Origin of the sequence: Pseudomonas sp. MAG002Y, from assembly GCF_019400845.1 — a bacterium.
Lineage (GTDB): Bacteria > Pseudomonadota > Gammaproteobacteria > Pseudomonadales > Pseudomonadaceae > Chryseomonas > Chryseomonas luteola.
Window position 1 is genome coordinate 55492 of the sequence record NZ_WOEJ01000012.1, and the last position, 57210, is coordinate 112701.

Sequence of the window (57210 nt, forward strand, 5' to 3'; positions counted from 1 at the left end):
CCAAAGGCTGAGGATTAATCAAGACTAGACAGGCAGTATTAAAGTCTATGGTCTATGCTAACTGGCGAATTGCCAGATGATTGATAACTCGAAAGATTATGCCTTTGCGACGTCGTATAGAGCGCCTGGTTCAGGTGTTCAACAATACCTATGAAATCCAGGCCCACCCTATAAGCGACGATGAAACGTTGCTATGTATAAAGACGCGATCAGGTGAGACGCTGCTAACCCGAAACCTTAAGCCCAGCCATATTGCAAATAGCGCTCTCCTGGACCTGATCATTGCCGACTGCGAAAGGGAGATTAGGCAACACGAGACGGCTCAGGATTTGGCAGCCGTAAAGGCAGAGATCCGGAATACCCTGAAGGATTCTAATAAACAGGACTAAGGCCAGGTTCAGAGAATAGGGTGTAGTTCAAAATCAGTACTGTCATTAACTCGAGTAATGGTTAGTCCTGACACGATACCCACAGGCGTCCCGTTAATGAAGAGCTTGCCATCCAGAATCTCACCCGTGTTTAGGTCTCGATCCTTACCTTCGTAAAACAGCCCCTTATGAATTTCAGCAAACCTCACACCGTTATATCTGACCTCATAAGAGGCGTCAGGATTGAAAGCAATAGGTTCGTCCATTGTTCCCTCAGTGAGCTGAGATATCAGCATTGAAGAAGGCCAATCTACCTGCAAAACCATTTTCATCAAAGAAACGGCATTGGTAGCTTAACTATCACCACTGGTTATGCAAACCTGCCCAGAATGACAGCCACCTAGCTGTATTCATTAGGGTGTACCCCTGCGACTACACATAAAACGGGCCTTTCAGATGTAGCGATAAATAGGCAAAGCGACTTATACGACTACACCTCTAAATCGCTACATCTAATGACTACCCCAGCAATGGCATAGACTTCAGTTAAAAAGTTAAACACTGCAGGGTTTTGCAGGGTTTTCTTAAGGTTAAAAACGCCGCGTAGCCCCCGCCGTAGGCCGCATAGAGACCTATGCCGGGGTGCAGAAAAAGCGACCTGTTTAGCGCGCAGGCGTGGTGGGGGGACGACTGCGCGCGCCAAGTGCTGAGCTATAAGCGTTATTAGGTTTTTTACGTACGGCTGGACGGCAATGACCCTGTTAACCATCAGCTATCTGTACTTTATTTTTTCTATCAATGATTCATACGAGGCGCTGCTTAATGCCCCACAGTCACGCCAGACTTCTAAATGCTCCTGAACAGTAGAAGTCATTCCGGCAGGGTCCTTTGCCCAACGCTCAAAAAGAGCAGTTGTAATGTCTCGTAGTAGATAACCGTCACTAATAGGGGCTCGTGCAGGATCCAGTGCATCACCTACTGCCAACGCGATATAGCCTGCTTTTGGAGCACGTCTTAAAAGCACAGCTAACAAATCTTGTTGCCGGTCCGCCATAGGTAAGGGCATGTCTTTCACCAGATACTGCAGCTAGAAATGTTTACCCTGGGCTCAGTTTGAGACGTAAATAGCTGCCGCCGAAAACTTGATATCAATATGACTTACTACTTCTTACAAGCAACAAAAAACCCGCCGAAGCGGGTTCTTGTTGATCATACTCAACGTCCTGTCGAGCTGCCATCCAGGCGATGATCAATCATCCTTGATCTCGCTGAGCACATCCTGTGCTGCAGTTGATGGGTGTAGATTACAGGCTTTGCCGAAGATTCAACAGAGCAGCTTGCCGCTATGCTGTGTAAGCCTTTAGCTATCCGAGTGATCATCGCTTATAGGGGATCGACTTGGGACGGTTAATCTTTCTATAGCTTTAACTCCAGCCAATATCTTTGCTACGGCTGATGAGTTAGCCGACGCGCTCAATCGTTACAGAAATTTTAAGTATGGAAATTCATCGATGGGATTGTCGAGTTGATGGTGGATATAGGGCGCAGATATTTCGGTGACGGCACAGGGGCATCAGCGATGCCCCAATCCGCGCTAGACTTTCGGCTGGCAGATGTAGTTGCCGCTTCGCAGGAAGGTTTCATGCTTGTTGGGCGAGTAGACGCTCAAGGTGCCTTGCTCGTTGGCTGCGATGTGTTTCCAAGTGCCTTCTTCGAGTACCAGCTCCGCAAAGGATTCTCCCGTCTGGCTTACGTAGAGCGTTTCGCGGCCCCAGCGTGTCGAAAATAGGCTCACATCCTGCAGATGGGCGCAGGTATTGATACGGATATCCTTGGATTGAAGCTTCCACTCGTAGCCATATTTTTCGGACGTCATGACGTGGTCCGAGTAGAAGCACAACATCTTCTGGCCCATACGAGTGATAAGCGGCGCATCGTAGTTATCGTCTTCGCTGGCCCAAGTGCAGGTTCGCCAGCCTTTTCCGGCAACAAAGTAGCTGACAAAGGAGGACGCGTTGTTCTTCTTTTTCGACGTCGTGTAGAGCCAATCGTACTTACAGAACGCGAGCAGGGTGTTTCCGTTCGGTAATGACTGGAGGCTCTCCACCACGACGCCTTCTGGAAGGTTCGGCGTGTCTTCCCAGCGCTGCCACTGATTGTCGAGGTTCGCAGTGCAGAAGACAGCTATCTTGTCGTAGTTGCCGGTCTTGGTCGAATCGAAGATAAGGCCTTTTTCAGTGTAGGAGTATTCCTTTCTCTCCTTGAAGCGCCAGAGCCAGAGGCCGTTGAAATAGGATATTTCTTCGGTGCGGGTGAATTCGTAGCCAGGCACATCCGGGAAGTGGCTTTGTTTCCAGTTTTGCGCATCGCGGGAGTAATATAAGCCGTCGTTATAGCCCGCCATGGCGATCCACATGCCGTTCACAAAATCCAATTTGCTGATGCGCGGTGAGTCTTCGGAAGCGCTGAGGCGCACGGTGTGCCAGTGCTCACGGTCAAGGCTGCGATAGAACTGGTTGTCGTCGTCAACTATCAGCCAGGTGTTGCCATCGGTCTTGATGTACTGAATCTTCTCGGGATCGCAGGGCGGGTGCTCTACCTGGTGCCACTGAATACTGAACAGATGATCACGGCCGTCCTTTTCTATGACGACCGACTGTTTGGCCAGCTTTTCCTGCTGTAGCTGATCGAGCCGTTCGGCGTGCTGTTTTGCTTTGCGTTCAACCACCGATTCGTCGAATCGACCCTCCGCGAACAGATTGAGCTGGTTGGCAACATCGGTGCAGGCTTCGGAGAAGGAAGTGAGTGTGTCGTCCAACTGGCGTTCGAAGTGACTGAACTGGTCGTACCAATCCTCGTTCGTGGCGGAATTATCCAGCTCGAAATCAGCATAGTCGGACTCGTTCTTGAACGTAATTGAGGGCAGGCCCCATTGTGTCAGCACGCGATTACCCTGATTCAGCGTGCTTGAATGCCCAGAGATGAATTCATTGATCTTCTTGCGCATCTCGTTAAGCGAGGAGAGGCAGGAGCTGCGGCCAATCGTATACGCCGTGCCGCCCACTTTACTGCTAACCTTGCTCAGAAACGAGTCATCCCAAGCTTCCATAAAGTACGAATAATCCGAGGCTTTCATGGTTGCCTTTGTCAGGTCGAGCGAAAGACCCACTGCTTCAAAGCTGATCTTGTGCAATTGGGTACTCGTATCGGCGAACGCTTTCTCGAAGCGCAATTCGCGATAGCGCACGATGTTCTTCCAACCGTGAGTTTGCTGCTGCAGCTTCTCAGCAGCAGCGAGTACGTTTTCCTCGTCCTGCTCAGTGAGCACCGCCAGCACGCGGGGGAATTGCTCCTTGAACTGCACGGGCTTCAGCGCGTTCAGGATGCGCAGCACATGCGGCCCTTCGATGGCTTTCTGGCACAGCATCATCAGGTAGAAAGCGTCGAACAACCAAGTGTAGGTCTCGTTATCGCTCTTAAGCAGATCCTGCAAGACTGGAAGGTAGTCCTGCGCCTTGCGAGGATTGTCCGCCAGCGTTGCGATTTCACCTAGCACCTGCTGGCATCCAGCCTTGTGTGCCAGCAGCTCGAGAAACTCTCGACCCTGCCTGTTCAATGCCCCTGAGTTCTCGATGCACAGGGCGAGCAGCAATAGATAATTGTGTCGGGCTTCGCGGTCATCCGTGGTGTCAAAAAACGTGTGGACGTGGATGTCCGGCAAAGACGACACCAGCACCACCGTTTCGGCGTGGGCGTCTTCTACTGTCTCGTCGGGCAGCGTGTTCAAGCCGTGCTGTTCCTTGTAAACCTCCAGAGTCAGCAAGCTGCCCCCGATGATTTCCTCAATCAGGTCTCGCATTTTGTAGTGGGTGTAAAGACCGGAAAACGCCTTGCCAAAGAATCTGGAAATGATTCGTTCGCGTTTTTCATCAGTATCACAGACTTCACTGTCCGAGATCATATCGATGATGCGGTCATACTCGTCGGAGAGGTAATACAGCGAGTTGAATGCCAAGCCTGAGATGTTTTTCTGGATGAAGTAGGAGTCGGCGACATGCTCCTCAAACGACAGCTCGATGACGGCGCGATAGCGTTCGATGCTGGTGGCTTCGATTTGGTCGATCAAGTCAATTATGAAGCTCAGCAGCTCGACTTCTTCGTCGCAATCCACGTCCAGCTTTTCCAGCGTGACGATTAGGTGGTTAATGTCCTGCGTATTCAACATAACACCAGGGTGGCTGCGCATGAAGTCATATGCCAGTCTCAGCACCAGCAAGGCCTTAGGCATCGACTTAAATTGGCGCTTGTTAGCTTCGATGTTCAACGACCATTGGTGAAAATTGGCGTTATTCTCAACCCGAATCAGGCGGCGGTTGATCTTGTCGACCGCCTGGAAGAGGAATTCGCGGGTTTCGATGATGTATTCGTTCATCGTGCCCAGGTTGTTGCGGATCACCGCAATACTCTGGGCGTTGATCAGGTTCTGCTGTTGCAGTTGCTTGAGGTAGTGCCAGGCGAATTTCTGCATGTGCAGCGCGTCGACCTGGTTCTGCAACTGGTTCTGACGACTTTTGCCGGTTAACGCGCTGGCAAATCGCTTGAAGAATCCGCTCTCAGCTTGTTGCTTCAGGCGCTCTTCGCTGCAGGTGATCAACCGCGAGGCATCCACCGCCAGTTGCTGGGTCAGCGCTGCGTTGTTCCGGTGTTGGATGACGAGAGCCTCAACCGCTTCCTGCTCCGAGGCATCTAGCGGCTGTTGGAAAATTTTCTGGGGTGCTGCTTCGACCGTTTCGCTCATTGAAAAGATGCCTTAAAGATTATCGATCAGGTTCTTCAACTGTGTACTTTGGGCTGCCATTGTCTTGACCTGACCGGAGAAATGTCGCTCGGACAGATACAGCCCCTTGTGGAACTCGGCATAGAAAGATTGCGAAATTTGCAGGTATTCCAGCGAGTCGTGCATGATCATGGCGTTGCTCGCCACGCATTCGGTGGCTTCCAGCGTCAGACGGAAGCTTTTCTCAATGTGATTGTCGATGGCGATGCTCATAGCCATCGTGGTGATCAGGCCACCGATGATGCCGCCGACCAGCGCGCCGATGGGGCCACCAAGAGCACCCACCGCAGCGCCCACCGAGCTGCCGACGACGGCGGTGCCGGATTGCAGCAGATTGTGACCGACCCGGGTTTCGAGCTCTTCGCTGGTGATCTTGCCCGCCGCGAACAACACTACGTTCTGGACCAAATCCACCGCGCATACTGCCGCCGCCGCTACGCCGCTGTTGGCGAAGGTGCGCTTGAAGGCAGAGCCTGCAAACAACGTCGGCAGGTTACGTGCCGTCATGCTGACCGTCGCCGTGGCGACACCCGCTTTCAGCGCACTGTCGCCGGCGGCGATGGCGGTGTTTTGCAAAATCAGTAAGGTGGCCTGTTCTGCCGTGATCTCTCCGTCCCGTACACGCTTGATCGACTGGAAAGTGTTTATGCTGCCCGCGATGACAGTTGTGATCACCGCAGCAGAGCCCGCTGCGCGCAGGCTCTGCTGGACAGTAGCCTTGTTCAGATAACCGTTCTGCATGTTTTCATGCAGTTCTTTGCCGGTCTTGCTGCCACTGCCCAGGTGCTCGGCGTCTCGCTTGCTCAGCGGCGTTGATTGGGCGCCCTCGACGTCGAGATTGGCCGTAGTCTTCTCATGCACCTTTTCAGCGGCATTGGCCACCTGTGGACGGTTTTGCTGGTTGCGCAGCATGTCACGTTTCGCGGCATCCTTGATCTGCTCGATTTGATCTGCCGGGCCGATAAAGGCATCGCTGTCCTGATACTGGTGAATACCGTCCTTAGTGGAGCGGAAGGCCTTTTGGGTGGCATCGCCATTTTTGAAGTATTTCAATTGCGCACCGAGTAACTGCTCCTCACCCTTCATCACGACGATGTCGTGGGTCGTATGGTTTTTAGCGAGCGGGGTGTTGTTGAAGTTGTCGGTGAAAGCCCGAACGTCTTTGTTTTTGAGGATGGCGTCCAAGTTGAAAGATTCGGCGTGCCAGGTCTCGGCCGCGAACCCGCCCTTAATCGCACTGTTTTGCGCCGTTCCGGCAATCTTGTCTATGATGGCGTTCGCTTGACTGATCTCGCTCAGCATGTGGCCAATCTTTTCCGATGCCTGCGCAGGCCAGATTGGGCAGAGACTGACTGAGCTGTTCAATGCCTTTTTACGTTGGTTATCCATGGAGATTCCTTGGCATCTTAAGATACGGATGGCTGATCGTTGCGTTCATTGATGCTGGGCTGTCAGGCGCAAGTTGTCTGGAGATCAGGCGTCTGAATAAAGGGTTCGCAAGTTGTTCAGTTTCTGGTGTATTTCATCGACCCAAATTTGCGGAGCTTGAACACGAATGTTGTCATTGAGCCCAAAAATCCACCAAAGTGTGTCTCGGTCCAGAGGCACCTGAGCGTGCAACCGTTTCCAGCTGTGGCCAGGGAGGTCACTGAGGCTTTGTACGGTACTTAGGGGTGTCTCACTAAGTAAGGCGGCAATCTGAGGGTGAACGTCAGCGACCAGCTCGACCTGCACATCGGCTTGTCGATGGTTGAAAATCCCTGTGTCGATGTAGTCGTCGACGTCGAACGTGGCGTGCAACTCCGCCACTTCGTCTAGCACCCGCACGATTCGAATACGATGCAAGGCGAACTGGCGAAGATCGTTGTAGCCGTCTACAGACGCTACTAGATAACTAATAGCATGTCGCGACACCAGCCCGGCGGGGTGCAGTAGAAACCGCTTGAGTTCGCCTTTGCTGCGACTCTGGTACACCACTTCCAGTTTTCGGCGTTCCAGCAAGCCGGTTGAAACAGCACTCCAGACCTGCGATGCAATGCTGGCAGGCATTAAGGTTTTGCCGTTGGGAACCGTTCGGACCCGCTTTGCCCAATCCGCCAGACCGTTGTTACCCAGATCGCCCAGAAAGTTTCGGGCGCGCCTGAATTGAGGGCCGAGCTGGTCCAGTACAGCTTGTGGGAGTAGTGTGGTCAGATGTCGTTCGGAAAGGTAGAGCGCCAGTGCTGTCGAGGTATCCATATCTTCCAGTTTCAGAGGCGCGTCGCGGGTGAAACTCCAGCGAAAGGGAAGTTCACTGTCATCACACTGCAGCGAGAAGGGAATAGACAACCGGTTCAGGTCGCGTTGAACAGAGCGCAGCGTTACGGAAAAACCTTTGTCCCGGAGCTTTTCCAGCAGTGTCGATGTAGCAATGCGCTGCGGCTCGGTGGGTATCAGACGCAGCAACGCGAACAGCCGAAGCAGCGTATCTTTCGCTTGAGACATTTCGAACTACCTTATAAACCTACTCAATATTTAGTCATCATTCTGGTGCCAACTTAGCAACAATGTTATGAGTCTATATGGCCCAATGCCATCATTTATATGAGCCATAAACTAAAGTCTTGAGTATGCGAGGCGGGGGCACGGCGGCTTTAGGTGCCACGTTTGAGGTCATTGTGTTCGCGATAGAACGCTTGGTCTCTCTGCAGAACAACAAACAATCCCATCACTGCAATCAGGCTCTTTATAAGAGACACCTTTATTTGCTGTCATTGTCTTCAGTAGGACGACAAGCTATGTCGTGCCCTATCTCATTATTCAAGGCTAAGAATTCTTCCAGACGCGCCTTGAGCACTTCTTTATAGGTCGCCTTGCGGTATCCGAGCGGCAGGTTATGGCAGGCTGGGCAGCACGTAGGAGGCGGCAAAACGATCGGTCGTGAATCACACCTAGGTAAGACGGTCGTTTTCCAAGAGCATTCAGGACAGATAACTGTGAGAGGAAGTGACATGAGAATGATAGAGGCCTTATGCAATCTTCGGTGATGTAAGATTGCTTTGCGGGGGCGACAGCACATGTCGCACTTTCGCAGGCGCTGAACGGGGATTTAATAAGCTGGTTGCCTCAGTTTTGCAGACAAGCCGAATGACTGCTCCTAACAATAGCTGTCATTTAAAATAATACGCATTATGCGAAGCATCTTGGTCATTTGAATATTTCAGCTCTATCGGCCAGTCCAGTAGTTGGCAGCGCCTGCAGCTTGGCTTTTATTTAAGAAACAAAAAACCCGCCGAAGCGGGTTTTTGCTGACCGTACTCAAAGCCTCCTTTAAGCTGCCTTCCTAGCGACGGCCAGTCATCCTTGACCTGACTGAGCGCGTCCTGCGCTCCATCCAATGCGCATAGATTAGCAATCTGCCACTGCTGGAGAAAGAGCCGCTTTTCCTGCCGTCGTGTAAGCCTTTTGCTATAGCGCCAGCTCAAATGTGAGCATTAGCACATATAGGTCTTTACCTGCCCAAAAGGGTTGTTGAAGCGGGCTGAGTGCTTTAAAACGCCTCTCCATTTCAGGCAAGGGATTGCAGGGCGGGCTTTTGCCTTACCCAGTCCTTCTCAGGGAGAAACAGTAATGAAGCGTCTACTAATACCCGGCCTTCTTTTGGCCAGCATGAATGCATCCGCAGGCCTTTATATTGATCCTCAACAATTGAAGGATGATCAAAATCGCGACAAGTTATTAACTATGGCAATCAAGAAGTGCCCTAATAGTAGTTTCAAAACTATAGGTGAACGTGATGAATGCCGTGCGAAGTATCGTAATCTCGCTGACCAGCAATTCCCGTTGCGAGGAAGCAAAGCATACAGCGAGAAGAAATATTCCGGGCTATCTAAACCCCAAGCTGAGCAACAGTTGATAGAGCTTAAAAAGATATATGACCAAGCCGACATGTTTGCTGTGAAGAAGAAGCCGGGTGAGTTAACCCAAAGCGATATGGAAGCAGAAGGCTGGTGGATTCAACAGAACATTCTAAAGGCTACTCGGACTCAAGGAGACCCGTGGTTTATTGAATGCAAGGTCCAGAAGTGGAAAGCCACTGTGGACCTTTGCCCGCTTGGTAAGGGCGGCAACCCCTGATATAGGTCCTGCCTGGATTAAATGGTGAGGCGTCCCGCAGGGCGCCTCTAATAACACTTTGCTTAGTCCTGATAAGCAGCATTCGCCCTTGCTCGTGCTTTGGCAACGCGTAACATGGCCTTGAGCTGATCATCACTGCGCTTTATACGCTTCCATTGAGTGAAACAGCGCTCCGGAAACGCTCATTAGTACCACATATAAGCATCCAGACTCTGTACACTCTCTCTTTTCAGGACCGCGCCAATGCTTATTGTCCGTCTGCAAAGTGGTGTGACCTATACGCTTGAAAAATCGGTTGGCAATGCCGGCAAGCACGGCATCTGGGAATTTCACCGAAGCGCGAACTCCTACATGCGTCCGCCGGATTACACCCCGTTTCGACATGCCGCTATCCTTCCGGCTGAGCCTGCCGATGGCCAGTCGGTCAGCCTGTCGATCTGCAAACCCGGTATGCCCGAGGAGCAGTGGATAGAGGTAGGCGAGGGGACTGCAACCTACGATTCGGATCGCTGATCGAGCTGCCAGAAAAGGCAGAATTGACACTCACAGCAGCTCTTGCCTGAAAATTTTTAACTTTTTTACCCCTATCCTGCTACTCCCTACCCGCGCGGGTAGGGAGTACGCCGATGGGTTGCCTCCTCTTGGGCTTACGCTTGTAGACCTCTCAGATAACGTTCCGAGGTCTGCATGTCTCGTCCAAATCTTAAGCTTGCGCTCGCGCTGGTGGCGGGCCTCGGCTTAGCCGAATCGGCCCTGGCTGCCAAGCCTATCACTCCCCAAACCATCGAACAGGCCGCAAAGACCATTACCGGGCAGGCCAGCCTTCCGGTTGATGGCATGAAGGTGCTGGAGGCCAACGGCAAGCTCTACTTCATCAGTGGCAACGGTCGGTATATCTTCAGGGGTGAGGTGTACGACACCTGGCTACAAAGCCATATCGACACTATTGCTCAGGCGCAGGAATCCTCCTCGCGCATCCTGCTCTCGAAGATGGGCATCAAGGTTGATGACCTGCTTTCCATACGCATGGGCCATGGCGCAAAGGAAGTGGTGTTCTTTACCGACCCTCAGTGCTCCTACTGCCATGCGCTGGCCAATGAAGCCAACCAGTACACAAGCGAGTTCACCTTTGTGTTTGTGCCGGTTCCCGCACTGGGCGATGAGTCCAATCGCCTGATCAAGCGTCTGGCCTGCGCAAGGGATGAGCGCCAGCAGCTCGATGCCCTCCTGAACGGCACGATCGAGCAGCTCGAAACGCTCAACAAGTGCCCCGAAGAGAAATACGCCAAGTCCCTGGTGACCGCCAACCTGCTCGGTGTGGACGGTATTCCGTACCTCATCAGCGATGACGGCCGGGTTTCGCGTGGGCGCCCGAAAAACTTCGAAGCATGGCTTAGTGGCAAGGGGGATCAGTAATGGAGTTCATCAGCTGTAGAGAAGAGCATGCCGAGGGCATCATCCCGCGCGAGGTCAGGGCGTCCCAGCTCTCACCTGTCATCGCCTACGACGAGGAAACGGAATACTTCTTCAATAACGACGGCACCATTGGGGTTGGTTTCCTGTGCCGTCCGCTTCCGGGTGTTGATGAGCGCCAGCAGGCATCCATTAACAACATGCTCAATCAGCCCTTTCCCAACGACACGATCATCTCATTCATGATGTTCCTGTCACCGGAGGTGCAGGCCCCGCTCAACAGCATGAAGCGCCTCCGGGACAAGTTCACCCATCCTCTGCATTCGGAAATCATCAACAGCCGCGTAGAGTTTTTCCGCCAGCATACCCGTGAGCCGCTTATCGCACGCGGCAACAAGGGCGTCTTTAACAACGGCGTTATCCATGACCAGAAGCTGGTCATCACGATCAAGATCCCCATCAGGGAACGTCTGCCCAGTACAAAGGAGCTGGAAGAGCTGTTTGCAGCGGCTGAAAAGCTTGAGTCATCGCTAAATACCATCGGCTTCGGGCCTCGCAAGATGAACGCCGATCAACTCAAGCGCATCCTGAATACCCTGCTTAACTGGGGTGAGCGTTCCGGCTGGCGCCTGGGTGAGGATAGCTGGGATGAGACCTCGCCTATCAACGAGCAGGTCTTTGATTACGAGACCGATGTCGAGGTCAAGAAAACCCATCTACGCCTGGGTGACACCTATGCCAAGGTCCTGTCGGCCAAGCGACTGCCCAACTATTTCTTTTTTGGCGATGCCATCGGCTACGTAGGAGATCTGAGCGGGCAGGGGCAGTCGATCAAGGAAAACTATGCCATCTGCTGCAACGTGTATTACCCCAACGCGCAAAAGCAGAAGAAGAACCTGGATCGCAAGCGCACCCTGACGGTGAATCAGGCCTTTGGGCCGCTGCTCAAGATCGTGCCGGTACTGGGAGAGAAAAAGGAGAGTTTCGACACGCTGGAAAAATCCATGTCGGCGGGTAATCGCGGACTCAGGATGAACTACTGCGCCGTGATCTTTGCCCCCACGCTCAAGCGCGTCGAGTCTGCGGCCGCCGCCATGCAGGACATATGGGCGGAAAGCAAGTTCACGATGATGCAGGACAAGTTTATCCAGCTGCCCATGCTGATCAATTCCCTGCCTTTCGGTGCTGATCACAAGGCGGTTATTGAGCTGAACCGCTACAAGACCCTGACCTCCGAGCACGCCACTGTTCTCCTGCCGCTGTTTGGGGAGTGGAAGGGTACCGGAACCCCTCATGTGGGCCTGGTCTCGCGCAATGGCCAGTTCATGTCGCTGTCCCTGCATGACTCGGAAACCAACAAGAATGGAGTCATTGCGGCGGAATCCGGTTCAGGCAAGTCGTTTTTTGCCAACGAACTCCTGACCGCCTACATGAGCGAGGGCGCGCAGGTCTGGGTGATCGATGCGGGTAAATCCTACGAAAAGCTCTGCGAGACGCTTGAGGGTTCCTACGTCCAGTTTGGTGAATCCTCGACGATATGCCTGAACCCCTTCGATATCGTGGTGGACTATTTCGATGATGAGGATGCCCTGGTCGCTCAGGTCATGGCCATGGCTTCGCCCAAGGGCAATCTTGAAGAATTTCAGATCGCTGAGACGCGCCGGCTGATGGCAGGCATCTGGAGACAGAAGGGCAATGCGATGCTGGTGGACGACATTGCCGAGGCCTGCCTTGCTCATCATGATCAGCGGGTAAAGGATGTGGGCAGCCAGCTGTATGTGTTTACCAAAGACGGCAGCTACGGCAAGTACTTCCACGGCAAGAACAACATGCGCTTTACCAACCAGTTCACGGTGCTTGAACTGGATGAATTGCAGGGTCGTACACACCTGCGCCAGATCGTTCTGCTCCAGCTGATCTACCAGATCCAGCAGTCGGTGTATCACGGTGATCGTAACGTCAAGAAAATCGTATTCATCGACGAGGCCTGGGACCTGCTCAAGGAGGGTGATATTTCCAAATTTATGGAGCATGCCTACCGCAAGTTCCGTAAGTATCAGGGCTCGATGCTGATCGCTACGCAGTCCGTCAATGACCTGTACGATAACCCTGTCGGGCGGGCTATCGCCGAGAACAGTGCGTTCATGTTCCTGCTAGGACAGACCAACGAAACAATCGAGTCGATCAAGCGCTCAGGTCGACTGACGCTTTCCGATGGTGGCTTTAGTCTGCTCAAGACCGTGCACACCGTCACGGGGGTGTATTCCGAGATCTTTATCCGCAGCAAGGCAGGTATCGGGGTCGGTCGGCTATTCGTAGGCCCCTTCCAGAAGCTCCTGTACTCCACCGATCCCAATGACGTCGGCCAGATCGATCGTTATCGGGCCATGGGACTGGGTGTATCTGATGCCATTTATGCCGTGTTGCGGGACCGGGGCGAGCTGGACACGCGGGCAGACGATGAGGTGATTGAGCAGGCCCAATCCCATGAGCGCAAGCTTCGCAAGAGTCGCTCAGCCAGTTCCAAGAGTGACCCCTCACCGCGACTGGTTCCCCTGTCGCTTCCAGAGGAGCCAGCGGTATCCGCTGAATCTCCAGCCCAACCCGAGAATCCTGAGTCCACGCCAGCCACTGCCACCGCTGAAGAGGAGGTCACTCCATGAGCCAGTTAATAGCACACCCGATTGCGGATAGTCCTGTGCAGCCTTCTCACAGAGAGCAACCAGTAGCAGATAAATCACCTTCTAAAGCGCCGGAAAGTACAGGCTCGTCGGCCAAACCCTCAAGCCATGTTCCCCTTGAGCAAAGCTCGATGACGACCTTGCAGATGCTCATGCTGGTGGCCGTGATCGGCCTGTTCATTATCTGCGGCATTCTTTTCAAGCGGATCGTGGCGCTGGAGACGACACAACAGTCCTTTGCAGTTGTGGATTTCACGGCGCTGGCGGAGCGCTACAGGACAGAAGGGGCTACTCCCCAGCAGGTAGCCCAGATGCTGGCCAATACCAACCGACGCATTCTGGAACTTAGACAGCAAGGCGTAGCGGTACTTGATTCCCGCGCCGTGCTGACCGCGCCTGAGCATCTCTATCTGCCCACTGAACAACTGGCTGCCAGCAGTACGGCAACGAGTGGTTCTGCAGCCGGTGTACCGGCTCTCAATCCCCAGTCAGCCCCTGCGAGGACTCAGCCATGAGTTACCGAAACGATGCTGCCATGCGTGAGCAGCTAGCCCAGATCATTCTGGCCAACTGCAAGATTACCTTCAGGCTCAGGAGTGAGACAGACAGCCCTGTACAGGATGTACGGGATCGTGTGGTTCTTGGGCAGGCCTCCACTGACTTATCGGGAGGGGGCCTCCATGAGAAGGTTTGATCGTATCGTCAACAAGAAGGAGTCCTGGGGCCGCTTCACCGTCAAGATGGCCCTGACCACGGCGCTGATCGTGGGCAGCGGGGCCATGTTCTTTTCCCGCTTTACCTTTGCCTATGACCCGCAACAGGTCATCAGCATCAAGGGCTACAGCTTTTACCTGATCGATCGCGGCGACAAGAGCATGGAGAAGGGCAAGCTCTACGCCTTTCACCCCAAGGTCATTCCGGGCATCTACACCCCCGAGCATCGACTGGTGAAGTACCTGCGTGGCGTGCCGTCGGATCAGGTCGAGATCAACCTCAAGGAGCAGGTCAAGGTCAACGGCGAGATCGTGGCCGTGGGCCTTGTTCATGCCGACAAGCTCGGGCGCTCGCGCTCGTCCTTTATCGGCAAGGGCACGCTGGGTCCCAACGCCTACTGGTTCATGGGGGATGCCCCGCTTTCCTTTGACTCCCGCTACTGGGGCACCGTGACCAAGGAGCAGATCATTGGACGCTCATATCCCCTTTTCTAGGGCCATGCTGGCTCTTTCACTGGTACTGGGGGCGGCTCAGGCCGCCTCTGGTGCCGACCTTCCGGATCTTGCAAACATGCCGTCGGAAATCGAGCAGGGGCGCGACCTTCGCACCTTCCTGACGCCCCGGCAGGACACCGAGAAGAGCGCTGTGGTAGGCAGTACCCATCTGGGCAGTACGGCGCTGACCTCCGAGGATCAGGCCATTGTAGAGCAGGGCAAAGCTATCAAGCAGGGTGCCGGCGCAGCCATTGACCTCAATACGCTCAAGAACTCTTCGATGGACAAGGCCATGGGAGAGGCCACCGAGCTGGTGCGCTCAATGGAGGAAACCGATCCCACGCTACGGGCGGCCAAAATGGAAGCGCGCAAGAACGAGACCTATGCCCATCACTCCATGCTCTTGTTTGTCTCGCTCTCCCTGGGCAAGGCGGCGCTCAAGGAAGTCTTCGAGATGGCCTCCGAGCGTCAGGACGTGGTGCTGGTATTTCGTGGCGTACCAGAAGGCATGAAGCTCGACGAGGGGATGAAGCACTACCAGCATCTCATTGCTGAATACGACCCGCTGCCCAACCTCGTAATCGATCCCACCCTGTACCGTGACTATAAGGTCAGTGAGGTGCCCACCCTGATCACCATGGAAAAGGGTACTGACACCCAATTCACCGACAAGCATGAGCTGGCGCGGGTAGAAGGCTTGAGTTCACCCGAGTGGCTGGAAAAGCAGGTCGCCGAGGGCCAGACCGGAGATCAGGGCCGCCGCGGCCCGGTGATGGAGATTGCCGAGCAGGACCTGATCGAGATGATGCAGGAGCGCGTGGCCTCGGTGGACTGGGAAGCCAAAAAGCAGGCTGCAGTCGGACGGTTCTGGCAAAAGCAGCAGTTCAACTACATTCCACCGGCTTCGCACTCACGCACCCGCACCATCGATCCCAGCGTGACCGTGCTGCAGGATCTGACTGGCGCTGACGGCAAGGTCCTCGTGAAAGCCGGTACGGTATTGAACCCACTGGATCAGGTGCCCTTTACGCAGGCACTGGTGATCTTTGATCCATCGGTACCGGGACAGATGAAGATCCTTGACCGCGTTCTTCCTGAGCTGGCCAAACAACCCAACATCCGGCAGCTGACCTATCTCGCTACGCAAATGGATAAGGAACAGGGCTGGGCGGGCTATACCAACCTCTCCAACCGTTTCGAAGCACCCGTGTACCTGGTGACCAAAGAAATCATCGAGCGCTTCGAGATCGAGCATACCCCCAGCATCGTGACCAGTGACGGCAAGGTGTTTGTGGTCAAGGAGCTGACAGCCAAGGATGGGAGTGCATTATGAACATGCAAATCTCTCGCTTTTTATGCCGCTTAACGCATAACCCATCCATTTTTACTCGTTCTGGACACGCTCTTTGGCATTTCCTATGCGCAGTCGCGTTTGTTTTATCCATGAGTATGACCTCCTCGGCCAATGCTGCGGTGGGCTGCTACAGCGGTGACGTGATTGGCCCCAAGCTGATTACCGACATCTGCTGGGATTGCCTGTTTCCCCTGCGGGTTGCCGGTGTGTCCATCTCAGGGGAAACCAGCGGTGTGCCGGAGGGTGCCAGCAAGAAGTCGGCCTGCATGTGCTGGGACACCAACAACGTCCCGCGTCCGGGTATCAGCTCGGGTATGTGGGAGCCGGCACGTCTGGTGGAATTCCAGCGGGTACCGGGCTGCTCCTCCGTACTTAACGGCGTGCGCTTTCCCTTTGACCGCACCTTTCAGGGCACGCATGGCTATGGCAGTGGCGGCAAGCAGGACGGCATGTTCATGCACTACCACTACTACGCCTTTCCGCTGCTGGTGATTCTGGATCTCTTTACCTCGGGCTGGTGCCAGAACGACGGCTACATGGACCTGGACGTGATGTACATGTCCGAGCTGGACCCGACCTGGAACAACGCAGAGCTCGCCTTTTTCGCCAATCCCGAAGCGGCCGCCGTAGCCAACCCTGTCGCAGCCACTGCCTGTAGCGCTGATGCCGTGGCGTCTGCTACCGGCAATCCCATTGAAAGCATGTTCTGGTGTGCAGGCAGCTGGGGCACCCTGTACCCGCTGGTCGGCAGCGTGCCGGGCAATCGGGGCGTGATCAAGGGCAGCTCACTCCTGAGCGCGCGCGTACTGGCTGCGCTGCATCGTCGTGGGCTGGCCCACGGCACCATGGGTGATGGCGCCATGTGTGGCGGTGAGATCACACCAACGCTTCCCAAGAGCCAGTACAAGCTATCCATCCTGCATCCACTGCCCGAAACCAAGAAGGGCCACAAGATTGGCGAGTCCACGCTGATCTGGGGACAGGCCAGAACCATTCCAGCTGAGGGACAGGACCCGATCTACACGATCTGGCGCTGGAAAGACTGCTGCATGACTCAATAGGGGAGTGGTAAACGATGAACAGAACAGGGCTCCTCTATCGAACGACGGCGCTGGCCATGACCGGCCTGATGCTGTGGCTGCCAATCGACCAGAAGCATGCGCAGGCGGCGGACATGGCAGCGGTCGGAAAGGCCGCTCAGGAATTTGGCAAAGAGATCACGCCTAATCCCTCTGACCTGGCCACCTACAGCGAGGATGGCACGCTCACGCTACCGGGCGCCAACACCTCCCTTAACGTCAATGAGCTGTTTCCGGGCGGTACGGGCGATGAAGTCAACAAGTACTTCCCCCATGCCGCGGACCCTACGGATCTTCAGCAGCTGTATGACGATGGCGATGCGATGAACTCGGCAGGCACCGAAGCCCTGAGTACGCTCAGGTCCGAGCAGGACAGCGGTGAGGTGTCGTTGCAGGGACAGGCTTTTGAAGTGGTTCAGGGTGCACGGGCGGTGGGCAAGATGGATCTCACCAACGATCCCATGATGAAGCAGACCAACCAGCTGTATACGGCCACCGACAGTGCTGACGGACTGTTTCCTGATTGTGATGACGGCACCGACCCGACCGCCAGCACCAACAAGTTTCAGCAGTGCACCCGGCCAAACATGCCCAACGGCCAGTGCGAGGCGGACCATGACTATACCGTGGGCGTGATCGAGCACCATGCAGGCCCCGCCAACCTCAACTCCTGTGGTGCAGGCTGCATGCAGCTGTGGATCGGCGAGGTGGGTGACAACTACTGGTCCGGCAACTGTTCGATCAAGGAGCAATACACCGAAGTCACGGTGATCAACCCCGAAGCGGTGATCAGTGCCCAGCTGGAGTACGCCAAGTGGGACGACTATATGCAGGTCTGGGTAGGGCCTGCCGGTCAGGAAAAACTCATCTGGCAGGGTCCCAACAATAACTTCCCACCGGAGACGGCTGGCGCCTGTGAGCTGAACAAGAGCTGGACCGCCAACCCCCTTGTTGATGTCACCAGCCTGTTCAAGAACGTCAAGGCAGGCGCCACGGTGCGCTTCAAGATCCGCGTCTCGGTTACCGGCGAAGGGGAAGGCTATGGGCGTATCCGGCTTAACTATGACTCGACCAAGGCGGTAAAGGACAATGGCTGGGACCCAGCTGATTGCCTGGCGCGTACCAAGGAGGCAACCAAGTACTACAGCGACGTCTCCTACAGTTGCACAGAGATGCCGGCGCTGGATTCAGCAGGCTGCATGACCCAGAACGGCGTCAGGGTGTGCGAGAGTGATTTCCCGAGTACCGGGCTTTCGGGTATCTCGCCCATGTGCCGCAGCATGACTGCCACGATTGATGCCAGTAAGTCCATCGACGGCTACGAGGACACCTGTACCCCTCTGGCTGACAATCCCCAGTGCGGGCTGGTGAAGTCGGTGTGCAGTGAGGCCACCGAGACCGGCGAGTGCATTCGCTTCACCGAGACCTATGACTGTGGGGCGGCTACATCCAGTATCGCCTGCAAGCTCAAGGTGGATCTGGCCGAGGCGTTTCCGGGGTGCATTGATCATCCTGAGTCCTGCCAGCGCTCGGTGAGCTGCATGGGCGCGGAGTGCATCGGCATCACGCGAGAGGTGAGTCAGGACTTCGATAAGGCGGCGTCGCTGCTTCAGGCTGCGCAGTTCATGGGCGAGGATCTGGCCTGTGCCGAGGCCGATGCCACGACCAATGTTGAGTGCGAGATCTTCAAGGCCGAGCCGGGTGAATGCAAGAAAGCCATCGGCGGATCGGTGGACTGCTGCGAGCAGCCAACCAACGTCTCGGTAGGCGACTACCTGGCGCTGGTCCTGGCGGTGCCCAAGATCGATTCGGCTTTGATGAGCATAAAAAGCCATAGCGCGCTAGGCAGCATCCAAAGCAGCTATGCAGCCCTACGTAACCCCGTGGTCAATACCTTCCAGCCCATTACCAAACCGTTTACATCTTTCTATGACGGCATCATTGGCCTTAAGGATAAAGCTATTGAAACTGTTCAAAAGCAGTTGGCTTCGCAACTTGATAAGCTTTTTGTCAACGCCATGGGTACTGCTGCTGAGCAGGGTGGCACAGGGGCCGCTGGCGCAGCCGCAGGGGAAGCCACAGATATAGTATTAGGAGACACAGCAGGCGGCCAAATTGTCCAAGGTGCCTCGAGCGCACTTGGTTTCTTGATGACTGTGTATACCTACTATGTGGTAGCTATGATAATCATCGAAATGATCTGGGAGTGCGAAAAAGAGGAGTTCGAACTCAATGCGCAGCGGGAGCTGGGCAACTGCCATAAGGTCGGCAAGTACTGCAAGACAAAGGTAGCGGGACTCTGTATCGAGGAGCGCGAGTCGTATTGCTGCTTCAACTCACCGCTGTCCCGCATCATTCAGGAACAGGCCAGACCTCAACTGGGCAAGAACTGGGGAGACGCCGAGGAGCCGGAGTGTGGAGGACTTACGATCGACGAGATTGGCCAGCTCAACTGGGACACGATTGACCTTACCGAGTGGGTTAATCTCCTGAACCTGCATAACCTCTACCCGACTACCGAAAACGTCACGCTGGAAACGCTCACAGGGCAGGGCAGTCTCCTGAACACCGATCAGCTGCGTGAAAACAGCGTGGATCGTACTGTCCGAGCTACAAATGAGGTAGACCTCAAGGGCGCGGCCAAGCGAGCAACAGATGCGATGGCCGCACCAGGAGGGCTGCAGAATTAAACGGAGCAAGTAGCGGTAAAAAGGGGACCCGAGCAGGTCCCCTTTCTATTTACACCCTGTTAAATCCGGCTAGAACTCTTGAACTTTTGGATGGCTTCGCACAAGGCTTGTGCTCTGGAGTATGCATCGCGGTACATGGTCGTTTCTTTGGAGATAGACCTACCTAGGTTCAGGTAGATGTACAAAGTCGGTCTATAAATAGTTACCAACTTGACCGCCACCATGAACAGCGTCCTGCTTTGAAGTTCCTCCCACGGAAACAGCTGCCTGTCTTCTTCGGTCAGCGTCTCGATGACTTCGGCTGAGATGATCTGATCAGGCGCGAGCGACTTGCGGCCAAACACGCACTTTCGATGGTTGGCGGCGACAAAGACCGGGAAGCCATGCTCGGTATAGCACTGGCCAACGGTAAAGTTGATCAACCGTCTGGCCTTTGTGCCGAGGTGTGCAATCAGATTCTTTTGCAGCTCTGGATCATGAGGGTCGACGGATACGGTTTGTCTCTCAATTATGAGTGGAGCGGGTGCCTTGATCGGCTTTCTGCTTAGCGCCTCGATTGCTGTCTCAATCTCATCCGTCTGTTCCGACTTCACTGTCATGAACTAAGCCTCGGTTAAGCTTCAGGTACGACAAAATAGTGAACCTTGCCCTTATAAAAAATCATGGGCGGTGAGACCTTACGTACTGGTGCAGCATATACATACGCCCAGTCGGGCAAGTGCTTGCTCACATTGAGAAGGAAGGTTTGCTTGTCGAAGGAATCTGCGTCATATGTACTATCAAACAAAACCTCGTCAGTAGCACTGAAAAGATACGTTTGGTTCCTATCTAGATCGATTATCTTGGGAGACTTTGCAATATCAGGGCTAACAACTTTTGCCTTGTAAACGCACTTCCTGGTTGGAGAATTAGAGTCTCTAGCACAGCCCGGGCCTACTCCGGCTACCTTATAGCGCTTACCAAGTAAATCTTCATAAAATACTGGTGAAGCTACAAATCCGTTCATCTCTTCAAAGGCTTTCTTATAAGCCTCAGCTACCATTTTCGCGAACTTATCCGAGGCCTGATCTTTACTCCCGAGACTCATCGGCGCGAACGCTATCACCCCATCCTTTTGCTCTGGCGCTTGAGGGCTAAACAACCAGGCTGCAAGGCCCACGCCCAACGCTGCCCCGCCATTCATGTTGAAGCCATGAGAAGAGGCAAGCACGCTTGTATTGAGGCCGGCGTCGGTTACAGAACTCAACGCTGCGTCGTACTGGGCCTTGGGTACCTTCTGATCCTCGAGGCGCAGTCCACCTGCTGTTGCTACCTGCCTGGCATAACTGCCGGTGGGCTCTGAAGATGTACTGGCGCATCCGGTCATGATGGCCGCGGTCAGCAGTACAGATGCAATCTTTAATGTGTTCATGGCTGTTCTCCCCCGTTCCCTTGAAACTACCAGTAGATGTCCTGTGAGCAAGTCTGGCGCAAAAAAAGAGCGACCTAAGCCGCTCAATATAGACACTGTTCATTGATCTCGCCTAAACCGGCACCGGCTCTGTCAGATCGTCCTCAGAATCAGACTTGCCCCTGGGCTTTCGTTTATCGCTCGGCTCGGGCTGATCCTCAACTTGAGGTAGCGCATCGGCGTCCTCGATGCTGTCCTGAGGGTTCATCGCTTCGTTAAGCGAGGCAGCGACATCATTTTCGTCAACTCGGGTTGGTGCTGTCTGGTCGACCTCTTCCTGCTTGCCCCTGCGATGCGCTGCAATGCGAGCCTGTTTCTCAATGCTGATGATGCGGCTGGAGAGGCGCGAGATACTGTTGCGCCAGTCATGCAGTGCTTTGGAGCGCTGACGGGACTCCAGATAACCATTCATCCACAGGTCGTCGATCATCTTGACCATGTGGTCAAACTTGAGCAGCACCTTGGCATACTGCATAGCCAGAGGACTGGTGATGTCGACGTTATAGGTGGCTGGATTCGAGTAAGCGGAGTTCTCATCCAGATCGTGTTCCTTGTTTACCTCTGTAATCTGGGCAATCTGTTTATCGATCTGGTCTTCAGTGTTCCTGATGAGCTTGCCAATACTTTCGCGCGCCTTGTCGACCGACTTCTCTTCTCCAATGATCTGCAGGATCACTTCAATAGAGAACATCGAATAGGCTGTACGGCTAAAGGTGCGTTCGCAGACCTTTTGCGCCTGATCTGACGCCAGCGGGAAGGTCTTGCGCATTACGGGCCGTGAATAGCTGCTTGGAGTAACCGAAGACCGGGTTAGATTTATGGCTTTGCCGGGCTTTTTCGGATCGTCTGGCGGAGGTAATGTCATGTCGTTCATGGGGGAGCCCCGTTAGTGGTGAATGCAGGGTTGACCGTACTACATTCTTCACACCACCCACGGGCGTACTCCCTACCCGCGCGGGTAGGCAGTAGCCGGATTGGAGCATTTTTTTTGCAGGCATTTTTCTTGACAGATGTCTATTGAGCGTCTACCTGCTGGCAGATCAGTGCAATAGACGCTTGTCGTGCAAGGCCAGCCATAGCGCCTGGATGATGACCATCGAAGCATCGTCGGGGTGCCCTCCCGCTGGACAGGCAGCCTTGAGCAGCTTCTCGTTTCCCTTCCAGAGGCCAAACTCGTTGCGGATGGCCATGCCCAACCCATAGTGGCAATGGATCAGCTCTTCTTCTGGCAGTTCGCGAACGGTGGCCTTGGATTCTTCACTGAGCATGGTCAGCAGCTGTTTGACCGCAGCCTCAACAGTGGTAGGCCAGCGGCCTGGAACCGAAATAGCGGGATCTTGCATAGGGAAGTCCTCGTGAAGCGGTGAACCTGTAGTTTCACTATTACCGTACCCCACGAACCTCTGGATGCAAGTCCGCTTGATCGCACCTTGCCACGCTTGCATCGGCGACATGCTGGAGTATTTTCAATAGAGCCATCCCAATCCGGAGCGCAAAGTATGAGAACCGTAGAAGAGTCTGAAATGTATCCGGCCCAGCTGCGTGAACAAGAAGCAAAACACCATGCTGAATTCCTCGAGCAGTGCGAAAGGGCTTCTGCATTAAGCTGGAAGGAGATTGCAATGGTCATTGGGTCGCTCACCGGCACAGCCGTGCTGACGCTCACTGTCCTGCACACCCTCGACTGTACCTGCTAGCACTTTTTAACTTTGTTTGTTTTGGTGCCCGCGCGGGTAGGCACTACGACTGTTCAACGCTGAAAAATACGCTACTCTTGCTTTCACGTGGCAGCTACCACGTTAAGCCTCAGCATCTTTAAAGCTGTACCACGTGAGCCTTGCGCTCAACGTTATCGCTTCACCAGCCCGCGCTTTTTCTCGTGCGTCTGGCTTTGCCTTTCCCTCTTGAAACCGATCCGCCAAGTACCCTGGGTCTGAGTTGTCGCTCCGTGCCTTTGGTTGATCGGTTTCACTCCCTTGTGGAGTGAAAAGAGGCTGCATACCTCCTAACGATGCAAAATTAGCAACATCCTTTAGCTGTTCTTTTAATAACCCCTCGGGGCGTCACTGCCCCGTCCGGGGAAAAGTGCGCTCTGAGATTATGGAGCGACACTCGCATGAAAAAGGTTAAATACAAGGCACTTGCCGAAGATCTTCGCAAGGTTGGTACGACGGCAGTAGCTGCTGGTCTGATCAGTGTATTCGTTAGCCCCTCGACTGGCCTGTCCATGTGCGCTACCTTGATAGGTACGGGCCTATGGTTTATAGGCATAGCCATGACGGTCGAGGACTAATTTATGAGCCAGACTGCTGCCGGATTATTAATTTACACGTTTGTGTTTATCACCATGGGCGGGACCGGTCTGTACGCCCTGTGGTGCCAGAAACGTTCCGAGTCAGAAGCCCGCAAGGCGCTTCACGAACGGCATTCTTGATGCTTCAACCAAAAAGCCCCTTCTAGGGGCTTTTTTTTTTGCCTTCTACTGATTGAGGCTCGACTCATGAAGAGCATTTCCGAGATGCAGGAAGAGCTGGAAAGGGAACTCAGAAGGGAAGAAACCGAGAGTAATGCCCGCTACGAAAAGGCTTCCCGGATCACCTGGCAAGACATCGCTGCTGTGGTTGGCTCGGTTGGAACTACATCCATATTGACTATTGTAGCGCTGTACTTCCTGGGTTAATACGCAGTACCCAAAACCGCCCTCTGGGCGGTTTTTTTATGCCTGTTTTTTGTCGTACCCACACTCAGCGGCTGTCTGTTCTCGACTGTATCGAACTGGAGTACCTCCACGTTTAAAAAGCCGCTCTACCTTGAAAATGCCCAAAATATTTTCGTTTTTTTTGCATTTGTGCCCGCGCGGGTAGGCAGTACGACTATGGCCTGCAAAAAAGTGCGCTATGTTTAACCCATCACTCGCTCTGCGAACTGATAGTGGCTGCTACCACTTTAAGCCTTAGCAATATTCCCAATCTGGGGGACCACTCCCAGACACTGGTGAGTATCCCCTTCACTGAAGGAACTCACCATGTTTGCACTACTTGAACTCTCATTGTTCGCGGCCGTTATTATTGTTCTTTGTGGTGTTGGGTTTGCCATTGCTTACTTGCTTATCAAGTACTGCGTATGGCTGACCCAGACACTTGAACAAGGTATCGTCCTCGGAGTGGGACGGCTGGGTAAGCTCAGTCGTAAACTGGCATGTGTTATTGGTAAAAGAAGTTGGGCTTTGATCCAGCATCTGCTTACTCGTAAGGTAAAGGCTCCTGCGGCGCCAGCTCCGGCTGATGTTGTAGAGGCTGTCGCAACCCCCTGCTTCTCTGAAGAGAGCATGGTTTGGGACCACTACGAGAAGCCTACCTACTTGCGCCGGGGTCTTTTGATCTCTGTGTAATGTCTCCTCCGGTATCGCTCTGATCTGTTCACCCCCCTGGGGTGACGGATCAGACGATACCCCTCCAAGCCACCAGCGGCTTTTCAGCATCATCTGCATCTCGTGAACCTGATCCCCCAAGCGTACTGGCCTCCAGTGCCTTTGCGTGATCCGGTTTTTTACTCCCCGTGAGTAAAGAAGAGGCTGCATACCTCCCAACGATGCAAGATTAGAAATCTCTTTTAGCACCACCCTTTAGCGTTTCCCTTCAACCCCTCGGGGCGTCACCTGACTCCCCAAGGAGCTGGTGCGCCCGTTTTCTGGAGTCTCACCATGCAAGCAACAAACAACGGTTTGGTTAAGTTTCCGCTGGCGTCCACGTTCAATATCGAAGTGCGTGATAATGCGTCGATCATGGGCTTTGCGGATACCACCAACCCTTTTATCCCCGAGATCAACTCGTCCTATGTGTTCCGCAAGGAGTTCGTAATCGAGTTTCGGGCATTTCTGCACCAACCTGATGGCGATGCCTACTACGTCACCGGGCCTACGGGCTCCGGCAAGACTAGTGGCATTACAGAGGTACTCGGTCGGCTTAACTGGCCGGTACAGCAGGTAACAGCTCATGGTCGTATGGAGCTGTCTGATCTGGTCGGGCATCACGCTCTTGTGAGCGCGACACCTGGCGCAGCACCCACCATGCAGTTCATGCACGGGCCTCTGGCTCTGGCCATGAAGCATGGGCATGTGCTCCTGATCAATGAAATCGACATGATGGATCCTGCGGAGTTAGCCGGTCTTAACGACATTCTGGAAGGTCGCCCTCTGGTGATCGCTCAGAACGCCGGCGAGATCATCAAGCCCCATCCGATGTTCAGGGTGGTGGCTACGGGTAACTCTGTTGGACAAGGTGATGCCTCGGGTCTGCATCAGGGCATCTGCATACAAAACATCGCGTCAATGGATCGTTATCGTGTCGCTGTCGTGGATTATGACGAAGCCGTGGATGCCCTCATTCTTGAGTCAGCCTTTCCAAAGCTTCCGGCCATCCTGCGTAACGGCATGATCAACGTAGCCCAGCATGTTCGCCAGTTGTTCAAGGGCGAAAGCGGTCAGGGCGGCAGTATCAGCGTCACGATGTCCACCCGGACATTAAAGCGCTGGGCCACGCTTACCTGCATGTTCAAGGGACATCCCACTGCTTTGAAGTACGGTCTTGAAATGGCGCTCCTGCGTCGTGCCAAGCCCGAGGAAGCAACGGCGATCATTCAATTAGCATCAGATGTCTTTGGCAGCGAATGGGCCTAAGGAGGATACCTCTGTGGTGAATGCAACCTCCGAACGCTCATGCAATGTCAACTGGATGCTGTCCAATACGGTGTCTGGCAAGGAGCTGGCTGCGGTTGGCCAGGTGTTTGTCGACTCGTTTATGGATTCCCTGGAATTACTGGGTATTGCTAGGCCCCATGAGTCTCATCTGCTGTATCGGGATGATCTGGAAAAGGCCTGCATTACACGGGCAATACTGGGTAGCCCTGGGGCTGGAGATAACAACGTCTGCCCTGAGAGCTTGAACGGTTCAGGTGAAATCGATCTGGAGGATGGCGTCTATCGTCCGCTTCTACTCCTGCTGAAAGCAGTGCGGGATGTAGGGCAGGCAGGCTATCTGCTGGAGGTTTTGTTCAGTGCTACCGCTGACTTTGAAGTGATCGAGGCAAGCTACATGGCCCTGACTCAGTTCATAGGTCAGAACTGTCCTGATCCTGCTGTGCTGGATGGATTCATTGCCGATGCCATGACCCTGGGTCTGGATAAGTCGGTATGGGCCGCTCAGCTTGAAAGTGTGGCTGGAGAGGACTTCTACTTATAACCGTCGCTGGCAACAGCGATTCCCAACAGGGGTACTTACCCCTTTGGGTGGGTACCCCCTTCTTTTTGAGTGAGGAGGGTACTTATGAATCAGATTGCTGAAACCTCTTGTGTGGGTAACGAAGCGTCCCTGGTTAACGTTGATATCTGTTGGTGGTTCCGGCATGCGCAAGCGCCGGAAAGCTTTCCCCGGATGCGCAATGTACTGGTCGATTCGTTCAGTAAGTCCCACAGCAGGTTGGGTATTGCTCAATCCGATCTGCCGTACATGTTGTACGACGGTGATTGGTTTGAAGACACCATTTTGCTGGCACCGCGCGGTTATAACCATAACAGCGCAACAGGAACCTGGACCTGGAGTAACTGGAGCAGCATTCGTATCGAGACGCTGGCGGGTCACGGAGAAATAGGCGTTACCGTGGGTAGCTATCGTCCCCTGCTGATGTTGATCAGGGCTGCAAGGGATCTTGAGAAAGCAGGGCTTGAGGTTGAGCTCCTGCTTGAATCAGACGATTCGGAGCAGCTTGAGACAGATGTGGGCTATCTGGGTGAGTACTTCAACCAGCGGCCTGACCGTGTATTGCATGCTGATTTTATCAGAGATGCGATGAGGCTTGGCCTCAAATAGCGTGACTTAACCATCGCCGTTACTGGCGATTCCCAACAGGGGTGCTTGCCCCTTTGGGTAGGTACTCCCTTCTTTGATATGTAAGGAAGAGTACTTATGAGTAATGTTGAAGGCAGTAGCAAAGCGGCAAACGAATTATCACTTGAGCTCCGCGATATCGAATGGTGGTTCCGGCATGCACTATCCCCGGATTGCCTCGCTCAGATAAGCAGTACTCTGGTTGATTCGTTTAATGAGTCGCACAGGCTATTGGACATTCCACATCCTACTGTCCCCTATGCGTTGTACGAAGGGGAGTGGTTTGAAGAATGTATTTTGCTGGCACCTCGCGGCTATGACCATAACCTGGCTACAGGTGACTGGAGTTGGGGCGGTATCTACACAGATACCTTGACCGGTAACGGCGATATAGGCATCACCGTGTCCAGTTACCGTCCTCTGCTGATGCTGATCAAGGCTGTAGGTGATCTTGAGAAAGCGGGTGTTTCTGTAAATCTGATCCTTGAAGCCAAGGATACAGAACGGAAGCTGGAGACGGACGTACGCTATCTCAGCGAATACTTAAGCCAGCTTTTCTCTGATGTATTACATGCAGGCTTTGTCAGAGATGCGATGAGACTGGGTCTTACACCATGACGGTATTTCGATATCTGTTCTGGTTAGCGTTTGCTTGTTTGATGGCTTATTCCATTGCCAACACAGAGCCTCGCAAGAGTCCTGGGGCCATGGAGTTCGCGCCCGGCAAGCCAATGTTTATCAAATAGCGTGACTTAACCATCGCCATTACTGGCGATTCCCGGCAGGGGTACTCCCTTGTCAGGGGCAGTGCCTCTGTCTTTTTTGTATGGAGAGCACTGAAATGGCAACACAAACACTTCAAAACGTTGAAAACCTGTCCGAAGCCAAAAGCAAGAAGTTGCTTACCCGTATAGCTGAACGATATGGCGTCAATGAAACGAAGCTGATGACCACCTTGAAAGCCACGGCCTTCAAGCAGCGTGACGGTTCAGCCCCAACCGAAGAGCAGATGATGGCTCTATTGATTGTGGCCGAGCAGTACCAGCTCAACCCCTTCACCAGAGAGATCTACGCATTCCCTGACAAGAGCAATGGCATTGTTCCGGTCGTAGGTGTAGATGGCTGGTCACGGATCGTGAACTCACACACTGATTATCAGGGTATGGAGTTCAATTATTCCGAGACGATGGTTCGTCCTCTAGGTGCAAAGGTAGATGCTCATGAGTGGATCGAGTGCGTGATGTACCGTAAAGGTAAGGAACGCCCCACGATTGTTCGTGAGTATCTGGATGAGGTCTATCGCGAACCGTTCAAGCCGCAGGGCAAGAACTATGCAGTAGACGGACCCTGGCAGAGTCACCCGAAGCGCTTCTTGCGCCACAAGGCGATGATCCAGTGTGCGCGCCTTGCGTTTGGGTTTGTCGGGATCTTTGATCAGGACGAGGCCGAGCGCATCAGCGAAATCGATATCAGCAACAAGGGGTATCGCGTCGTTGATGAAGAAGCCAGGGCAACAGCCGAACCAACTCTGTCCACCGGACAGTGCTTGGATATCGGGATTGTAGTTGATCGCCTGATCGAGCGTGCCAAGCCGGTAAATGCCTGGCAGAGCGCTTATGAGTGGCTAGGGAAGCGTTTCTCAGGGGCTGAGCGTGAATACGCCATCAACCGCCTGCGTGAGGCTGAGCTATGCAGTGCAACCGAAGCCATACCCGAGGCCGACCCCGTGTCTGTTGAGGAAGTGGCTCCTGAAGCACAGACCACGCAGTCCGATGAATCCTTTGATGATGCCCACGAGGCTGAATCTGGGATGGATCAGACGGCTCATGAAACGTCAGAGCAGGACTCGGAATTTGCCGGGCTCTTCGCTGACATGAAGGACTCACTGGAAGACGCCGAAGGCGCCTATATCCCGTGACCTTTGAGTAAGTAAACCCACCCATTGGGGGAGTATTCCCCTATGGGGTGCTCCCCCTTTTTTTCGCATCACTAAAAAGAGGTAGAGCGCATGGGCTACAACATCATCAATCTGTCGCAAGGCTCTGATGAATGGCTTAACTGGCGTAAGAGCGGTATTACCGCAACCGACGCCTGCATTCTTCTGGGACGCAGCCCCTACAAGACCCGCTGGCGTTTGTGGGCCGAGAAGGTTGGGTACTGTGAAGAAGTGGACCTTTCCGGTAATCCTCTGGTGCGCTATGGCATCAAACACGAGGACGATGCCCGAAAGGCCTTTGAGGACCATACCGGGGACATGCTGTTGCCGGTATGTGTCGAGTCGGACAGGAACGCGCTGTTACGGGCGTCCCTGGACGGTCTTAACAACGCCGGTGAACCGGTCGAGCTCAAGTGTCCTTCCGACAAGACGTGGGAGGAGGTCTGCCGGCTCGGTACCGAATCGGAGGCGTACCAGCTCTACTACTGTCAGGTGCAGCATCAGATGGTGTGTACAGGCTCCCGGCGCGGTTGGCTGGTCTTCTGGCACGGCAATGATCCGCTGCAGATCTTTGAGATCCCCCTTGACCGTGAACTGCTCGCGCAGCTCATGACCGAGGCTCAAGGCTTCTGGCAGGACGTAAGCCTGCGTAATGAACCGCCCAAGGACCCGGAAAGGGACTTCTATCTGCCGATAGGCGAGGAAGCCACCCGCTGGATCTACGAGTCGGAACATTATCGGTTGTATGAGGCGCGTATTGCTGGACTCAAGGCTCAGATAAAGGACCTTGAAGCCCGGCAGGACAAGCATCTTGAAACCATGACCGAGATGATGAGTGAGTTCACGAAGGCCGACTATGCCGGTGTTCAGATCACCCGCTTCAAGGTTCAGGGCCAGATCGACTACAAGAAGGCGATCGATGCCAATCCCGCTGTACAACAGATGGTGGATTTTGAGAAGTACCGGAAAAAGACCTCGGATCGCGTTCGAGTCACGGTTCGTGAGGAGCTGGCGCCCAAGAATGTTGTGGAAGCGTCTGTTTTAGCCCCTCTCGAACACGCCTCGGCTGAGCCGGAGTCCTTTTACCTGAACTGATGCAGTAGGCGAGCTTTGCTCGCCTTTCCAGAGCGTCTTCCCCTGATAAATATGAGCTTCAAGGCTTGTTTAGGAGCGGGCGCTGCGGAAAGTACGGTTTCACTCCCTTGTGGAGCGAAAAGAGGCTGCATACCTCCTAACGATGCAGGATTCGCGACACCCTTTGGCAACACCTTTTAGCAACACTCATTAGCAACACCTTCAACTCAACCCTGCCGGGGCATATCTGTCCCGTATGGGCTGGATATGTCTGCGGTTCTTCCGAGGATGTATCCATGACAGTTGACAAGGCATTACTGCAAGAGCTGGTCGTTGTGAACGCTGACTACGATATCTGGAGCGGACAGGTTCGCCTGGAAGACAAGGATATCAAGTTGGGTGAAGGCGGCGAGCTACCCCCTGACCGTGTGGCTCAGCTGGGTAACAAGACGATCTGCGATCCGGCATCGCTCAAGGTGTTTCGCTCGCTTCGCGGTGCGACACGCCGGATGCTGGAGGGCTATGGACTTCCTTTCCTGACCGGATGGGCCGTTCCTCGCAGCAAACTTTCGGAAATACTGGGCAAGCTTGAGACGGCTCGAATCACCTTCGAGCAGGAAAAGCAGGCTTTTTTGGGCAACTACGACAGTTCTATCCAGAACTGGATTGCGAACAACGTTGGCTACGAAGAGGCTATTCGTAACGGCGTCCTGGACCGCAATAGCGTAGAGAAACGTCTGAAGTTCGATTATCAGGTGTTTCATATCCAGCCGGTGTCCGGCGAGCCAAACGCTGAGAAGCGTCTGGCCGATCAGACCAAGGGCCTTGCAGGTCAACTGTTTCGGGAAATCGAAACGGAAGCGGACGAGTTTTATCAGAAGTACCTTCGTGGTAAGGCTGAGATCAGTGTCCGTACCCGCAAGCGTCTGGAATGCCTGGCTGACAAGGTGGATGGTTTGAGCTTTCTGAACCGGGCTTTCGAGCCTGTCGTAAGACTGCTCAGGGAAACCGTTGATGGCTACGATCAGCATGCTGATCACGGTCCCATCGGTGCACCATTCTTCTTTCAGATCCACTCGGTCGTCACGATCCTGCGTGATCAGGCCCAGATGAAGGACTTTGCAGACGGCAATCCTGCTGCACAGCCCGACGACGATGCCTTTGACATGGCGCTTCCCGCGCACATGACTCAGACCGTTTCTGCTCCACCAGCGGTTCAGGCTTCTGCTGCTCCGGTCAAGCCGGCGCGTCAGGTACCTCAAGCCGTTCAACAGAGCTTTGATCTGGACGAGCTTTTCCATGATATGGATTCGTTCCTTGACGAGGCGGCAAAGCAACCTGTGGCATCTGCTCCGGCAGAACCTACGGCTGTTTCTCCTACGGTCGCAACACCCCTGTCCGAGTCCTCGGTCAAGGATGTGGCACAACCGGTAACACAGGCTCAGCCTTCGAATGCTCCGGCGTTCGAGATGTTTGAACCTGAGGACAACTACTACCTGTAGTCGCTGTTTCTTTCCCCCCATGGCGGGCCATTCCCGCTACTGGGGATGGTCTGTCCTCCTTTTCTCAAAATGAGGTGTGACATGACTGCAACTGCTTCCAGCAAGGCTTCCCAGAGCATTTTCGCGGCATTGCCCATCGTGGCTGCAGCGTATGGCGAGAAGTTTGGTGTGAAGGTAATCGTGGGTGGCCAGCAGGCGATGACTGATGGCCAGACCATTGTGGTACCTAACGTACAAAGCGACAGGTTTGGGGATGCTCTCTGGGGCTACCTTGCACATGAAGCCGCGCACGTCAGGATGACTGACTTTGAAGTCGGAAGGGATGAAATAGCGCGTTCGGATTTTCTGAGAACGATGCTCAACACCTTTGAAGACTGCCGGATCGAGCGCGAGATGATCAAGCTCTATCCCGGTACAGCCAGAACGCTTAATGCTGTAGCGGCGTACATGGTTGATCAGAGGCATTTCGAGATTCCGACAGGGGATACTCATCCTGCGAGGATACTTGAGGCGTACTGCCTGTACTTCCTGCGATGCAAGGTGGTAGGGCAGCACGTTATCGAGGACACGCTGGTTGCCACAACAGCCGTCTATGAACAGGTCATTCCGAAAGGTGTGCAGGTTCGTCTGGCGGTCTTGCTGGGGCGAGCAGGGCAGCTGAAAAGTACGGCCGATGCGCTGGTGCTCTCACGGGAAGTCCTCAGGATGGTTGAAGAGGAAGCCCAGAAGGAGCAGGACGCGCAACAGCCGGCTCCTCAGAGCCAGCCGTCACCGCAGGACTCGACTCAGCCACAGGCTGGATCAGGTCAGGCGGGTGGCCAGTGCTCTGCTGGCGGCGATGCTGGAAATGCTCAGGCCACTGCCTCGGGTAGTGCTTCGAGTACAGGAGGTGATGCAGACGCCAGCAGTCCCGGTGTCATGCAGCAGATCCTTGATGCACGAGCAGACGATCATCTCAAGGACAAGACAGAGGCCCTTCGGGCCGACCTCAACTCCGGTGCTGATCAAACTGCTCCTGTTGTCAACGTACCCACTGCGCTTGAGGTGATGAATGATCAGGCGTCAGGGCAGATGTTGATTGGACAGGTGGCGGCAGCTTCCAGCCGGATTCAGTCGCAACTCATGGGCCTGGTTCAGGCCAGCCAGCGCAACGGGTATACACCGGGGCGTCATGGCAGGCATCTGGACACGAACCGGCTCCATCGGCTCGTCAGTGGTGATACGCGCATCTTTCGGCGTAGCGCTGAACGAAAGCATCCTGATACGGCGGTTCATCTACTGGTAGACATGAGTTCGTCCATGGACAAGCTCATGCCTTCCGGTGAACACGTCTATGAGGTTGCTCGTGATGCCGCCATGGCGCTGGCGCTGGGGTTGGAGAAGATCAACGGGGTAAACCCGGCAGTTACGTTCTTCTGCAAAAACAGCCGTCAGCCCGTCTGGAGTGTGGTGAAGCATGGACAAAAGGTCAGCCGTAATGCAGGCCGGTTCAGTTTCTCACCGGATGGCGGGACACCCATGACCGAAGCGATCTGGTACTCGGCTTTCGAGCTGAGCAAGACCCGGGAGCGACGGAAAATGGTGTTGGTGGTAACGGATGGCGAACCCAATAACGTCGGTACCTGCCAGCACGTCGTGCAGCTCTGCCAGCGCAGCGGTATCGAGATGATCGGTATTGGTGTCGGCAAAGGTGCAAAGGTAGCAGGGCTTTTTGCGTCGTCGATTCAGATCGAAAGCGTAAATGACCTTAAACACACACTGTTCCAGTTGATGAGTGATGCGTTGACTGGTGTTGCCGTGTGATTTCAATAACCCCTTGGGGCAGACATGCCCCTCTGGGGTCGTGCTGCCCTTCATTTGGAGCAGCACGCCATGAGAAGAGCCCTTGCACGCTTCAATGAATTGCAGCTGTGCCTGGATCTGCTGTTTTTCGAAGAGCTACTCGACGCCTCCTCCGAGGAACAGAGTCGCATCCAGTGGACCGATGAAGAAATCAGCCTGCTCCGGCAGCGGATGCTTCAGTACGGCCTGCATGCACTGGCTTCGACGAAAACCTGTAATTCCACCCGAGACGAATGGATCGAGTGGGTTGAAGACGATCACCTGACACCCTTCAGTTTCATCATCTGCGCGCAGGAAAGCGGATGTGATCCGGAAGCGTTAAAGGTTCGTGTTCAACGACTGGTGCGGTAGCAATACCGCTTACACCCCATGGGGCACAGCCCCCTGGGGGTTCGTGCCCCTTCTTTTTGGAGAAGAGCCATGAACCACGTAAGCGACCATCCGCACTTTGTACAGCTACAACAGGGCCTTGCAGAAGGCACTTCCAACGACTGGTTTATCCGGCATCTGATGCCCAAGGCCGTCGTAATGAACCGGCACTGGCGAGCAATCCTGACCGAGACCAACGGTGAGCTGCTTGGCCTTGAGCTGGAACATCCAAAGCTTCGCAGCTACGCCGTGATCATGCCTGACCCATCAACACCCGGCATGTATCGCGCGCAGTACTTCGACAGCAAGGGGATGAAAGCGCACATGACCTGGGCCACACCAGAGCAGGTGCTCGAATCCCTGATCATGGCCGGCTACGTCAGGATCTCTCGTGGTGCCCTCGAACGCTTCAGCGTGACAAGGGAATGGGCGATCGGCATGTACAAGGTCGACCTGATTCGCAGGCTTAACGCAGGCGAAATCTGCTTTGCCAGTGCTGAAAGGCTCCTCATGGAGTTTGAGGCGCAGGTGCAATCCGTGGCCGCTCGTTAGCCACGTCAATTACCCACCCATAAAGGGGGCTTTCCCCCTTTATGGGGAAGGCTCCCTTTCGGGTTGGGGCCAACACAATCCAACTCAAGTGGTGAGCGTATGAACGGTAATGCAGCAAGAGAGTCACGCAAGTTCTACGACAGCAGGAAGGTCAAGGATCAGGCGTCGGCGTATGGATGGGTAGGCATCATGCGGGCACTGGCGCCTGATCTGGAACGCGCCATCTCCAGACTCGGTCGTCATGTGCCTTGCCCGGTCCATGGTGGAACGGACGGGTTTCGCCTGTTCAAGGACTTCAATGTCCGAGGCGGTGCGATCTGCAACAGCTGCGGTGCGTTTGGTGATGGTCTTTCCCTGCTCTGCTTTGTGAAGGGAATAGACTTTCCGGAAGCGCTTGTAGAGGTTGCCGAGTTCCTGAGGGTTGATCCTGAACCCCCACGGTATCAACGTCGTGAGACGTCCGAGAGGCGTCCTCGTCCTGTCCAGCCCCGTCCGCGGGAAAAGGCAGCTGAGGACCACAGCGCTCCACGTGCCATGCAGGAAACAGCGGTGGTTCGTGAAGCGGCTGTAAAGGAGGCGAGCAATGATGAGTGGGCTCGACTGGTTAAACCCGGTCGTCGTGGTCCCATTGATCTGAAGGCGCGCGCCGAGGCACTCAAGGCAAGACAGGCAGAGGAAATCAGCTGCGAGGCTGATCTGGCTGAGCGCTTTGGGTACGAGGTGATTGAGCACGAATCTCAGCCAGAACCTGAACCTGTGAAAGCTCCACCGGTAGCACCGGCCATCATTATTGAGCCGGAAAAACCCAGGCTTGCACTGGTCAAGAGTAAGCCCGTGTCTGCGTCGAGGTCAGACTACAACAGCCTGAACGTCGAGCGTCACTGGCGTGAGTCGTTGCCGTTGACTTCAGCCATGGCCGAACCTGCTCGGTTGTATTTGCAGGGACGCAAGGTGCTGCCGCGAGGTGGCGCTGACTGGCTGGACAATGACTGCGTACGCTTTCATCCCGCACTCCCGTACCGGGAAACCGTGACGGAAGTGGATATGGAGACCGGGGAAGAGCGGGAAATCAACGCTGAGACAGGAAAGTTTCCAGCGCTTATCTGCGCCATTGTAGACAACAAGGGTGAGATCCTGACCCTTCACCGAACCTACCTGAGCAGTACGGGTAGCAAGGCCGATGTAGAAAGTCCGCGCAAGATGATGCCGGTCCCCGAGGGGAAATCGATCAGAGGCGCGGCGATCCAGATGGGTACTCCGGTTGATGGAGTGCTTGGTGTTGCCGAAGGGCTGGAAACAGCGCTCTCGGCGTACCGCGCAACAGGTATTGCTACCTGGAGCACGGTCAATGCAACACTGCTTGAAGGCTTTACTCCGCCAGCAGGGGTTCACACGGTACTGGTCTGGGCTGACAAGGACAGATCCTGCACGGGTGAATCGGCGGCCATGAGGCTCAAGCTGCGTCTGCAGCAGCAGGGTATCAGGGTGATCGTGATACTTCCTACCGCACCGATCCCTTCCGGCAGTAAAGGAATCGATTGGAACGATGTGATGATTCGTCAGGGCATTTCGGCTTTCCCGAGCCTGGCGCTTCTTCGCAGCGTAGTAGGAGGTTAAGCCATGCACTCCAATCCACACCTGCCTGCTGATCTGCTCGACACCACTCCGGGTTCGGCCACACGAGGCGTTTTTGCGCCTCCGGCCGGCTGGGAGGGGAGCGAGCAGGACTATGCTGCCCTGATCCGGGATCGTTTCGATGCCCGGGAAACACAGGCGCGCATTCTGTTCATCATAAAGTATGCGGCTCAGGGTCCTGTGACCTGTGCAGGGCCGTATGCCACGATGGCGGCTCGCATCGTTCACCGTCTGGTGAAGAAATGCGGGAAGGAATGCTACAACCTTGTTGTTAAGTGACAAAAAGAAACCAGCCTTCGGGCTGGTTTTCTTTTCTAACTGACCAGCAGAAGCGGACCTAGTCCTTGATGGACATCCAGCTCTCAACGGTGTCGGCGCCGTACTTGGCTTTCCACTGCTTGAGTACCTTGTGGTTGCCACCCTTGGTTTCGATGATCTCGTTGGTATCCGGATGCCGATAGACCTTGATGTTACGGGCGCGGCGGGGATTGCTTTGCTCGGCTGGCGCAGCACTGGCCTTCTGTTGGAGGAGTTCTGGCGCTACCGCAGCAACGACATCACGTGGGCGTTTGCCATACTTCTCCATCAGCTCATTAAGCTCGTCGAGAAATTGGAGATCCTTTTTAAGTTCTTCGCTTGAAGTCAGTTCTTCCAGACGCGCTTGCAAACGCTTTAGTTCTGCTTCCGTTTCTTTAAACTCATTCAATAATGTCATCTTGATTAATCCGGTTAGTTGTCAGGGGCAGATTCAGCCTAGCGGCAAAGTGTCTCTTGGGCTAACAATTTTACAAAGAGGTACATTATGACTTGCATTCTGAAATTTGGTGGTAGGTTTATATCAAACATACTTTCCGGTGACGGGGAACGCTATCATGATGTTATTAAGTACACGTACGGTATAGGCAGAAGATGGTAGTTACCTTGTCTACTGGTGGACAGGTCTCAAAAAGAAGGGTGTACTTTCTGTCCAATTCAAGGATTATATAAAGGATGTCAAACTGGCTGTCGAACTGGTAGCCATTAGGCATCTTCTTTACTTCAAGCAGGTATTTAATCGTTACCCCATAACAGGGGCCGGTATTTATCTAAGTGTCACGGATGAGGCCATGGTTGAGATCCTGGGTAATGGCCTTCCACCCAAGCACCTGTATCCCTATGCGGCGTTACTGGGTCGACTCTATGGATCCAAGACACAGGTGCCCAATGAGCAGGATCTGCCGTTCAATCGTGATGACCCTGACTTTGGCGAAGTGGAGTATGTCTATCCCACGGAAGAATATCGCCAGTGCAAGGTCATGCTGGAAACGCCTGCCCTGGGCCGAATCAGTCTCACCCAGCACGCAGTAGATGCCTATTTTGAGCGTGTCAGCAGTGGCAAACCCCGCTGTCCATGGTCAAGCCTGGCACGCAGGCTCTCGCATCCTGAACTTAGGCTGGTACCCATGCCAGAGCGGATCAGGCGCCACAAGCTATTCAAGTTTGGCAGCGTGGATGAGGTGGAGACCTGGGGACACGAGACCAGCAAATTCCTGTATCTCCTGATCCGGGACGGCGAGCAGAAAACTGTAGTCACCTGCTTTGAACGCAGGCCTCAGGATCGGGTATAACGTCTCAACCACAAGAGGAAACAGCATGAACAAATCTGAACTGGTAAAGGCTATTTCTGAGAAGGGGCAGCTGACGCTCAAGGAAGCCGAGGCTGCGCTTAACAGCGTGATCGAGTCGGTCACCGAGGCCATGAAAAGCGGTCAGGATGTCGCGCTGGTGGGCTTTGGCACCTTTACCGTTAGGGAGCGTGCGGCGCGTACCGGACGCAATCCGCAAACGGGTAAACCTATTGAAATTGCGGCCAGCAAGTCAGTGGCGTTCAAGCCGGGCAAGCAATTAAAGGAAAGTGTGGCCTGATCTGCCTTTTATTATCAAGGCCTGCTCGCGCAGGCTTTTTTATTTCCAGCTTAGTTAACTTTTATCCCTTCGGAGTACTTGCATAACCGGATTTGCATGAGACAGTGGAAATAACTTCCAGTGTTCAGGCAGGTCAGCCATGTTTATCTCACTTGTTGATTCAATCAAGGAACCGGCACTTCTCACCAGTTGTATCAGCAATGTTCACTACCGCACCTACAAGACCAAACAAAAGGTCAGGGAGTCTGGTCAGGTAGTTGATGTAATGTTGGACATGGCCTCGCTAAAGGTTACAGAAATTGATTTTAAAAGAACGATCATGCGCTCTCAGACTATTACGTTTGAGATAACGTCCGAAGGGTTATTAAAGAAGAACGGGCGTAATGAAGTCGTCTTTCAACAAGCACGTGAATTCAATCCCCATGCCGGTAAACTTGAGGGAGGTATTCATATATCCAAGCATTCGCTCAGCGAGCGTGAAATTAAACGGTTCGTTGATCGCGTACTGGCCTTTGCCGAGCATGACTTGATTGAGCTGGGTGCCAAGGGCCGTCCCAATGTTACCAGCGAGCGGCTCTATGTAGCGGGATGGTTCCAGAAATTTACCAGCCATGGCGTGGTGCCGGAGCAGGCGAGGCCCGCACGTCAGCCGATTCAGGACGAAGGTGAAGAGGCTAGCTGGGAAGAGCCTACGCCTCTGGTTGATCCTGAGCAGACCTGTGTTCTCGCGCCCAGCCGAGTCATTGAAGCGCTGGCAGTTTCTCCCTTACGACTCAAACGCCTGTCGCTTGTAGATGGCAAGACGCGCCTTGCCGTGTGGTGTGATGGCAAGCCTTTCGTGATCTGCGGCCAGCCTGAAAGCCGCATGGCCTCTGGGCTGGCGCACTCTCTAGCCAGTGCCCCGTGGCTTCCCTTACTGGCTCGCTACCTGGGAATTAAGGCTGATGAAATAGCGGTAGGAACCATCAGCGACGGGCAGTACAAGACAGATCACTACCATGCCTTGTGTCTGGATAGTCGCCCGCTGTGCCTGTTCGACCTGCCTGAAGAAACACATGCGAGGGCTGGCGTCCTGTGTCTGGATGATGACCTTGGCTCACTGCTGCTCAAGCAGTGGAACGCTACCGGTATCCGGGTAAAGGATATGGCACGCATCGATGCCTTGTGCAGGGCTGCGCCGGCACTGGTTAATTCACTTGACCGGCTGGAGCGCGCCGTCTCGGCCATATCCCTTTCGCCACTCATCACCGAAATGGTGGATCGCCCTGTTCAGGTAGCCCGACAGACGCTGGCTCAGGCGCTAGGACATAGCTAGCCGTTTGAGGCAGGCGAGCTGTGGGGAAAAGGTGTGGGATACCTTTAGGCACTCTTGGGCAATCGCAGTTCTAATGGACCTTATAGGTATATATGTATGAGGATAGTAAATCCTCATACATTGTTTTGAAATCAGAACGTTAATCAGGGAATATACCCTCAACTTTGGAGACCTTTCCGATGACCAGTCAATCCGAGATCCAGCTGACTCATCCAAGCGGTGCCCTTTACATGGCCGAACCCAAAGGACAGGAGGAATGGATCTTGTCCTGGCCGGAAGGGAGCCGCCGGTTCTTCGGAAACCGTAGAGAAGCCACCTCCGAACTTAAGCGGGAAGTATCAGCACGGCCTGCGGCCTGGGACAGCGAGTGCGCACATGACCTGACGACCTATCATGGGATGATAGGAGCCTACCGCCGCCTGCTACAGGCCAACCCGGGCAAGGCACTGGTCATCGAGCAGGAGAGCTTTGCCATTCTGCTGGGAGAAAACTACGTCGCCAACTGTGGCGCTTATCATGATGGTGCTCCCTATATTGATCATTAGTGTGATCTTCTGGAGTCGTGGTGGGAGAGTCGCGGTTGCTGGTGCTGGGACGAAACACCAGAGCAGAGCGCCAGCAGGGTACTTCAGCCTGTCTTTGTTGATATTGACTGATCGCACGGTCTGGCGCTGGTCCATCACGGCCTGATGCTGAACCCAGCGCCAGCAGACTACATTTGCCATGGAGAGAAAGATGGCTCTGGACAACGCAACAGCGCTACCGGGCGTACGTGTGGTAACTCGTTTTGGTAACGGTGTGATTGCCAGTACCAGTCCCGATCACCGGGCCGAGGTACGGCTCGATCAGCCGATACGAGAGAACGACCATCAATACTGGGCCGCCTTCAGAAACCTGCGCAGCGAAGCCGAGGTTGAAGCCGAAACCCGCGAGACACTGCGCGCAGCTCCGGCCATGCTTGTGCTGGTCCTGGTCATGTTGGGGCTGGTCTACTGGGCACTCGGTGCGCTTGATGAATACTTCAGCTATGGCGAGCAACCTGCCACCGCCGAGCAGATCGCTCAGTTTACGGCTGGCTCTACATGCCATCGTGAGCAAGTCCAGAGCGAGCTGAATCAGGGTCGGTTATTGATCAATGATGATCTGGACAGGCTCTCCAGACGCTGCGAACGTCTTGAGAACGAGGCGCAGGAGTTGAGTGTTGCCAGAGAGCAGATAGCTGCGCAGCGCAATGCAGTATCAGGTCTATGAGCAAACTAACCCCCAAACTTGTTAAAGCCCTTGCCGAACCTGGAAGCTATCAGGATGGCCGAGGCCTTCAGCTTCGCATTTCCGCCCAGCTTCGCAAGAGCTGGATCTTTCGCTACATGATCAATGGCCGGCGGCATGATCTTTCGGTGGGCAGCTATCCGGCAGTCTCCCTGCGTGATGCGCGCTTGGCGGCAGACAGGTACCGGCTTGAAATCTCACGCGGGATCAATCCAGTCCTTGAGCGTCGGAAAAAACGTGAGGGCAAATCCTCTGAGAAGCTGGAAGCAAAGACCTTTCAGACCGAGGCTGCACGTTATATTCGAACGCACTCGCCCAGCTGGAGCACCAAGCACTCGCAGCAGTGGCAGAATTCACTGGCAAAGCATGTCTTTCCTATAATCGGCTCCATGCCTCTTGCCGAAGTCGATACCGATGATGTCCTGGAAGTGCTAGAGCCTATCTGGAGCGTTATCCCGGTAACGGCCAGTCGGCTGCGCAACCGTATTGAACTGGTCCTCGATGCGGCCAAGGCCAGAAAGCTGAGGGAAGGGGAGAACCCGGCGCGCTGGCGCGGGCACCTGGACAAGCTCCTGCCCAAACAGGGCAGCAGGGTCAAGCCGTTTGGCTCGTTGCCTGCTGAGGATACCGCACGGCTCATGCATCGACTCGATAGTCTGGAGGGTGCTGCAGCACGCGCAACAGAACTCATGATCCTGACTGCAACCCGTAACAGCGAGACCTGCGGCGCACGCTGGTCCGAGCTGGATCTTGAACATAAGCTCTTGACTATTCCGGGCGAGCGCATGAAGACGGGCAAGACGCACCGCATCCCGCTGACCGAGGCCATGATTGAGGTGATCAGCCAGCAGAAGGGCCAGCATCCGGAGTGGGTTTTCCCAAACAGTCGTCGCACGGGCTGTATTCCCGGCAATGCCATTGGCCGCGTACTGGGTACCTTAAAGGTTCACATGGCAGTACCGCATGGCTTTCGTGCAACCTTCAGAACCTGGGCGGCAGAGACTACAAATTACCCCCGCGAGGTCTGTGAGATGGCCTTGGCGCATACGCTGGGCAGCAAGGTAGAAGCGGCATACAACCGTGGGGACCTACTGGAAAAGAGAAGGAAGCTGATGCAGGAGTGGAGTGATTTCCTTTATAGACGCCGTGAGCGGACTTCGCATGCCAAGACAGGGTTTACGGGGGCTATCGCGTAAGACTGGTCAAATATTTAGCAAAGCGAGCGATTTGAATCAGTTGTTAGGCTGCGGCTTTCTACACATGACCGCCACTTTCTACATACTCGAATCGAGCAGACTTGGCGGCTTTGTAGGCGCGTGAGATCTCATTTATCTGAGATTCTGGTTCAAGAGCAAAGCAATAGCTCCCGTTCGGGCTTTTGGCCCACGAAACAGACCTTTCATACCTGCCCCATTTGTACTTCGGATGCTCTGCTCCTCGCTTGGCTAGGAAGTACCTTCGATCTAGCTTTACAAGAAGCTCTCGGGTTAACTCGGTATCGTCATGCGGAATTCGCTCGTCTGGAAACGTCTCTCTGAGGAAAGGTGGTAGGTCAGTTTCAAACGTCCAGTTCCACATAGGAAATGTGTGAGAAGCCGCATGCCACATGCTGTGGGGTTCGCCTGCGAAGACCTCGAGGGTGTCAGAAATTTTGTGTTCGGGCATAACATGAGTAAGAGGTGCATGTATGCCAACCAAGAAGAAACCCCTGCGTGACCTGCCCAAGATCCCCAAAGAGCTGCTGGAGCAGTTCGGTGAGGGCCTGATGACTGCAGAAGCTATCGAGGATGCCTCTGCGGCATTTAAAAAGGCCTTGATCGAGCGTGCTCTGCATGCCGAGCTTGGCCACCACCTGGGCTATCCGCCGGGCGCGCAGCGCCCAGAGGATGAGTCCAACCAGCGTAACGGCAAGAGTGGCAAGACGGTTTTGACCGGTGATGGCCCGCTACGGCTGGACATTCCCCGTGATCGAGACGGCAGTTTTGCGCCCATTCTGATCCCCAAGCTTGAGCTGCTCCAGGTACGCCTTGGCCAGCGGCGAGGCCACCCGGCTTCCGGATTCCCGTGAGCGCTCATCAGCCGGCTCAGGCGGGCGAATGCGCTTGCGCGGTGCTGGTGGTACATCTCTTCGTGCGGCCCAAAGCGTGAATTCGCCCTGGCAGGCTCGCTTGATCAGCCCCAACAAGTAGGCAATGGGTTTGCGGATGTCGCCGCGGCTACAGCGAACCGCTGCTTCATTGATCACCGCTTGTCGCTGTTCGGGCTCGAGCTGGCACAGCGCCTGGACTGCCCGGCGCTGTTCATTCGGACTCAACTGCAGACCCTCTGGCCAAGCGGCGCTGCCATCGGCCGAGCTGGGCGGTACTGTACTTTTTTTGCTTTGTTTTTGTACGGTACGGTCGAGCGTCGGATTCCGAACGGCAGCCGTAGCCGGGAAATTTACGCTGGGTTCGGAATTGGTCGAGGACGGTGCGGCAGACCGAACGCAGTGCGCCTCGCTTAGTTCGGAATGCTCGACATGGCTGTCGGCCTGCAGCGGCAAGGTCTGTTGAGCGCCTGTTGCGGGGAGCGAAGCCATCATGGCCAAGGCCTCGTCAGCCACCTCCGGATCCGCCCGTAGCTCTTGGAGAAGATGCTGAGCGAGATCGCGCACGCCTTTGGTGGCGTGGGACAGGTTTTGGCTGATCAGGGGCAGGTAGCCGGCATCTTGGTCGATGGCTTGTGCGGGTGACAGCGGCGCGTCGTGCAGCACGTACACGCAGCCGCGCAGGCAACCCTGCTCATCGCGATACCGTTCGCTCAGGCTGAGCCAGCGGGTAGCACGCAGCACATTCAGCGCGCGGGCGATGGTCTCGCGTGAAGCCTGCGCGCCACAGGGGCTGGTCGCCAGGTATGGCTGCAGGTCCTGATAACGTGGGGTACGCATTTGCCGCTCGGTGATCAACCAGCGCAGCACTAACCAGAGATTGCGCTCCACGGGCGTGAGCCGGCGATCCTGCAGCAATCCCCGCGGTAACGGTTCGTGGCTGCCGTGGTACACGAAGCCCGGCCCCTCTGCCAGTGCACGGGCAGCCTTGGCTTGTTCGGCCTGCTCCAGACAGCGCTTGAGCGTGACCATGCTCTGGCGCACCACATCGGCCCAGTCCACGGTGTAGAAATTCAGCATGGGATACCTCCGTAAAGCTCGATCTGCTGCCAGATCAGGGTCAGGCTGATCTGCTGTTCCTCGGCCAGCATCATCATTGCATCCAGCGGTTCACTGTCCGGATCTTCAGCCCGCAACTGGCGCCAGCGGTTCCACACCGCATGCTCCTGAGTCTCGCTGAGCTGGACGGGGCGGCCGCGATGGGTCTCGATCTTCAGGATGCGTCGGCGCAACGCCGTCTCGGAATGGTCGAGGCCGAAGCAGCGGTACATGATGTTTGAACTTGCCCCGAGCTTGAGGGCACGGTTGATCAGCCGCTCGTTCAGCTCGTCGCGTTCGGCCTGGGCGATCAGGCGCCGCAGCACCGTGGTGTCGACCTTGATTTCGACCCAGGCGATCGTGGAGTGCGCCAGGTGGGACAAGGTCGTAGGCGGCAGCGACTGCAGCACCTCGATGTCCTCGTCGCCGAGGCCCAAGGCCTTGCAGCGTTGCAGCCGACCATGGCGCAGCTCATGCAGGACCTGGTTCAACATGGCGTGGTTCAGCAGATTGAACGACGTGCTCATGCGGCACCTCCGAGTGTCAGCGGGTGGACGACAGCGTGAGTTCGATCAAGCGTCGAGAGAGCCGGATAAGTGAAAACAGTTGCGCCAATTGAGGATCGGGGAGCCGCTCAATCCCGATCGCGAGCTGTGGGCGCTCGATCAGTGGCAGGTCGTAGGCACCCAGTAGCAGTTGGCCGAACAGCGCCGCCGGGAGCTGCTGACGTTGCTCCCAAGCAACGTCATCCTGCACGCGCAGCAGCGCGCCCAACAGCAGCTGAATCCCGGTGCGGTGCGGTGTCGAAGGCGCTGCTGTATCGGGCGCCAACGAGAAATCCAGGCCTTCCTCCGTGGCGCAGACCATGTGTGGCGCATTGGCGTAGCCGGCCAGTTCGCTGGCCAACTGCGCGCAGGCCTGGCGCAGTTGCACCAGGTCTTCCAGAGCCGGCGGTATCGGCCAGAGGGTATCCAGTGAATCGGGCAAGCACAGGCGCCCAGCACTGCCGAGATTGGCAGACTGAGCGGGCGGTGGCGCAGTTGGAGTGCGTACCTGTTCATGGGTGACGGCAGGAGGCTGCTTCAGGTCTGCCTGTTCGGGTTGCCTATCAGCAGGTTGCGGAGGGCAGACCAGCTCCGGTGAGTGGAGCCCCGTGGGGGCTTCAGGCTCACTACCGGAAGTGGTATCGGTGTCTTGGCCCACGCCCAGCGGCGAGGGCAGGGACCGGTCGGGCGTCAGTGGCTGACGTGATGCCTGGCCGCTATCCTGGAACAGCTCCAACGCCAGCAGGCGTGGTGACTGGTCCAAGGATTTCGCCATGTGCGCGAGCAGTTCGTCCTGCAGCTCGGCGGTGTCCAGCTCGGCGGCTGTGCAGTCGAACGTAGACAGCACCTCCAACCACAACGCGGTGAAATCCAACCGTGTCGCAACGTACCGATTCCACACCGATTCGGCACGTCGACGCAGGTTAAGGGTCCGCTCGATCGAAGGTCTGCCTAAGCCGGCGTACAAGGTTTGCGGGATCGCCGGCAGCAGGTGCTCCAGGGTGTCCAGCATCCGGCTGATGTGCGATTGCGAGATTGGGTAGCCGCCGGCCGATAGTTGCGCCGCCAGTTCACGTTGACTCAGGCTACCACCGTCTACCAGAAGCATGTCGCGGAACTTGGCCACGGCCAGGGCCCGCTCGATGAAAGTCAGTTGGCCGTGCAGGTCACTTTCGGCCAGATGGCCCAGCAGCGTATGGAGCTCCGACTGCCAGGGGCGAAACAGGCAATGGATGCGGAAAAAACGGTCGTCACGGGTTTCTTGCCACAGTTCGCCGAGGATACTCAGCCGTGTATTGCCGCCATTTCGGATGATGAACTGCGGCTCGCCGGGCCGGCGCGTGATAGAGGGGGGCTGGTCCAGGCCGCGGTCGCGGATGGAGGCCTTCAGTTCCTCGTACAGCGGATTACGGATGAAGCGTGGATTGTGCTCGTAGGGCCGCAGCTGCTCGAGGGTCACCACCATCGGCGTGTCGCAGTCGGGATCGGTGGGCGATACCTGTGTTGCCCGCTGTGGGAAGTGCCCGTGCTGGAGCTGGCGTGTAATGTCTTCGGAGGTTGGTGGTTTCATGGGTTTGCCCCTGATCTGTCAGTGCAGGCGGCCCCGCCCTGGCCTTCCCAGTTGTCTGCGTGGGTGGGGCAGCGGGGGGAAGGGCAGGGCACTAGGCGGGTCGGCCGGTGACGCATTCCTCTGAGGCAATGCTGTCGGGATAAGAGCGCGCACGGCCCCTGGGCTGGGCCAGTCGCTGCTCCCACTCCGGGAACAGTTCATTGGCCAGTGCCCGCATGACATCGGCCGCGCAGCGACTGCGCGATCGAGGGGCGGCTTTCGACTCGATCCGATGCACCGGCAATCCCAATGACGCGGCATTGAGGTACGCGACGCGATCGGGAATCACCGTTTTACAGACGCTGACATGCGGGTCGGCGGCAAAGGTGTTGCGCAGGCTCTGCATGATCAGGCAGGTATCGCGCCGGTTGGCGTTCACCTGATTGAGAAGCAGTTTCACCGGGGGCAAGTACACGCCGAGGTAGCGGTAGGGTTCCAGCTCTTCGAACAGGCCGAGCGTGCCGCGGCGCAGTTCGCGTGCCGCGAGCATTTCCGGTGGCAACGGGCATAGCGCACAATCTGAGGCCAGGATGGCCATTTCCACCACCACGCTGCGCGCGCCCTGGGTGTCGACGATCAGCACATCGTACTGATCGGCAAATGCGGGTAGCAGGTTGCGCAGGCGCAGTCGGCCATCGGGCGCGTGCAGCAGTACGGTGCCCAGGTGGCCCGCGCGGTCGTTGGAAACGATCAGTTCAAGCCGCGGGATGGTGGTGACGGAAATGATCTGCTCGGCAACCGTGAGCCGCTGCGAGATCAGTTCGTAACTGCCCGCTTCACGTGACTTGCACAGAGCGTAGTAGCTGGACAACGTCGGTTGACTGTCTAGGTCGAGCAGCAGCACCTTCAAGCCCGCGTCGGCAAGCAGGCCGCCGAGGTTGGCGGCAACCGTGGTCTTGCCGGCCCCGCCTTTGGTCGAGATCAGCGAAAGGACTTTCATGGCACTACTCCCGAACAGACAGGCGATCCTGAACCCACTGCTCAATCTCCAGCGAGTCCCAACCGACCGCGCGCGTGCCGATGCGCCGGCATTGCGGGAATAGTCCGGCCTTCATCAAGTTGTAGATGTGCGAGCGTTTGAAGCCGGTTTTTTGTTCCACCTCATCGCGGCGCATGATGTGGCGATCGGCGGAAGCTGGGGCAGGGCTGGCCGGTTGCATGGTGTCACTCCTTAGCGCCATGTGGCGCGCAGTGGGATGTGACAGTCAGTGAAGGTCCGTGGGGGTGAAAAATCATTGCCAGGCAATGGCCGCCATTGCCTGGCTATTCGGAGTTAGGCCTGCTCCGCTTGGGCCAAATGGCGGCGAGCCAACGCAAATTTCCGATCAAGGGTGTGTTTGCTCAAACCATGTAGGCCGGGAAATTGAGACAAAATAGCCTGGACTACCGCAGTCTGATTTTTATAGATCGACTGCACTTGGCCGGATTTCGACTTGCCTACGGTGATTGCCAGTAGGGCGCCGATGATCGTGTAGTGGACGCTGGCGGAGGCTTCAGGGGCTGGCTCCGCTGCATCAAGCTGCGCCGTTAGCTCGTTTTCATGGCGCTTGTAGACCGTCATCTCTTCGACAACAGAATCGTAGGCCTGATGCATTTTCTCAAACTCACGCGCGTAGAAGTCCCGTTCAGCTTGCACAGCCAAAAAGGCGTTCAAACTCACGCATTCGAGGTGGTCGATATTTTTGGGGAACAGAAATTCGGGTTTTTCCTCCGGATGGTTTAGCGCAAACCAGGCCCGCAGATCCGGACGGCGTATGGACCAATACACTCGCTCGGCGTGGTCGTTGAGCGTAATGGGCCCGCCGAGGGACGTTGCCGGTAGCTCACCCGAGGCAATGGCGTCGTAGATGCGCTCCACATAGAAGTGGAGACAGGGCCACTGCGGAAAATGCTTGAGTAGCTCACCTGAGTGGGCTATTTCGACCTGTAAGATCTCTGCGGTGTGATCGGCCAGATCGCACCAAAGAATTGCCGCATCGATGGGGTGATAGCAGCTTTTGATCGCGTCCATGGAGAACAGCCTCCAGCTGAAGTCGTCCTAATCGCCGATGGGATCATTATTTTGAATCTCATTCGAGCGAGCTAGACTCCGAAAGCAGTTTCGGATCCAATAACGTGACAAAGTATTTTCATTATAGTTCGCCGTAACTCTTCAGGCTGCGACGAGTTTTGACGTAGGTCAGTGGGGATTGTGGTTCGGTCGCAGTGCCCGACCACCTTCTGATTGAAGCGCTTTAGGGCGGCCAGCATCGTCGAGCTCGACTTGTATCAGCAACCCCCTCAGTTGCTCCATAGCCGGTGTGGCCTGGCTACCTCTGCGTGTTACCAACTCGTAGGGGTCGCTTACGGACTTGATGGCCAAGGGCAAGATGCATACGCGGTTGTGCTGGACGCACTGCTTGGCCACATCGATTGACACAAGCGCAACGAATTCGGGCTGGTTCTGCAGCAGTGACAGCGTTGCCAGAATCGACGTGGTCTCCACCAGGTGCAGAGGGAAGCGGATGCCCGCATCATGGAACTCTCGCTCAAGCTGCACCCGCATAGGCATGTTGGCCCGGTAGACGATCCACCGACTTTCAGCCAACTCCTCCAAGCGAAGTGCTCCAGCGGCCTGGAAGGGGTGGTCGATGTTGGCGATGACCGCCAGAGTCTCGTCCTGAACAAACGCACTCGAGAAAAGATGCGGCGAACTGCTCACACTCGTCCGGCACAGGGCCATGTCCAGACGCCCGCTCTCGATCTGGGTTAAGAGCGATTGGCTGGTGTCCTCAATGATCTCGAATGACATTTCCGGCTGTATGGCAGTCAGCTGGGAGACCGCCTTCATCAACAGCGGCACTGCCCCCATGATCGCCCCCACCGCAAGGCGTCCCCCGACCCCTCTCAGGATCGCATCCAAATCGTGCCGCAGGTTCGAGATATCAGTCTGCACCACCCTGGCGTACCTGATGGCGCAATAGCCGGCAGCCGTTGGTTCAAGCCCACGGTTGTTGCGATTAAAAAGCGTCGTACCAAAAGTCGTCTCGATCTCCTGAAGGGCCTTGCTTGCCCCAGGTTGTGTCAGCCCCACGCTATTTGCGGCTCCGAGAAGAGAGCGGTGCTCGTCCAGCTCGATGAGCAATCGCAGGTGTCTAGCGTGGAGCCTGGACATGATCGAGTTGAGGGACGGGGTCATTTGGTATGAATCCTAGTTATACCTGTATGGATTGTTCTCAATACCACGGCTGAATTCAGATTTCTATACTGGCGCGGCACGATGTCGCACTCGGTGCAGCGGATTGGCCTGAGATCGGCCCAAAATAACAAAGCCAGTAGGCTCGAGGAGACCCCATGTCCCTGATCAATTACATCACCCAGATCCAGTTTGAAGTCGGAGCTATTTCGCTCCTGCCTGCAGAGTGTCAGCGCATTGGTATTACCCGCCCTTTGATCGTCACTGACCGTGGTGTCCGTGCGGCAGGTATCGTCGATGTAGCTCTGAGCAAATTCACCGACTCCACTGTTCAGCTGCCGATCTATGACGGCACGCCACCCAACCCAAACGAAAATGCTGTTCGTGAAGCAGTGGCCATGTTCAAGGAATGCGGTTGCGACGGCATCATCGCCATCGGCGGCGGTTCCGCTATTGACCTTGCCAAAGGTGTAGCCGTATGCGCCAAGCACGAAGGCCCGCTGAAAAGCTTCGCTGTCATCGAAGGTGGCCTGGCTCGCATCACTCCAGCAACGGCCCCTGTGATCGCAGTGCCGACCACTGCCGGCACCGGCAGCGAAGTCGGACGCGGCGCCATCCTGATCCTGGACGACGGCCGCAAGGTGGGCGTGATCTCGCCGCATGTCGTGCCGAAGGTCGCGATCTGCGATCCCGGCCTGACGGTCGGCCTGCCGCCGCAACTCACCGCCGCCACCGGCATGGATGCGATCGCGCACTGTCTGGAAACCTTCATGTCGCCGATGCGCAATCCGCCGGCCGACGGCATCGCGCTGGACGGCTTGCGCCGCGCCTGGGCGCATATCGAACGGGCCACGAAAGAGCCGACCGACCAAACCGCGCGGGAAAACATGATGATGGCTTCGATGGAAGGCGCACTCGCTTTCCAGAAGGGACTGGGCTGCGTCCATAGCCTGAGCCATTCGCTCGGCGGAATCGACCCGCGACTGCATCACGGCACGCTCAACGCCATCTTTCTGCCGGCGGTCGTGGAGTTCAACCGAAGCGCTCCGTCCATGCGCGACGAAGAAAAGATGGAGCGCATGGCGAGCGCCATGCAGTTGCGTCAGGACACGGAGATTTCGTCGGCGCTGCGCGACATGACGGCACGCCTCGGCTTGCCGACCGGCCTTCGGGCGCTGGGCGTCACGCGCGAGATGTTTCCGCGCATCGTGTCGGGCGCGCTCAAGGATCACAGTCACAAGACCAATCCGCGCGAAGCATCGGAAGCGGATTACCTCGGCTTGCTGGAAGCGTCGTATTGACGAAGAGACGGACGCCCGACCAACGAGGCGTCCGCGCATGACACGGACGGAGACACCGCATGAACAAGAGCAAACGGATCGTACGGATCCAGCGCATTTCGATCTTCTTTTTGACCCTCGCCGGCAGCATCAACTATCTGGATCGCAGCGCGCTCTCCATTGCAAATAGCGTGATTCGCGGCGAGATGGGCTTGAGCGCCTCGCAGATGGGCCTGCTGCTGTCGGCCTTCTCGCTCGCCTATGCGTTCGCGCAACTACCGGTCGGCGCGATGCTCGACCGTTTCGGCGCGCGCGTGATGCTGGGCTGGGGCATGATCCTGTGGTCGGTCGCGCAGGCCTGCTGCGGGCTCGTCGGCAATATCCAGCAGTTCTTCTTGGCGCGCGTGTGCCTCGGCATTGGCGAAGCACCGCAGTTTCCGGCCGGCGCGAAGGTCATCGGCGAATGGTTCGCGGTGCGCGACCGCGGCACGCCGACCGGCATCTTCGTTGCGTCGACGACCGTAGGCCCGGCGATAGCGCCACCGATCCTCACCGCCATGATGCTTGCGCTCGGCTGGCGCAACATGTTCTTCGCCACCGGCGTGTTCGGCGTCATCGTGGCGATCGGCTGGTATGTGGCCTATCGCAATCGCGACGAAGTGAAGCTGGCGGCTGAGGAAACCGCCTATCTGAACCAGGACTCGCAGGAAAACGAGAACAGCAAGCCGCTCAGCGGTGCACAATGGCGCAGCCTGTTCCGGCAGAAGACGACGTGGGGCATCTTCTTCGGCTTCATGGGCGTCATCTATACCGTGTGGCTCTACCTCACATGGCTGCCGGCCTATCTTGAACACGAACGCGGTCTGAGCATCGCGAAGGCGGGCTGGGTCGTCTCGATTCCCTATGTCTTCGGCACGCTCGGCATGCTGAGCAGCGGCTTCACGGCAGACCGCCTGTACCGCAGAGGGCTGCAGGCGATCACCAGCCGCAAGTGGCCGATCTGCATCGGTCTCGTGGGCGCGGCGGCGTTCACCGTTCCGGCGGCGCTGACGCCGTCCACCACGCTCGCCGTGATCTACATCTCGGGCGCCATGTTCTTCATCAATCTGGCATCGGGCGGCGCGTGGTCGCTGATCTCGATCGCCGCGCCGCGCCAGGCGGTGGCTTCGCTCGGCGGCATTCAGAACTTCGGCGGCTTCCTGGCCGGCTCTGCTGCGCCGATCGTCACCGGCATCGTCGTGGACCGGACGCATTCGTTCGTCGCCTCGCTCATCGTGAGCGCGGTCATCGCGCTGCTCTCGGCGGTGGCGTATCTGCTGCTCGTGCACCGGCCTGTCGCGGTGTCGGAAGACGTCGGGGAAACCTCCGTCGGCGCGCTTTCCTGATTCGCACGGTTTACGCCCTATGTGCCTCTTGAAAAGATCTTTGTAGGAGTTCGAGCTTCAATGCGAACAATAACGTGTGTGGAAGACCTTCGCGTCATGGCGAAAAAACGGGTGCCCAAGGCGTTCTACGATTACGTCGATAGTGGTTCGTACACGGAATCGACCTATCGCGAGAACGGTCGCGCGTTCGCCCGGCTGACGCTCAAGCAACGCGTAGGCGTGAACGTGGAAGGGCGCAGCACCGCAAGCACGATGCTCGGACAGCGGGTCGCAATGCCCGTGGCCATCGCACCGACCGGACTGACGGGCATGCAATGGGCCAACGGCGAAATCCTGGGTGCGCGCGCAGCCGAGCGCTTCGGCGTGCCGTTCACGCTCTCGACCGTGAGCATCTGTTCGATCGAGGATGTTGCGGCTCATACGAAGGCGCCGTTCTGGTTTCAGCTCTACGTCATGCGCGACCGGGGCTTCAACCAGTCGCTGATCGAGCGCGCGAAGGCCGCCGGTTGTTCGGCGCTGGTGGTCACGCTCGATCTGCAGATCAACGGGCAGCGTCACAAGGATCTCAAGAACGGCATGACCGTGCCGCCTCGCCTGACGGCGGCGAACCTGCTTGATTTTCTGCGCAAGCCGGGCTGGGTGATGCGCGCCGCTTCGGGCAGACGCAACTTCGGCAATCTCGCCGGCTTCATCAAGGGCGGTGACGATGTGATCGCGATCAGCAAGTGGGTCGCATCGCAATTCGATCCGAGCCTCGACTGGAACGACATCGCGCATATCCGCAGTCTTTGGCCCGGCAAGCTGGTGCTCAAGGGCATCATGTGCGCCGAGGATGCGCGCATGGCGGCTTCGCTGGGCGCCGATGCCATCGTCGTCAGCAATCATGGCGGACGGCAGCTCGACGGCGCGCCGTCGACGGTCGAGGCCTTGCCCGCCGTGGTGGATGCCGTGGGCGACGCCACTGAAGTGTGGGTCGATGGCGGCATCCGCACCGGCCAGGATGTGATGAAGGCGCTCGCGCTGGGCGCGAAGGGCACGATGATCGGCCGAGCCTTCATGTATGCCCTCGGCGCGATGGGCGAACCCGGCGTCGCGCGCATGCTCGAGATTGTGCGGAACGAACTCGACGTGACGATGGCGCTGACCGGCGTCCGGTCGATCGGCGAGATCGGGCCGCACAACTTTCACGAGCCGCGTGTTGCACAAGCTTTCCGCGCGCGCACAGCTGAGGCCATGACTCAACGAGAAGAATCTGTCATTTGATTGGAGGTTGGACGCGCAATGGATCTGCAAATCGAGGGTAAATGGGCGCTCGTTTGCGCCGCGAGCAAGGGGCTGGGGAAGGGCTGCGCCGAAGCGCTGGTCGCTGAAGGCGTCAACGTCGTGGTGACGGCGCGCGGCGAGGACGCGCTGGCATCGACGGCAGCCGGGCTTCGGCAACTGAATCCCCACGTTCAGGTGATCGCCTTGGCAGGCGATATCACGACTAGCGCGGGACGGATGCGGGCATTGAGCGCGGCGCCGCGCATCGACATCCTGATCAACAATGCGGGCGGCCCGCCGCCGGGCGATTTTCGCGACTGGACCCGAGCCGACTGGATCGCGGCGCTCGATGCGAACATGCTGACGGCCATCGAACTGATGCGCGCCACCGTCGACGCGATGGCCGAGCGAGGCTTCGGCCGGATCGTCAACATCACGTCGGGTGCGGTGAAGGCGCCCATCGATGTGCTCGGGCTGTCCAACGGCGCGCGTTCCGGCCTGACCGGCTTCGTCGCGGGTCTGGCCCGGCAGAAACGGATCGCGGAGCATAACGTGACCATCAACAATCTGCTGCCGGGCTTGTTCGATACCGACCGCCTGAAGCAGTCCACCCAAGCGGCCGCTACCGCGCAGGGCAAGGCGTATGACGCTGTGCTCGAAGCGAAACGTCAGGCAATACCGGTAGGGAGATTCGGCACGGCGCAGGAGTTCGGCGCGATGTGCGCTTTCCTGTGCAGCGGACACGCGGGCTACTTGACTGGTCAGAACATCTTGATGGATGGCGGCTCGTTTTCAGGAACGTTTTGAGTTCGGTGTGACGCGGACCTCCGCGAGAGGCTTGAGCATGAGGAATCGATGGAAGAAATCTCGATCGCATCTTAGCTCTCCCGATCGTCTTCAGGAGTGCCGCTGTTTCGCCACCGTACACCGTACCCCGTCTCGGCGAGCGAACGCCTTCGCCGAGACAGAGATCCCCAGTGCTGTCGCCCAACTCAAAGGCGACATACAACTTGCCGACCACCCTTGCATCCCGAGCAGCGCGTGTCCATTCGCGTACGCCCAGGAGAAACCGGTCTGCACTATCCGCTCTACTCCATGGCTTTGCTTCTGATGCCCCTATCGTATCTAGCGACGCTTGAAACATGCGGCAGCTCATCCTGCAACCCCTTACTCCGTCTATAACTACGAGCAACTGAAGAGTCAAGCTTCGACCCGAAACAATCCGACATTTCTTGATCTCAGCCAGCAGAGGGCCTTGTCAAATTGAAGGCAGATGGCCGTACGAATCGACAGTGTGTAGGATTCCTTCTGATTATGGGGTGTCGGTGCCCAGATTGGTTGCGCTCCAGCCATACCAGCTGTCCAGACGTTGCTTCAGCTGGGCACGGTGTGTAGCAGCGTCTATGCGATGACGGGGTAAGGCGAAGTGCTGCCGGATCGGTCCGAAGCTCGACAGAAAGCGCTGCGTGCGTCGTGGATCACGGAAACCCTGCATCTGGCGCTCACGTCGGCGCGTTGGCTGGTGGCTGTTTTCCGCCCGGTTGTTTACCCGGGCCGCCGCCTTCACGAACACGTGTTTCACATTGGCCAACTGTGGCACCTCGGCCTTTGCCGCCGGATAGCTACGCAACTGGTCGGTAACAATCCTGCGCGGTACCGGGTACGAGCGCAGCATCTTTCTGAAGAAGCGCTTTGCGGCGGCCTTGTCGCGCTTCTTCTGCAACAGCACATCCAGTTCGGTCCCATGTTCGTCTACTGCGCGCCACAGCACGTATGGCTCCCCGCGCAGTTTCACGAACACCTCATCGAGATGCCAGGTCGCGCCCGATCGCGGCCGAACTGCTTTGGCCCGGCAGGCGAACATCGCACCAAACCGGTCGCACCAGTTGCGCACCGACTCGTAGCTGACCACGACGCCGCGTTCGAGCAGCAATTCCTCGATGTCACGCAGGCTAAGGTTGAAGCGGTAATACCAGCGCACCGCGCAGCTGATGACTGCGGATGGAAAACGGAAACCGTGATACGGCGAGGTACTCTTTTTCATCTCGCCATTCTACCGCCCCCCCTTCAAGTTGACATTGCCGTTCCTGCGCTTCTGCATCCAAGCCGCTCTAGACATTAATGATTCTCCGGAGAGGTTAGCCCAGAGCCGTTTCTACCAGCGCTGGGAGCAGGTCATTGCCTACCAGCGCAGTCTAGAGGAGAACCTCTCGTTAGAGTTCCCTCTAGAACTTGCCCAGCGAGCGGAGGGCATCCTCACCCTGCAGCGCAATCGACTGCCCTTGGAAGTCAGGGAGCAGTTCGATCTCGTATCTGACAAGCTGCGCGAGGTGTTGTCTGAGAACAATACCCTCAATCCCGATTACTGTGTTCGCTTGCAACATTGGGACGCCAAGCGTAGCGACTATATCCCGTCCTTGCGTTTCGACCGCCGTAACCGGCCGCTCTACATCCGGCAGAAAGACAGCATCAGCATTGAAGGCAATTTCTTGCTGCTGGATAACGACGCCCAGATGCTACGCCTGCTGGTGAGCGTACCAAGTGCCTCTCTCAAGCGGCAGAGCCAGGCGCTGGACGACTTCTTCCAAGATCGCTTGGTCAACCCGGCGCTAAAGAACATCCTGCTTGCCCCAGAACACTATCTGCCCGAGCAGGAAGAGCCCAACGCGCCCATCGCTTGGGCTAGCACCTTGGACGACAGCCAGAAGCGCGTGGTGGAACTTGCTCTCAGGGAGCGCAATATTGCTCTTATTCAAGGGCCGCCGGGCGCAGGCAAAACTACCGCCATTGTGGAAATGCTCTACCAACTGTTCTGCCAGCGGCCCAACCGTCGCGTGCTGGTGGTTTCCCAGCAGAACACAGCCGTGGATAACGCCTTGGGCAAGTTCCTAGACAAGCACGGCAACAGTTTGAAGCAGCCCATTCAAGCGATCCGCATCGGCAATCCGGAAAAGATGAGTTCGGCCATTCAGCCTTTGGGCTTCGACCGTCAGCATGACGACTTCCTTGCCGAACTCGATGCGCGGGCCGTCGAGGCAGCTGTGCGTCTGCCTGAAGCCGAAAGCAACCTTTGCCATATCTGGCGTACCATCCTCAAGCAGGCGACCCAATCCCGCGCTGGACAGGACGAGTTTTTCATTACGCTGCTGGCTGACCGCAATTTGGTGGGCGCTACCTGTGTCGGGCTGGCCACCAACAAGGGCGGCATTGACCAATTGCAGTTTGACGTAGCCATTATCGATGAGGCTGGGCGCGCTACGGTACCGGAAATCCTCATTCCCATTTTGCGCTCCAGAAAGGTCATCCTAGTAGGCGACCACTACCAGTTACCTCCTAGTATCGCGCCATTGCTACGCGAGGATGAAGCCACCCAGGCACTGGGTTTTTTGCGTGAAAACTTCCTCAGTGGAAGCTTTTTTGAGCTAATGTTTGAACGCCTGCCAGGCGAGTGTCGGGAAGTCCTCGACAAGCAGTACCGTATGGCGCCTCCCATCGGTGATTTGGTGGCGAACCTGTTCTACAGCCGTGAAGGCCAGCGCATGCTGTTCAACGGCCACCCAGATAGTTATTTTGAAAAGAGCTACCTGCTTGACGAAAGCATTTACTGGGTGGACGTGAAAGGGCGGCAGCAACAGCCCCACAACAGCATGAGCCAGGAGAATGTCCACGAAGCTGAAGAAATTACCGGCTTCCTGATTGAATTGGCCAACAACGTAAATCGGCCCACCTCCGTGGCCGTCATCACCCCTTACGGCGCCCAGAAAGAGCGCCTCCGCAAGCAGCTACGCAATATCGGTTGGCAAAATGGCCAGCTCGGTCCGCTGAGCATCGAAGTCGATACTGTCGACGCATTCCAAGGCAGTGAGGCGGACGTTGTTTGCTACTCTACCGTGCGCACTGAAGGTGGCCTCAACTTCATCCTTGATCGCAAACGCCTGAACGTCGCTTGCTCACGTGCCAAGCTGCATCTGTTGTTCTTTGGGGATAGCCATTATCTCAGCAGTTGGCGCGCCAAGGGAAAAGATGGTTTCAACCTGTTCCCGAGGATTATGAAGCACGCCAGTACTGCAAAGGTAGAGTTCAGGAAAGATCATCTAAAGGCCTCCATGTCGGAGGCGGATAGCCCGGCCAGCCATAAGGTGACTACCGGTGCGGCAAGGACTCATAGCTGCTCTACAGCTTCAAGGTGAAGCCCTTGAGAGGAAAGCCTGCCAATGTCTATATAGGGACGGCAAAGACCTGGGAGGCTAATTTTGCCAAGGCGCTGGAGAGGGCTGTAGAGATTAGGG

General features: G+C 56.1%; 56 protein-coding genes and 1 pseudogene. 39 read left to right on the forward strand and 18 right to left on the reverse strand.

Features of this window, described 5'->3' with window-relative positions; all coding sequences use genetic code 11:
• Positions 1-397: 397 nt before the first annotated feature.
• From GM154_RS17220 to GM154_RS17240, 5 genes are all read right to left on the reverse strand, one after another.
• A complete protein-coding gene (locus GM154_RS17220; RefSeq protein ID WP_010799301.1) occupies positions 398-634 on the reverse strand; it encodes a hypothetical protein in 237 nt (78 codons plus the stop codon).
• Between the two features lie 506 nt (positions 635-1140).
• The gene (locus GM154_RS17225; RefSeq protein WP_219652907.1) at positions 1141-1434 is read right to left on the reverse strand and encodes a hypothetical protein; all 294 of its coding nucleotides are present in this window, start codon (positions 1432-1434) and stop codon (positions 1141-1143) included.
• A 528-nt stretch (positions 1435-1962) separates the two neighbouring features.
• Positions 1963-5166, reverse strand: a complete 3204-nt coding sequence (locus GM154_RS17230) for a hypothetical protein (RefSeq protein ID WP_019364826.1) — start codon at positions 5164-5166, stop codon at positions 1963-1965.
• A gap of 12 nt (positions 5167-5178) precedes the next feature.
• The gene (locus GM154_RS17235) at positions 5179-6594 is read right to left on the reverse strand and encodes a hypothetical protein (RefSeq protein ID WP_019364827.1); all 1416 of its coding nucleotides are present in this window, start codon (positions 6592-6594) and stop codon (positions 5179-5181) included.
• Between the two features lie 84 nt (positions 6595-6678).
• Positions 6679-7689 carry a YafY family protein gene (locus tag GM154_RS17240; protein ID WP_219652908.1) on the reverse strand — a complete coding sequence of 337 codons (1011 nt, stop codon included), beginning with the start codon at positions 7687-7689 and terminating at the stop codon, positions 6679-6681.
• Between the two features lie 1125 nt (positions 7690-8814).
• Between GM154_RS17240 and GM154_RS17245 the strand changes: the two genes are divergently transcribed.
• From GM154_RS17245 to traN, 10 genes are all read left to right on the forward strand, one after another.
• Positions 8815-9321 carry a hypothetical protein gene (locus GM154_RS17245; RefSeq protein ID WP_073450862.1) on the forward strand — a complete coding sequence of 169 codons (507 nt, stop codon included), beginning with the start codon at positions 8815-8817 and terminating at the stop codon, positions 9319-9321.
• A 243-nt stretch (positions 9322-9564) separates the two neighbouring features.
• Positions 9565-9834, forward strand: coding sequence for a hypothetical protein (locus GM154_RS17250; protein ID WP_125890181.1), 270 nt, complete (start codon positions 9565-9567; stop codon positions 9832-9834).
• A 174-nt stretch (positions 9835-10008) separates the two neighbouring features.
• The gene (locus tag GM154_RS17255) at positions 10009-10737 is read left to right on the forward strand and encodes a DsbC family protein (protein ID WP_219652909.1); all 729 of its coding nucleotides are present in this window, start codon (positions 10009-10011) and stop codon (positions 10735-10737) included.
• Entirely contained in the window at positions 10737-13397 is a 2661-nt protein-coding gene (gene traC, locus GM154_RS17260; protein ID WP_219652910.1) for a type IV secretion system protein TraC, read from the forward strand. The genes GM154_RS17255 and traC overlap by 1 nt, the downstream gene beginning before the upstream one ends.
• A complete protein-coding gene (locus GM154_RS17265; RefSeq protein WP_125890233.1) occupies positions 13394-13930 on the forward strand; it encodes a hypothetical protein in 537 nt (178 codons plus the stop codon). Before traC ends, GM154_RS17265 begins: the two co-directional genes overlap by 4 nt.
• Positions 13927-14109 carry a hypothetical protein gene (locus tag GM154_RS17270; RefSeq protein WP_219652911.1) on the forward strand — a complete coding sequence of 61 codons (183 nt, stop codon included), beginning with the start codon at positions 13927-13929 and terminating at the stop codon, positions 14107-14109. The genes GM154_RS17265 and GM154_RS17270 overlap by 4 nt, the downstream gene beginning before the upstream one ends.
• A complete protein-coding gene (locus GM154_RS17275; RefSeq protein ID WP_010799372.1) occupies positions 14096-14623 on the forward strand; it encodes a S26 family signal peptidase in 528 nt (175 codons plus the stop codon). The genes GM154_RS17270 and GM154_RS17275 overlap by 14 nt, the downstream gene beginning before the upstream one ends.
• Entirely contained in the window at positions 14598-15956 is a 1359-nt protein-coding gene (locus GM154_RS17280; protein ID WP_219652912.1) for a TrbC family F-type conjugative pilus assembly protein, read from the forward strand. The genes GM154_RS17275 and GM154_RS17280 overlap by 26 nt, the downstream gene beginning before the upstream one ends.
• A 110-nt stretch (positions 15957-16066) precedes the next feature.
• Complete coding sequence (locus GM154_RS17285) at positions 16067-17038, forward strand: TraU family protein (protein ID WP_150345704.1); 972 nt, start codon at positions 16067-16069, stop codon at positions 17036-17038.
• A 14-nt stretch (positions 17039-17052) separates the two neighbouring features.
• A complete protein-coding gene (traN, locus tag GM154_RS17290; protein WP_219652913.1) occupies positions 17053-19746 on the forward strand; it encodes a conjugal transfer mating pair stabilization protein TraN in 2694 nt (897 codons plus the stop codon).
• Positions 19747-19805: 59 nt separating this feature from the next.
• Here the strand turns inward: traN and GM154_RS17295 are convergent, their stop codons facing one another.
• The 4 genes from GM154_RS17295 to GM154_RS17310 form a co-directional block, all read right to left on the reverse strand.
• Positions 19806-20345: a hypothetical protein gene (locus GM154_RS17295; RefSeq protein WP_219652914.1), complete on the reverse strand. Its 540-nt coding sequence runs from the start codon at positions 20343-20345 to the stop codon at positions 19806-19808.
• Positions 20346-20359: 14 nt separating this feature from the next.
• Positions 20360-21157 (reverse strand): hypothetical protein, encoded by a 798-nt coding sequence (locus tag GM154_RS17300; protein ID WP_219652915.1) that lies wholly within the window; start codon positions 21155-21157, stop codon positions 20360-20362.
• A gap of 112 nt (positions 21158-21269) precedes the next feature.
• Positions 21270-22070 (reverse strand): hypothetical protein, encoded by an 801-nt coding sequence (locus GM154_RS17305; protein ID WP_258019888.1) that lies wholly within the window; start codon positions 22068-22070, stop codon positions 21270-21272.
• 166 nt (positions 22071-22236) lie between these two features.
• Positions 22237-22539 (reverse strand): DUF6794 domain-containing protein, encoded by a 303-nt coding sequence (locus tag GM154_RS17310; RefSeq protein ID WP_219652916.1) that lies wholly within the window; start codon positions 22537-22539, stop codon positions 22237-22239.
• A gap of 156 nt (positions 22540-22695) precedes the next feature.
• Here GM154_RS17310 and GM154_RS17315 point away from each other — a divergent pair, with 156 nt between their 5' ends.
• The 17 genes from GM154_RS17315 (at position 22696) to GM154_RS17395 (ending at position 36270) form a co-directional block, all read left to right on the forward strand.
• Complete coding sequence (locus GM154_RS17315; protein ID WP_219652917.1) at positions 22696-22893, forward strand: hypothetical protein; 198 nt, start codon at positions 22696-22698, stop codon at positions 22891-22893.
• 419 nt (positions 22894-23312) lie between these two features.
• Positions 23313-23489, forward strand: coding sequence for a hypothetical protein (locus GM154_RS17320; protein WP_162997726.1), 177 nt, complete (start codon positions 23313-23315; stop codon positions 23487-23489).
• A gap of 3 nt (positions 23490-23492) precedes the next feature.
• Positions 23493-23630: a hypothetical protein gene (locus GM154_RS17325; RefSeq protein ID WP_167670425.1), complete on the forward strand. Its 138-nt coding sequence runs from the start codon at positions 23493-23495 to the stop codon at positions 23628-23630.
• 66 nt (positions 23631-23696) lie between these two features.
• Positions 23697-23876 carry a hypothetical protein gene (locus tag GM154_RS17330; RefSeq protein WP_219652918.1) on the forward strand — a complete coding sequence of 60 codons (180 nt, stop codon included), beginning with the start codon at positions 23697-23699 and terminating at the stop codon, positions 23874-23876.
• Positions 23877-24221: 345 nt separating this feature from the next.
• Positions 24222-24587 (forward strand): hypothetical protein, encoded by a 366-nt coding sequence (locus GM154_RS17335; protein ID WP_125890241.1) that lies wholly within the window; start codon positions 24222-24224, stop codon positions 24585-24587.
• Between the two features lie 312 nt (positions 24588-24899).
• Entirely contained in the window at positions 24900-25874 is a 975-nt protein-coding gene (locus tag GM154_RS17340; protein ID WP_219652919.1) for an AAA family ATPase, read from the forward strand.
• A gap of 13 nt (positions 25875-25887) precedes the next feature.
• Positions 25888-26436, forward strand: coding sequence for a hypothetical protein (locus tag GM154_RS17345; RefSeq protein ID WP_219652920.1), 549 nt, complete (start codon positions 25888-25890; stop codon positions 26434-26436).
• A gap of 84 nt (positions 26437-26520) precedes the next feature.
• On the forward strand, positions 26521-27063 hold the full coding sequence (locus GM154_RS17350; protein WP_219652921.1) for a hypothetical protein: 543 nt from the start codon (positions 26521-26523) through the stop codon (positions 27061-27063).
• 96 nt (positions 27064-27159) lie between these two features.
• Positions 27160-27699, forward strand: coding sequence for a hypothetical protein (locus tag GM154_RS17355; RefSeq protein ID WP_219652922.1), 540 nt, complete (start codon positions 27160-27162; stop codon positions 27697-27699).
• 223 nt (positions 27700-27922) lie between these two features.
• Positions 27923-28999 carry a phage recombination protein Bet gene (gene bet, locus GM154_RS17360; protein ID WP_219652923.1) on the forward strand — a complete coding sequence of 359 codons (1077 nt, stop codon included), beginning with the start codon at positions 27923-27925 and terminating at the stop codon, positions 28997-28999.
• A gap of 90 nt (positions 29000-29089) precedes the next feature.
• Entirely contained in the window at positions 29090-30112 is a 1023-nt protein-coding gene (locus GM154_RS17365) for a YqaJ viral recombinase family protein (RefSeq protein ID WP_219652924.1), read from the forward strand.
• Positions 30113-30387: 275 nt separating this feature from the next.
• The gene (locus GM154_RS17370; protein ID WP_219652925.1) at positions 30388-31593 is read left to right on the forward strand and encodes a DUF3150 domain-containing protein; all 1206 of its coding nucleotides are present in this window, start codon (positions 30388-30390) and stop codon (positions 31591-31593) included.
• An 81-nt stretch (positions 31594-31674) separates the two neighbouring features.
• Entirely contained in the window at positions 31675-33396 is a 1722-nt protein-coding gene (locus tag GM154_RS17375; protein WP_219652926.1) for a VWA domain-containing protein, read from the forward strand.
• 69 nt (positions 33397-33465) lie between these two features.
• Positions 33466-33786, forward strand: coding sequence for a hypothetical protein (locus tag GM154_RS17380; protein ID WP_010799392.1), 321 nt, complete (start codon positions 33466-33468; stop codon positions 33784-33786).
• Between the two features lie 69 nt (positions 33787-33855).
• Positions 33856-34356 (forward strand): hypothetical protein, encoded by a 501-nt coding sequence (locus GM154_RS17385; protein WP_010799393.1) that lies wholly within the window; start codon positions 33856-33858, stop codon positions 34354-34356.
• Between the two features lie 99 nt (positions 34357-34455).
• A complete protein-coding gene (locus GM154_RS17390; RefSeq protein WP_219652927.1) occupies positions 34456-35973 on the forward strand; it encodes a toprim domain-containing protein in 1518 nt (505 codons plus the stop codon).
• 3 nt (positions 35974-35976) lie between these two features.
• A complete protein-coding gene (locus tag GM154_RS17395; RefSeq protein ID WP_010799395.1) occupies positions 35977-36270 on the forward strand; it encodes a hypothetical protein in 294 nt (97 codons plus the stop codon).
• Positions 36271-36328: 58 nt separating this feature from the next.
• Here the strand turns inward: GM154_RS17395 and GM154_RS17400 are convergent, their stop codons facing one another.
• A complete protein-coding gene (locus tag GM154_RS17400) occupies positions 36329-36706 on the reverse strand; it encodes a histone-like nucleoid-structuring protein, MvaT/MvaU family (protein ID WP_010799396.1) in 378 nt (125 codons plus the stop codon).
• A 391-nt stretch (positions 36707-37097) separates the two neighbouring features.
• Between GM154_RS17400 and GM154_RS17405 the strand changes: the two genes are divergently transcribed.
• The 7 genes and pseudogenes from GM154_RS17405 to GM154_RS17435 form a co-directional block, all read left to right on the forward strand.
• The gene (locus GM154_RS17405) at positions 37098-37598 is read left to right on the forward strand and encodes a hypothetical protein (protein ID WP_258019889.1); all 501 of its coding nucleotides are present in this window, start codon (positions 37098-37100) and stop codon (positions 37596-37598) included.
• Complete coding sequence (locus GM154_RS17410) at positions 37588-37896, forward strand: HU family DNA-binding protein (protein WP_256205785.1); 309 nt, start codon at positions 37588-37590, stop codon at positions 37894-37896. Before GM154_RS17405 ends, GM154_RS17410 begins: the two co-directional genes overlap by 11 nt.
• A gap of 139 nt (positions 37897-38035) precedes the next feature.
• Positions 38036-39211: a hypothetical protein gene (locus tag GM154_RS17415; RefSeq protein WP_219652928.1), complete on the forward strand. Its 1176-nt coding sequence runs from the start codon at positions 38036-38038 to the stop codon at positions 39209-39211.
• A gap of 179 nt (positions 39212-39390) precedes the next feature.
• Positions 39391-39756, forward strand: coding sequence for a hypothetical protein (locus tag GM154_RS17420; protein ID WP_219652929.1), 366 nt, complete (start codon positions 39391-39393; stop codon positions 39754-39756).
• Between the two features lie 190 nt (positions 39757-39946).
• Entirely contained in the window at positions 39947-40462 is a 516-nt protein-coding gene (locus tag GM154_RS17425) for a hypothetical protein (RefSeq protein ID WP_219652930.1), read from the forward strand.
• On the forward strand, positions 40459-41676 hold the full coding sequence (locus tag GM154_RS17430; protein WP_219652931.1) for a site-specific integrase: 1218 nt from the start codon (positions 40459-40461) through the stop codon (positions 41674-41676). The genes GM154_RS17425 and GM154_RS17430 overlap by 4 nt, the downstream gene beginning before the upstream one ends.
• A gap of 491 nt (positions 41677-42167) precedes the next feature.
• Positions 42168-42491, forward strand: a pseudogene (locus tag GM154_RS17435) (transposase); the annotation flags it as partial.
• Here the strand turns inward: GM154_RS17435 and GM154_RS17440 are convergent.
• The 7 genes from GM154_RS17440 to GM154_RS17470 all read right to left on the reverse strand — a co-directional run bounded on the left by GM154_RS17440 (position 42426) and on the right by GM154_RS17470 (position 48996).
• The gene (locus GM154_RS17440) at positions 42426-43646 is read right to left on the reverse strand and encodes an STY4528 family pathogenicity island replication protein (RefSeq protein ID WP_219652932.1); all 1221 of its coding nucleotides are present in this window, start codon (positions 43644-43646) and stop codon (positions 42426-42428) included. The pseudogene GM154_RS17435 and the gene GM154_RS17440 sit on opposite strands and share 66 nt — an antisense overlap.
• Positions 43640-44191: a DUF2857 domain-containing protein gene (locus tag GM154_RS17445; protein ID WP_013972314.1), complete on the reverse strand. Its 552-nt coding sequence runs from the start codon at positions 44189-44191 to the stop codon at positions 43640-43642. Before GM154_RS17445 ends, GM154_RS17440 begins: the two co-directional genes overlap by 7 nt.
• 16 nt (positions 44192-44207) lie before the next feature.
• Entirely contained in the window at positions 44208-45779 is a 1572-nt protein-coding gene (locus GM154_RS17450) for a ParB family protein (RefSeq protein WP_219652933.1), read from the reverse strand.
• 91 nt (positions 45780-45870) lie between these two features.
• Positions 45871-46758, reverse strand: a complete 888-nt coding sequence (locus GM154_RS17455; RefSeq protein ID WP_070087315.1) for a ParA family protein — start codon at positions 46756-46758, stop codon at positions 45871-45873.
• 4 nt (positions 46759-46762) lie between these two features.
• Positions 46763-46978 carry an AlpA family transcriptional regulator gene (locus tag GM154_RS17460; RefSeq protein WP_010799440.1) on the reverse strand — a complete coding sequence of 72 codons (216 nt, stop codon included), beginning with the start codon at positions 46976-46978 and terminating at the stop codon, positions 46763-46765.
• A 113-nt stretch (positions 46979-47091) separates the two neighbouring features.
• Positions 47092-47829, reverse strand: coding sequence for a hypothetical protein (locus GM154_RS17465; RefSeq protein ID WP_010799441.1), 738 nt, complete (start codon positions 47827-47829; stop codon positions 47092-47094).
• A gap of 168 nt (positions 47830-47997) precedes the next feature.
• Positions 47998-48996 (reverse strand): LysR family transcriptional regulator, encoded by a 999-nt coding sequence (locus tag GM154_RS17470; RefSeq protein ID WP_010799442.1) that lies wholly within the window; start codon positions 48994-48996, stop codon positions 47998-48000.
• 155 nt (positions 48997-49151) lie between these two features.
• On the opposite strand from GM154_RS17470, the gene GM154_RS17475 reads away from it, so the two are divergent.
• Genes GM154_RS17475 through GM154_RS17490 form a run of 4 tightly spaced genes read left to right on the forward strand, consistent with a single transcriptional unit; the run spans position 49152 to position 53728 of the window.
• Positions 49152-50294, forward strand: a complete 1143-nt coding sequence (locus GM154_RS17475) for an iron-containing alcohol dehydrogenase (RefSeq protein ID WP_010799443.1) — start codon at positions 49152-49154, stop codon at positions 50292-50294.
• 59 nt (positions 50295-50353) lie between these two features.
• Complete coding sequence (locus tag GM154_RS17480; protein WP_010799444.1) at positions 50354-51658, forward strand: MFS transporter; 1305 nt, start codon at positions 50354-50356, stop codon at positions 51656-51658.
• Between the two features lie 60 nt (positions 51659-51718).
• Positions 51719-52921 (forward strand): alpha-hydroxy acid oxidase, encoded by a 1203-nt coding sequence (locus GM154_RS17485; RefSeq protein WP_010799445.1) that lies wholly within the window; start codon positions 51719-51721, stop codon positions 52919-52921.
• Positions 52922-52939: 18 nt separating this feature from the next.
• The gene (locus tag GM154_RS17490; protein WP_010799446.1) at positions 52940-53728 is read left to right on the forward strand and encodes an SDR family oxidoreductase; all 789 of its coding nucleotides are present in this window, start codon (positions 52940-52942) and stop codon (positions 53726-53728) included.
• 505 nt (positions 53729-54233) lie between these two features.
• Here the strand turns inward: GM154_RS17490 and GM154_RS17495 are convergent.
• Positions 54234-54965, reverse strand: coding sequence for an IS6 family transposase (locus GM154_RS17495; protein WP_010799448.1), 732 nt, complete (start codon positions 54963-54965; stop codon positions 54234-54236).
• A gap of 34 nt (positions 54966-54999) precedes the next feature.
• Between GM154_RS17495 and GM154_RS17500 the strand changes: the two genes are divergently transcribed.
• Positions 55000-57111: a DEAD/DEAH box helicase gene (locus GM154_RS17500; RefSeq protein ID WP_051370286.1), complete on the forward strand. Its 2112-nt coding sequence runs from the start codon at positions 55000-55002 to the stop codon at positions 57109-57111.
• The last annotated feature ends 99 nt before the right edge of the window (positions 57112-57210 follow it).

Bases quoted from the DNA above. Each gene is read 5' to 3' on its own strand.
- GM154_RS17465 (WP_010799441.1), bottom strand. From the start codon at position 47,829: ATGGACGCGATCAAAAGCTGCTATCACCCCATCGATGCGGCAATTCTT.
- GM154_RS17255 (WP_219652909.1), top strand. From the start codon at position 10,009: ATGTCTCGTCCAAATCTTAAGCTTGCGCTCGCGCTGGTGGCGGGCCTC.
- GM154_RS17315 (WP_219652917.1), top strand. From the start codon at position 22,696: ATGAGAACCGTAGAAGAGTCTGAAATGTATCCGGCCCAGCTGCGTGAA.
- GM154_RS17370 (WP_219652925.1), top strand. From the start codon at position 30,388: ATGACAGTTGACAAGGCATTACTGCAAGAGCTGGTCGTTGTGAACGCT.
- GM154_RS17475 (WP_010799443.1), top strand. From the start codon at position 49,152: ATGTCCCTGATCAATTACATCACCCAGATCCAGTTTGAAGTCGGAGCT.
- GM154_RS17390 (WP_219652927.1), top strand. From the start codon at position 34,456: ATGAACGGTAATGCAGCAAGAGAGTCACGCAAGTTCTACGACAGCAGG.
- GM154_RS17320 (WP_162997726.1), top strand. From the start codon at position 23,313: ATGAAAAAGGTTAAATACAAGGCACTTGCCGAAGATCTTCGCAAGGTT.
- GM154_RS17440 (WP_219652932.1), bottom strand. From the start codon at position 43,646: ATGCTGAATTTCTACACCGTGGACTGGGCCGATGTGGTGCGCCAGAGC.
- bet (WP_219652923.1), top strand. From the start codon at position 27,923: ATGGCAACACAAACACTTCAAAACGTTGAAAACCTGTCCGAAGCCAAA.
- GM154_RS17490 (WP_010799446.1), top strand. From the start codon at position 52,940: ATGGATCTGCAAATCGAGGGTAAATGGGCGCTCGTTTGCGCCGCGAGC.
- GM154_RS17230 (WP_019364826.1), bottom strand. From the start codon at position 5,166: ATGAGCGAAACGGTCGAAGCAGCACCCCAGAAAATTTTCCAACAGCCG.
- GM154_RS17265 (WP_125890233.1), top strand. From the start codon at position 13,394: ATGAGCCAGTTAATAGCACACCCGATTGCGGATAGTCCTGTGCAGCCT.
- GM154_RS17485 (WP_010799445.1), top strand. From the start codon at position 51,719: ATGCGAACAATAACGTGTGTGGAAGACCTTCGCGTCATGGCGAAAAAA.
- GM154_RS17240 (WP_219652908.1), bottom strand. From the start codon at position 7,689: ATGTCTCAAGCGAAAGATACGCTGCTTCGGCTGTTCGCGTTGCTGCGT.
- GM154_RS17430 (WP_219652931.1), top strand. From the start codon at position 40,459: ATGAGCAAACTAACCCCCAAACTTGTTAAAGCCCTTGCCGAACCTGGA.
- GM154_RS17350 (WP_219652921.1), top strand. From the start codon at position 26,521: ATGAATCAGATTGCTGAAACCTCTTGTGTGGGTAACGAAGCGTCCCTG.
- GM154_RS17470 (WP_010799442.1), bottom strand. From the start codon at position 48,996: ATGACCCCGTCCCTCAACTCGATCATGTCCAGGCTCCACGCTAGACAC.
- GM154_RS17420 (WP_219652929.1), top strand. From the start codon at position 39,391: ATGACCAGTCAATCCGAGATCCAGCTGACTCATCCAAGCGGTGCCCTT.
- GM154_RS17275 (WP_010799372.1), top strand. From the start codon at position 14,096: ATGAGAAGGTTTGATCGTATCGTCAACAAGAAGGAGTCCTGGGGCCGC.
- GM154_RS17235 (WP_019364827.1), bottom strand. From the start codon at position 6,594: ATGGATAACCAACGTAAAAAGGCATTGAACAGCTCAGTCAGTCTCTGC.
- GM154_RS17355 (WP_219652922.1), top strand. From the start codon at position 27,160: ATGAGTAATGTTGAAGGCAGTAGCAAAGCGGCAAACGAATTATCACTT.
- GM154_RS17285 (WP_150345704.1), top strand. From the start codon at position 16,067: ATGAGTATGACCTCCTCGGCCAATGCTGCGGTGGGCTGCTACAGCGGT.
- GM154_RS17310 (WP_219652916.1), bottom strand. From the start codon at position 22,539: ATGCAAGATCCCGCTATTTCGGTTCCAGGCCGCTGGCCTACCACTGTT.
- GM154_RS17305 (WP_258019888.1), bottom strand. From the start codon at position 22,070: ATGAACGACATGACATTACCTCCGCCAGACGATCCGAAAAAGCCCGGC.
- GM154_RS17295 (WP_219652914.1), bottom strand. From the start codon at position 20,345: ATGACAGTGAAGTCGGAACAGACGGATGAGATTGAGACAGCAATCGAG.
- GM154_RS17225 (WP_219652907.1), bottom strand. From the start codon at position 1,434: ATGCCCTTACCTATGGCGGACCGGCAACAAGATTTGTTAGCTGTGCTT.
- GM154_RS17445 (WP_013972314.1), bottom strand. From the start codon at position 44,191: ATGAGCACGTCGTTCAATCTGCTGAACCACGCCATGTTGAACCAGGTC.
- traN (WP_219652913.1), top strand. From the start codon at position 17,053: ATGAACAGAACAGGGCTCCTCTATCGAACGACGGCGCTGGCCATGACC.
- GM154_RS17495 (WP_010799448.1), bottom strand. From the start codon at position 54,965: ATGAAAAAGAGTACCTCGCCGTATCACGGTTTCCGTTTTCCATCCGCA.
- GM154_RS17395 (WP_010799395.1), top strand. From the start codon at position 35,977: ATGCACTCCAATCCACACCTGCCTGCTGATCTGCTCGACACCACTCCG.
- GM154_RS17375 (WP_219652926.1), top strand. From the start codon at position 31,675: ATGACTGCAACTGCTTCCAGCAAGGCTTCCCAGAGCATTTTCGCGGCA.
- GM154_RS17335 (WP_125890241.1), top strand. From the start codon at position 24,222: ATGTTTGCACTACTTGAACTCTCATTGTTCGCGGCCGTTATTATTGTT.
- GM154_RS17325 (WP_167670425.1), top strand. From the start codon at position 23,493: ATGAGCCAGACTGCTGCCGGATTATTAATTTACACGTTTGTGTTTATC.
- GM154_RS17270 (WP_219652911.1), top strand. From the start codon at position 13,927: ATGAGTTACCGAAACGATGCTGCCATGCGTGAGCAGCTAGCCCAGATC.
- GM154_RS17245 (WP_073450862.1), top strand. From the start codon at position 8,815: ATGAAGCGTCTACTAATACCCGGCCTTCTTTTGGCCAGCATGAATGCA.
- GM154_RS17460 (WP_010799440.1), bottom strand. From the start codon at position 46,978: ATGCAACCGGCCAGCCCTGCCCCAGCTTCCGCCGATCGCCACATCATG.
- GM154_RS17415 (WP_219652928.1), top strand. From the start codon at position 38,036: ATGTTTATCTCACTTGTTGATTCAATCAAGGAACCGGCACTTCTCACC.
- GM154_RS17340 (WP_219652919.1), top strand. From the start codon at position 24,900: ATGCAAGCAACAAACAACGGTTTGGTTAAGTTTCCGCTGGCGTCCACG.
- GM154_RS17220 (WP_010799301.1), bottom strand. From the start codon at position 634: ATGGACGAACCTATTGCTTTCAATCCTGACGCCTCTTATGAGGTCAGA.
- GM154_RS17365 (WP_219652924.1), top strand. From the start codon at position 29,090: ATGGGCTACAACATCATCAATCTGTCGCAAGGCTCTGATGAATGGCTT.
- GM154_RS17455 (WP_070087315.1), bottom strand. From the start codon at position 46,758: ATGAAAGTCCTTTCGCTGATCTCGACCAAAGGCGGGGCCGGCAAGACC.
- GM154_RS17300 (WP_219652915.1), bottom strand. From the start codon at position 21,157: ATGAACACATTAAAGATTGCATCTGTACTGCTGACCGCGGCCATCATG.
- GM154_RS17405 (WP_258019889.1), top strand. From the start codon at position 37,098: ATGGTTGAGATCCTGGGTAATGGCCTTCCACCCAAGCACCTGTATCCC.
- GM154_RS17330 (WP_219652918.1), top strand. From the start codon at position 23,697: ATGAAGAGCATTTCCGAGATGCAGGAAGAGCTGGAAAGGGAACTCAGA.
- GM154_RS17480 (WP_010799444.1), top strand. From the start codon at position 50,354: ATGAACAAGAGCAAACGGATCGTACGGATCCAGCGCATTTCGATCTTC.
- traC (WP_219652910.1), top strand. From the start codon at position 10,737: ATGGAGTTCATCAGCTGTAGAGAAGAGCATGCCGAGGGCATCATCCCG.
- GM154_RS17385 (WP_010799393.1), top strand. From the start codon at position 33,856: ATGAACCACGTAAGCGACCATCCGCACTTTGTACAGCTACAACAGGGC.
- GM154_RS17400 (WP_010799396.1), bottom strand. From the start codon at position 36,706: ATGACATTATTGAATGAGTTTAAAGAAACGGAAGCAGAACTAAAGCGT.
- GM154_RS17380 (WP_010799392.1), top strand. From the start codon at position 33,466: ATGAGAAGAGCCCTTGCACGCTTCAATGAATTGCAGCTGTGCCTGGAT.
- GM154_RS17425 (WP_219652930.1), top strand. From the start codon at position 39,947: ATGGCTCTGGACAACGCAACAGCGCTACCGGGCGTACGTGTGGTAACT.
- GM154_RS17250 (WP_125890181.1), top strand. From the start codon at position 9,565: ATGCTTATTGTCCGTCTGCAAAGTGGTGTGACCTATACGCTTGAAAAA.
- GM154_RS17450 (WP_219652933.1), bottom strand. From the start codon at position 45,779: ATGAAACCACCAACCTCCGAAGACATTACACGCCAGCTCCAGCACGGG.